We start from the raw sequence: 57,671 nt of genomic DNA on the forward strand, positions 1-57,671 counted from the left end.
AACCCTATAATATTTTCTAGGGATAAACAATATGAACGTTTTGTTTACCGATTGTAAATGTATTGTAAATTTTATATTTCAATTTTGTAATAACATTTACATCCGTCCATGTATTATGAATAATTAGTGTCGATGGCATCGAAAGGATGGAACAAATTGATGGATTGGCAGACAATGATTTTCCAATTTCTTGGAGGTCTAGGTTTATTCTTATTTGCAATTAAATACATGGGGGACGGACTTCAAAAAGCAGCTGGAGACAGACTACGCGAAATTTTAGATAGATTTACAACAAACCCGGTTATGGGTGTGTTAGTGGGAATTATAGTGACGGTATTAATTCAATCGAGCTCAGGAACAATTGTTATTATTGTTGGTCTTGTAAGTGCTGGATTTATGACATTGCGTCAGGCGATTGGTGTTATTATGGGCGCCAATATTGGGACAACGGTCACGGCATTTATTATAGGCTTTGATGTGGGTGCTTATTCTTATCCAATTCTGGCACTAGGCGCTGTGCTATTATTCTTTTTTAAAAGTGATCGAATTCATAATATTGGGCAAATTCTTTTTGGTTTTGCAGGGCTTTTCATCGGTCTTGAAATGATGGGCAATGGAATGACGCCATTAAGAAATTGGGATGCGTTTGTTGATTTGACGGTTAGCTTCAGTGAACATCCAATATTGGGTGTAGTTGCAGGAACAGTCTTTACATTAATTGTACAATCTTCATCAGCAACTATAGGGATTTTACAAGGGCTTTATTCAGAAGGTTTGATTCCTCTAGGTGGGGCACTTCCCGTGTTATTTGGAGATAATATTGGGACAACCATTACTGCCGTTTTAGCATCATTAGCAGTTTCTGTAGCCGCGCGCCGTGCAGCAGCTGCCCATGTACTATTCAACATAATAGGTACAATCATTTTCATGATTTTCTTGCCGGTATTCATCAATTACATCGAATGGATAACTGGTGCACTAGGTCTTGAAGAAAAAATGCAAATAGCCTTCGCGCATGGTACCTTCAATGTCGTTAATACCCTGATTCAATTGCCGTTAATTGGATTATTAGTGGTTTTAGTAACAAAGTTAGTTCCCGGTGAGGATGCAATGGTTGAATACAGTGCGAAATACATAGATAAATCTCTAATCGGGCAATCTCCCTCCATTGCACTTGGACAAGCAAAAGAAGAAGTGGTTCGAATGGGGGAATTTGCTGTATACGGGCTTCAAGAGTCGATGGATTATTTATTGACAAGCGAAAATAAGCATGTGAATATGACCATCCAACTCGAGGAAGCCATTAATAATCTAGAACGGATAACAACAGATTATCTAGTTCAATTATCAAAAGAATCATTATCGGAGAATGATTCCAAGTTGCATCATTCACTATTTCAGAATATACGCGACATTGAAAGAGTAGGAGATCATTTCGAAAATCTGGTTGAGTTAATACAAGCGAGGGACTCTAACCGCGTTAAATTTAGTGAAGAAGCAACAGGGGAACTAAAGGAAATGTATGAACTCGTTTTAGACACGGTAAGCTTATCAGTGCTTGCATTAGACAAGCAAAGCAAGGATTTTGCCAGAGAAGTGTTGAGTAAAGAAGACCGTATAGATGAGTTGGAAAGAATTCTCCGTAAGCGCCATATTGTTCGTTTAAACAAAGGTGAATGTTCAGGACAAGCTGGCATCATTTTTGCAGATATTATTAGTAATTTAGAGCGTGTGGGCGATCATGCAGTAAACATTGCTGAAACAATTTTAAGGGAAAATCATCAAATAGCGTAATGGAAAAAATGTGCAAATTCTCGGGCTTGCACATTTTTTATTAATTTATGGAATATTATCCCCCTCGTTTTAAGAGAAAATGATTAAAGTATTTGCAGAAAATTACATTTTAAATTAAAATATTATGTACTGTGTGATTATTTTCCTATGATAGGGTGATTTTTGATGAGAGTATCAAGTTTCCTGTTGAATAATAGTAATTTCGAAGAGCGTAAGCGTATAATGCAACGGAAGGAAGCAAATGACGCTTACAAAAAGAATGCCCTATACACCCAAGCAAAAAAGAATCCGATGCTCAAGGTTCTTGAGGATCTATTATCTGGAAAAACGGAAAAAGAACTTTTTGAAAAAGACCAGGATTTAAATGAGGCAAGTGAAAATGTATTATCCCCATCACCTAAAATAAAGGAAGACCATTCCTTATTTACGGATTCACCTCGTGAAGATAAGGACAGAGAAACACTAACTTCTGAAATAGTGCTGCCTTCAGCTGCTGAACTGGCTAGTGATCATGATGAAAATATAAATCGAATTCCGCATGGACAGTTTGATTTCATTGTTTCTGAGTTGATGGCTAAACCGACAGACCGAGATAAGATATATAAAAGTTTAGAAGATATGGTTTTTGAAAAAACGTATACGAAAGCTGTTTCAAGTTATACTTACCAAATGCAGATGGCACAAAACGAATTTAGATTAGAACAATCATTGTTTTCTCTGACTGCATAATAAATCACTGAAATGTCCACCTCTAAAGATTGAACTGCTTTAGGTGGGCGTTTTTTATTTTCAAAATTCAAGTCTTCATTTACAACGGAATTCCATAAATTTGGTATGATTAGATTGGAAAACTTAGGGAGTTTAGGAGCAATGCTAGTGATGGCCAAACAAAAAGTGACGAAAACAAATGCTGTTCGTTTATTGGATCAACAAAAAATAGACTACAACATAATAGAATATTCAATTGAAGATAACCAAGTAGATGGCGTGGCGGTAGCACAAAAGATCGGTCACCCCGTTTCGCACGTCTTTAAAACATTAGTGGCTACGGCAGGTACCGGGAAATACTTTGTTTTTGTGATTCCAGTCTCACAAGAGCTAAATTTAAAAGCCTGTGCAAAGGTTGCAGGGGAAAAGAAAATCGAAATGCTGCATGTCAAAGACTTGCTGCCTACAACGGGTTATATTCGTGGGGGCTGTTCACCTATTGGCATGAAGAAGCGTTTCCCAACATTTATCGACGCATCGGCTCTGGCATTAGAATATATAGTGGTTAGCGCTGGTAAAATTGGGATGCAAATTGTGCTAAACCCGAATGATTTAATTCGTGTAACGTATGGTAATTTTGAAAAGTTGACTGTATGATAGTAAAGGTTTATGAGGGTAGATCATCTGTCATTGGATTGACAATGAATCAACTAAACTTTTATGCATTTTTAGAAAGAAGGCTTTGAATTGAGGAAAGAATTAATATGGAAATGGCTGTTCTTCTTTGTCGGATTAGCAGTGATGTCACTGGGAGTTTCCATGGTTATAAAGGGAAAAGCACTGGGGACAGGGTCCTGGGATGTGCTGCATATTGCACTATTTGAAAATGTCGGATTAACGATTGGTTCGTGGTCTGTTATAACTGGGTTTGTAATCGTAGGATCAACATCCCTTCTTTTAAAAGAATGGCCAAAGCTTGCTACATGGCTCAATATGATTTTATGTGGACCTTTTATCGACTTTTACAGCTGGATATTGCCTGATTCTACAGGGATATTTTTTGATGTATTTTATTTCTTAATGGGTATTCTCGTTTTGGGTGTGGGCTGTGGGTTGTATATTTCACCAAGACTTGGTGCAGGACCTCGTGATACATTGATGATGATTTTTGCTAAAAAGTTTAGGGGCTCCATAGGAAGAGCTCGTTTAGCTATGGAAGCCCTGATCGCCTTGATTGGTGGGTTGCTTGGCGGCCCTATTGGTGCAGGTACACTCATTATCGCTTTATGCACAGGTTACGTAGTGCAAATGTCTCTGCCGTTTTTTGAAAAAATGCTTGCAAAAAAACTGGATAACAAAGATCAAGATAAAGACTTTTCACATAAAAATCTCGCAAAAGAATTATAATTTGCGAGGTTTTTATTTTTTAAAATTCGGCTCCCGACTTTTCAGAGAATTCACACATATCGAAAAAACGATTGATTATGCTAAAATTTATTTAACTATGATGCAAAGGGAGATGAATCCATGTCTAAAATTTTAGATACATTCCTAAATGAAAACCTGGAAGTTTTACGTGATCAAGGACTATACAATGAAATTGATGCAGTTGAAGGGGCTAACGGTCCGGTTATTCAAGTAAACGGGAAGAAATTAGTCAATCTATCATCCAATAACTATTTAGGTTTAGCTACGAATGAAGAATTAAAACAAGTAGCAAAAGATGCAATCGATAAATATGGTGTGGGTGCGGGAGCGGTTCGTACAATTAACGGGACGATGGATCTGCATGTGAAATTGGAAGAAAAGCTGGCGGAATTCAAAGGGACGGAAGCTGCCATCTCCTATCAATCTGGCTTTAACTGTAACATGGCTGCTATTTCAGCTGTAATGGATAAGAATGATGCAATTCTATCGGATCAATTAAACCATGCATCGATCATTGATGGCTGCCGTTTATCCAAAGCGAAAATTATCGCTTATAATCACTCGGATATGGATGACCTTCGTGCTAAAGCAAAGGAAGCAACGGAATCAGGTTTATATAACAAAATAATGGTCATTACGGATGGCGTCTTCTCAATGGATGGAGATATTGCGAAATTGCCGGAAATCGTGGAAATCGCAAAAGAATTCGACCTAATTACTTATGTAGACGATGCTCACGGTTCCGGTGTAACGGGTAAAGGAAAAGGAACAGTAAAGCATTTTGGTCTTGAAAAAGAAATCGACTTCCAAATCGGTACACTATCTAAGGCAATTGGGGTAGTAGGTGGCTATGTAGCTGGTAAGAAAAATTTAATCGACTGGCTAAAAGTTCGTTCACGTCCATTCTTATTCTCGACTGCCGTAACACCGGGTGACGTTGCAGCGATTACTCGTGCGGTTCAAATGATTATCGATTCGACGGAATTACACGATAAACTTTGGGAAAATGGCGATTATTTAAAAGCGGGCTTAAAAAAACTTGGATTTAACATCGGTGCGTCAGAAACACCAATCACTCCTTGTATTATTGGAGATGAAAAATTAACACAAGTTTTCTCCAAACGTCTGGTGGAAGAAGGCGTTTATGCAAAAGCAATCGTCTTCCCAACAGTACCAAAGGGAACAGGGCGTGTCCGCAACATGCCAACTGCATCCCACACTAAAGAAATGCTGGATGATGCTTTAGCTATCTACGAAAAAGTAGGCCGCGAACTAGGCGTAATCCAATAATACCTCCCAAACCGAATGCGAAATTTCCTCGCATTCGGTTTTTAGTATGAGTTCCAGGCACCTTTTTTAGGCTGTTGACATAAAAATAAGTTAACAAACCAATGGAAGGATGGCGTCTTTTTGAGCTCTACAGTAACGCACTTTTTCGGGCAAGCATTAACCGGTCAGGGGATAAAGCAGCTTTATAATGAAATTATGAGCGAAGCGAAAACCGTTTATCTATTAAAAGGAGCCCGTGGTTTTACAGTAGCTGAATGTTTAAGCAAGCTCGGTATACATTATAAGAGTAAAGGATTGGATATCGAATATTTCCACGACCCACTTTTCGAAGATTATATTGAAGCAGTTTTTGTAAAAGACCCGCACAATATTCTTTTCCTCGAAGCATCAAACCTTCTGATTGATCCAATCGCTTCACATGTGCAAGTAGTATCCTTAGAGGGTTGTCTGGATAAACAGAAAATTGTTGAAAGACAAGAAGATTTCCTGCACTTATCCAATAGGAAGGAAGATTCTTATCTCAAATGCTTTCAAGCTCTTTCAAATGCCCTGAAAATTCACGATGATTGGGAAGTAGAAACGCGACGGCATATGGACTGGAAGGGGCTGGACGCCAAAACGGATGAGTTAATGCAGAAAGTGTTTGGAGATAGGAAATTTGAAAAGAGCGGTCAAAAAACACATCGATTGCTGGGTACATTAACTCCAGGCGGTGCACGAGATACGGTTCAAAGCATTACGCAAAACCTTGAAAAAAGATTGTTTATCAAGGGATATCCAGGAACGGGGAAATCCTCCATGATGAAAAAGTTGGTTGACGTTGCATTGGAGCGGGGGTTTGATGCCCAACTAGTATGGTGCGGGCTCGATTCAAACTCTGTGGACATGGTGATATTACCAGAATTAAAGCTTTGTATATTTGATAGTACGGAACCCCATCAATACTTCCCGGAAAGAATAGGCGACGAAATCTTTGATATAGCGAGCCTTTGCCATCCAACAGAAGTAGAACAAGCGAACATTAAAGAAATCGTCTCGAACTATCGCTCCACGATGAATGATGCAATGGCTTATGCTGGCTTGTATGCGGAGGCAGAAAGAAAGGTACGCAAGCTGTTAGACGATGCGATTATCATTGAAAAATTCGAAGAAAAGACGGCTGATTTGTTTTGGGATATCTAGTATTTTTCAAGAGTTAACTTTTTATATAAAATGAGTCACGTTTGCATTAGTACTCTGATGAAACAAAATGTAATTAAATAAAGCAGTGAAAAAATGCTATTCATTCAGTGAAATGAGTAGCATTTTTATTTGAATATACTTTTAATATTGACAATTATAATTATTATGTGTAGTCTGATTAATCATACATATTTAGTTGGTATTAATGCTTTTATTATCTTTAGTTAGGAGAAGTATATGCTTGAGTTTCAAAATATTACAAAAATATATACATCCAAAAACAAACAAGTAGTCGGCGTTGATAATGTCTCCTTAAAAATTAATAAAGGTGATATTTTTGGAATAGTTGGCTATTCGGGAGCGGGAAAAAGTTCGTTGCTTCGTTGTGTCAATTTGCTGGAAAGACCGTCTAGCGGAAAAGTACTTGTCGATGGAGTTGATTTAACAAAACTTTCGAGTGGTGCTCTACGAACGGCAAGATTGAAAATTGGGATGATCTTTCAACACTTTTATCTAATTAGCCAAAAGACTGTTGGAGAAAATATCGCTTTTGCTTTGCGTGCAGCAAATACACCCAAAAATAAAATTAATGGACGTGTTAAAGAGCTGCTTGAAATGGTTGGTTTATCGGATAAAAAAGATGTGTTTCCAGCCCAGCTTAGTGGGGGGCAAAAACAACGTGTAGGAATTGCACGTGCACTTGCCAACAATCCATCAATTTTGCTATGTGATGAGGCAACTTCTGCACTTGATCCAAAGACAACGCTATCCATTTTAAAATTATTGAAACAAATTAATGAAAAGCTTGGTATTACCATTGTTTTGATTACACATGAAATGAATGTTGTAAAAGAAATATGCAATCGAATGGCGATAATGCAAGATGGAAAAGTGATTGAGGAAGGCGCTGTTTATGATATCTTCGCCCAACCGGTTAAGCCGTTAACCCAGGAATTTATTAATAGTGTTGTATCTTTTGAGATTCCCGATGAAATCTTGAAGGATGTAAAAGGACAAGTTCTAAAACTGTTATTTAAAGGTGATGTGGCTGGAGAGGGTGTTATTTCAGATACAATCCAGCAGTTTGATGTAAAAGGGAATTTCTTGCATGGCACAATTGAATATATTCAGGAACGGCCACTTGGGATTTTCATCATGGAGTTGCAAGGTGAAAAAACAGTAGTGAATGAAGCAAAAAATTATATGGAACAACGTGGGGCGATAGTGGAGGTGGTTAAACATGTTTGATTTTCCGTATTTCATAACCATGCTCCCTGATATTTGGAAAGCTTTTAAAGAAACGGTTGTAATGATTGGAATTGCACTATCCATCTCAATCATTATCGGTCTGCCACTAGGTGTACTGTTATTTGTTACAGATAAAGGCTTGTTTTGGGAAAATCGATTTGTGAAAAATATCTTTGGTTTTGCAGTAAATTTAGTCCGCTCGATTCCATTTATTATTTTGCTCGTTGCATTATTCCCGTTAACAAAAATACTGGTTGGGACAACAATCGGTCCCGTTGCGGCAAGTGTCTCGCTTTCGGTTGCTGCGATTCCTTATTTTGCAAGATTAGTAGAAGCATCATTACGAGACATTGATAAGGGTGTCATTGAGGCAACAATTGCTGTTGGCGCTACACCTTGGATGATTATCAAAGATGTATTGCTGCCGGAAGCAAAATCAACCATTATTCGAGGGATTACCCTGACGGTAATTAGTTTGGTCGCTTACTCTGCAATGGCAGGTACAATTGGCGGGGGCGGTATTGGGGATCTTGCAATTCGCTTTGGCTATTACCGTTATGATAATACAATTATGATTTCAACTGTTGTCATTTTAATAATCTTCGTACAATTGATCCAATTAATTGGCGAACAGTTTGCGAAATCACTAGACAAACGATAGGAGAGAAAAAAATGAAGAAGTATTTACTAACACTCCTGACACTAGCATTAGCTGTTGTATTAGCTGCTTGTTCGGGAAATGATGAGAAGGCTTCAGATTCATCAAAAGAAAGTGATGGTGCCGCAGAAGAAAGCAAAGAAATTAAATTAGGGGCAACTGCTGGTCCATATAGTGACATGCTTACAAAAGCAATCATTCCACAATTGGAGGAAAAAGGTTACACAGTTGAGTTAGTTGAATTTAGTGATTACGTTCAACCAAATAATGCATTAGATAATGGAGACATTGATGCAAACCTGTTCCAACATACAATTTACTTGGAAACTTTTGAAGAACAAAATAACATGGATTTAGAGGCTTTAATTACAGTACCAACAGCTCCAATGGGCTTCTTCTCAGAAAAATTTGCATCTGTGGAGGATATTGAAGATGGTGCAACGGTAGCAATTGCAAATGACCCATCAAATGCAGCACGTTCGCTGCTTACTTTACAAGGGCAAGGTTTAATCGAAATTGACCCTGAGGCGGATGAATTAACTGCTTCAGAAAAAGATGTCGTAACAAACGATAAAAACTTGGTTTTCCAACCAGTGGAAGCCGGCTCTTTACCACGTCAAATTGAAAACGCCGATCTTGTGGCGGTACCGGGCAACTTTGCTTTGGCAGCTGGCTTAAACCTAATGGATGCCGCTTTCCTGGAAGATATGAATGAAAACTACCGTAACGTTGTAGCGGTAAAATCAGAAAACAAAGACAGCCAACTTGCAAAAGATTTAATCGAAATCGTTGAATCAGCTGAATATGAAGAAATCATTGATTCAGATTTCCAAGGGTTCAGTAAACCTGAATGGATGGCAAATCGATAATAAAAAAAGCTTCCACAATTGTGGAAGCTTTTTCTTTTTAGAAACATGAAAGGCTGGAAAAGGTGCCTTGATGCAAGTCGTATCGCACTAAGAACCCTGATTTAATTTACTTCGTTATTGATGCAGCTTCACCTTTAAATAGCCCCAGTTTTTCAATGCGGCCAATAGCTTCTATTAAGCGATCTTCACTTACTAATAAGCCCACTCGAATGTAGCCTTCGCCAAACTCGCCAAAGCCATTTCCCGCAGCTACGGCGACATTTGCTTTATCTAACAGTAAATCTGCAAATTCTTCACTTGTATAGCTCCCGGGTACCTTTAACCAGGCAAAGAATGAGCCGTTTGGAGCTTTCACGTCCCAACCGATGCGATGAGCCTCTTTTATTAAAACATTACGTCTGCTTTCATAGATTGCCCGTTGTTCCTCCACACAATCCTGATCGTCATTTAAAGCCGCGACAGCTGCATGTTGAATGGCAGGGAAGACGCTGCAGAAAAGATGATCCTGAATTAAATTGATGGCTTCAATAATCTCAGCATTCCCCACAGCAAAGCCGATACGCCAGCCGGCCATATTATATGTTTTTGATAGGGTATAAAGCTCAACACCAACTTCTTTTGCTCCTTTTGCCTGAAGGAAGCTGACTGGTCGTTTCCCGTCAAACCCCAATGCGCCATAGGCAAAATCATGTACCACCGCTATGTCATTTTCTTTTGTAAACTGGACTGTATTTTCGAAAAACTCCAAAGTAGCAGTTCCGCCAGTAGGGTTGTTTGGATAATTTAAATACATTAACTTTGCCCGGTCCTTAACCGCATTCGATAATGCACCAAAATCAGGCAAGAATTCGTTTTCTTCAAGTAACGGCATTGTATCGAAGTGCACATCACCAAGCACAACGCCCGATAAATAATCAGGATACCCAGGGTCAGGAAGAAGCATTGTATCACCTGGATTTAAAATCGCCATCGGCAGTTCCACCAGACCAATCTTCGAACCTCCCATAATCGCAACTTCCGTATCTGGATCAATGTCCACGTTATACTCACGTTTGTAGAAGTCGGCGGCAGCTTCTTTTAATTCCTGGATACCGCGAAACGGTGAGTATTTATGTGTTTGTGGATTTGCAGCGGCTTCTTGCATTGCTTTTATGATATGTGGCGGTGTAGGGCGATCAGGGTTTCCTTGTCCCAAGTTAATCACATCGCGTCCCTCAGAAATTGCTGTATTTACCTTTTGAACTAGTGCTGCAAAGAATTGGGTAGGAAGTTTTTGAAGTTTGTTTGATAATTTCATGTTTATACCTCTTTTTCACTAAAGTTTATAGATTTACTTACCATTAGAATCGTGATAAGCCGAACACTATACTTTGAATAGATTTCAGAATATAATTACAATTGGATATGTAGGAATAATAGTACTTTTACGAGAAAATGTCTAGGGGGTCAGTGAAATGAAAATCGGATGTATTCAGATGAATGTAGGATTCGGTAAAGTGGATGAAAATTTCGAGCGTGCAGAACAATTAATTCGTGAAGCAGCAAGCAAAGGGGCAGAACTTGTTGTTTTACCGGAAATGTGGAATACAGGGTATGCACTTGAAAAGCTGGGAGAGTTAGCCGATAAGGATGGCGCTCGTTCTAAAGCATTCTTGCAGGGCTTATCCAGTGAACTGGGCATACATATTGTTGGAGGCTCCGTAGCAACAGAAAAAGACGAGAAATTCTACAATACGATGTATGTTTATAATAATGAAGGAAAGCTTGTTAGCGAGTATAGTAAGGTTCATTTATTCAGATTAATGAACGAAGACAAATTTTTGGAATCCGGCAATGCAATGAATCGCTTTGCTTTGGGTGAAGTGGAAGCTGGCGGCGTGATTTGCTATGATATTCGTTTCCCTGAATGGCTTCGAGCACATGCATTAGCTGGTGCAAACGTGTTGTTTGTTTCCGCCCAATGGCCAACACCCCGCATCGACCACTGGAAAACCTTACTGCAGGCCCGTGCTATCGAAAATCAATGCTTCGTGATTGCCGTTAACCGCATTTCACGGAAGGTCGAAAACTTCAACGGTCAATCCATGATTATCGAACCATGGGGTGAAGTAATTTGGACAGGTTCAGAAACTGAGGAACTAGCTATCGTTGATGTAGACTTCTCAAAAGTACAAGAGGTCCGCAGCCGAATCCCGGTTTACGATGATCGTCGTCCTACTCTTTATGCCGGTGTGGTAGAGAAATAAGGATGATTCCATTTTAGATGCATCAAAATCTGTAAACATACTAACATTTATAGCACAATCCTATATCTCGGGTTGTGTGCCAAAATGATTAGTATGTTTTTTTGTGCCCGCTGATTCAAATCCGAGCTTCTAATGGAGTTAGCAAATAAAAAAATGCTTAATTGTTTACCTTGGTTCGGGAGGTGGAATAGGTTAATACCAATCAAGGGGAACGGATTTGAATAGGAGATATATCGAAACTCCAGAGTGATGATGCACTATAATCTGTCTGGTCATTGGAGGGATGGGCATGGAAATGTATATGGGTGTAGCGATAAAATTTATAGTTGCCGTAGTTTGTATTGTAATTATCCTTCGGATCATAGGGCAAAAAGAATTATCACAAACGACACCGATCGACTTAATTTTTATAGTATTGCTAGTGGATATCGTGGGAGGGATGATTCATGAAAAAGATTTCAAATTTACCCATATCCTATTTATGGTAGCAGTTTGGGGATTATTAATATGGGGAGCCGAAAAACTGACCAAAAAGAAAACCTTCGAGCGCTTGATAGATGGCAAGCCTGAAATTATTATAGAAAACGGTTCCGTGAATTCGCAGTTAATGAAAAAAGAAAACCTGACCATGCAAGAGTTAAATACGCAACTGAGAAAAAAAGGAGTATTTAATATTGAGGAAGTAAGAGTAGGGATTCTTGAAATTGACGGCAGTATTTCAGTTGATGTGTCAAGGGAGGATTTTAAACAGTAATCAGTTTGAAGTCGTGGATAGAGTTGGATCAAATTTACAAAATCTTAAACTTATTTCCTGCAACAAATTAAATATTTCACATACAATAATTTCGACTCTCTGGGGCTGTAATGGCTTTGGGGAGTTTTGCTTTTATTGGGTTTGGAAAAATTATTAAGGATAAGTTTTGGATATTAAAATACATATTCTTGAATGAAGATAGTTTATAATATAGGGAAATACTGTTTTTGGAGGGAGAATAATGCCAACCCAAGCTCTAATCATCGTCGACATGAGCAACGATTTTGTTGCGGATAATGGCAGTTTGACAGCAGGAAAGCCGGCACAGGAGATTGTGGTTTATATTGTTGAGCAAGCGAATGTATTTTTGCATGATGATCAAATTGTTGTAGTAGCAATGGATGCCCACGAAGAAAACGATGACCATTTTAAATTGTGGCCGGCGCACAATGTGGTCGAGACAAAGGGACAGGAGCTTTATGGTGATTTATTCACTTGGTTTAAAGAAAATGAATCCAATCCCAATGTCATCTATCAACCGAAAACAAATTACAATGCGTTCTTCAAGACTGGGCTAGCTGAAAAATTAAAAGCATTAGGTGTTGAAAAAGTGCATGTTGTAGGCGTTTGTACAGACATTTGCGATTTCTTGACAGTGGCAGGAGCAGATGCGGAAGGATTTAAAACAGCGATTCATAGGCGCGGGGCTGCTACGTTCACGGATTTAGGAGATACATTTATTAATCATATGAAGACATGCTTTTTTACTGAAATTATTGAATAAACAATGCAAGGAGTTTTCTTGAGGCAAATGCGCTTCTCGAAAACTCTTTTTTATTTATTTGACAAAATTGTATATCGTGCCTCTAAATTACCCAAATAATTCCTCTTGCCGTCTCAATCGTCTCATTTTAAAATGAATGAAAGAACAAGTGTTCGCATAAACTGATCGTAGGAACTAGGAGGTGGAAAAGATGTGTGGGAATGCTCTAAAGATAACTGAATACCTCGATAGGGATGCCTCCAGAATTTACGAACAGGCACCTAACCGATCAATCATGTGTATTGATATGCGCTGCTTTTTTGCAAGCTGCATGGCGATGCTGGAAAATATCGATCCGCTTCAAGTGCCAATTGCCGTCGTGGGCAATTTTAATCAAAAGGGAAGTATTGTGCTTGCTGCGTCGCCACCGATGAAAAAACGTTTCGGCATAAAAACGGGCTCACGTCTTTTCGAAATTCCTAAACATCCCGATATTCGTTTATTTGAACCGAAAATGGAATTTTTCGTGCAAATGTCGATGGCCATTACAGATTTGATCAACCAGTTCGTCCCGAAAGAAGCAATCCATGTTTATAGCATAGATGAAAGTTTTGTGGACCTAAGTGGTACGGAAAAATTATACGGTCCGCCGGAAGAAACCGCTAAATTCATTCAGGATAGTATTCTTCGTCAATTCCAAATTCCAAGTGCTGTCGGGATGGGACCGAATATGCTCATGGCAAAGCTTGCACTCGATTTAGATGCAAAGAAGACGGGTTTTGCAAAATGGACGTATGAAGATGTTGCGAAAAAACTTTGGCCGATCTCTCCCCTGTCGGAAATGTGGGGAATTGGCCGAAGAACAGAGCGCTCGCTAAACAATATGGGGATTTTTACGGTTGGTGATTTAGCCAAGACAGATTTAAAAACCTTGGAGGACCGTTTTGGTATTATGGGAAATCAGCTCTACTATCATGCATGGGGAATTGATTTGTCGCCACTTGGGGCACCGCTTGCACAAGGGCAAATCAGTTTTGGGAAAGGGCAAGTGTTGATGCGTGATTACCGCAGTCGAGACGAGATACTTACCGTTATTTTGGAAATGTGTGAAGACATCGCAAGGAGAACAAGGGAAGCTGGGCAAGCAGGGAGAACCATTACACTTGGGCTAAGTTATAGCAAGGATGCCTTTGGTGGAGGGTTTAATCGAGCTCGGACAATCGATGAACCGACGAATGATACGATGAAAATTTTTAAAGTATGCAAGGAATTGTTCGATGAATACTACGCGGAGCGACCAGCAAGGCAAATTGCAATCAGTATTTCCAAACTGGAATCTGAACGCTCCATACAGCTTAGCTTGTTTGACACTAAAAAGTGGAAAAGACGAAAGCTTGGGGCCACGATGGATTATTTGCGGGCAAAACATGGCTCAACGGCAGTTCTACGTGCCGTTTCGTATACAGAAGCCGGAACTGCGTTAAGGCGTGCAGAGCTTCTAGGTGGCCATAAGATGTAGAAGTTCAAGCACAAACACTGGGATAAGAGGTGATGAAGATGATTCGAGATCGTGGCAATATTAAATGGAATGCAATGATGCTGCCAGAGCATGTGAAGGTGCTGCGAGAGTGGCATGAAAAAGACAATTACGTTGAAAAACCTGAATTGGATGAATGGGCACTGCAGGAACTTAGTGAACAATTGCAAATTGCCTGCAACAATCATACGCAAGTGGAAATCAAGATTTGGGAAGCTGCTCATATTTTTACGGCAACAGGAATTATCTCCAAACTAGATGCCGCAAAGGGAACTCTATATTTTGAAGATGGGCGTAGATTTCCCTTTCATTTCATCGTAGGTCTGACCAAATATGAATAGTCCATTTTGATATTTAAGTGCAAAAAACTTGTAACAATCCATCGAAAACCCTCATATTAACAAGTTTTTCTTGTAATATTAACATGAAAATGGAAGAAAAATGTTCTAAAAATGTTTAGCTCTAAACCTCCTGGGAATATATCTAATAAGCTTATCCCAATAGTAAGCTAAAAAAACTTAGGAGGAATTCAAAATGGCAAACAAACGCAATAATAACGGTGAAAACAATGGAAAAATGACTGTTCAAGAAGCGGGACGCTTGGGTGGAGAAGCTACCTCCAAAAATCATGACCGAGAATTCTATGAAGAAATCGGTCGAAAAGGCGGGGAAGCTACCGCAGAAAATCACGGCAGAGAGTTCTATGAAGAAATCGGCCGTAAAGGCGGAGAAGCCACTGCAGAAACTCACGGCAAAGAATTCTATCAGGAAATTGGCCGTAAGGGCGGAGAGGCTACTTCCGAAAACCACGGAGAAGAATTCTATGAAGAAATCGGCCGTAAAGGCGGAGAAGCAACTCAAAACAACAACAATAACAATAATGACAACAATAACAGCGGAAATAATGACGGCAAAATGAGCCGTGAAGAAGCGGGCCGAAAAGGCGGCGAGGCCAGTAAAAACAGTCGCAGCCGTAAAAAAAATAATAAATAATCTTTTAATAAACTAGTAATCTCACTATTATCTAAACCAGAGTAATTACTAAGGACGAAAAGGGATATTTAAAGCTGAGACAAGCTTTAAATATCCCTTTTTTAATTGTTCAAAAATCAAAATTTCGATTAAAACGGGGAATAGTATTATAATTTCAAAAAAATGCCAACTTGGTTGCTTGAATCTTATTGCCGAATAATATATAGTAAATCTCGCTTGATGTTTTTTGCCATGATTGATTTTGGAATCCGACATTAAAGGGGAAATGAGAAACCATATGCAACAAGTTGACTACAATGACGAGTATCTTTATCAATTAATTACTTCTACGATTCAGGCTGTAGGAATGGAAAATGAAGTGAAGCAGGATGAGTCGGGGATTAATATGACATATAACTTTATCAGTAACTGTGTGGGATTTGATGCATTTCGCCTAGTAGAGGCATGGAAAGAAATCGAGGCTGCCATTCCACTTGAGCAATATGTTAGAACGCTGACAATGCACGAACTCGGTCATGCCATAGATCGGGAGGCATTGCAGAAATCGCTTGATCGCACACTAGAGATAATGGAAATAAAAGATAACAATTCCGATGTAGAGCTTTATACGAATGAACATCTGTTATCCATCATAATAGAAGAGCATGAAATGAATATCACCTTTGAAGAGACTGCCTGGCGTAATGCCAAATTATTAAATGAAAAAGCCAACTTGGTTGATGAAGTTACATTCGAGCTCATCAAAAATCATAGTTTGACTACTTATAATAGTATCTATGAAGAAGATTTATCGATCTATAGACAGGTGCAGGAAAAAAGTCTGCAGTCTGTTTAAACTATCCTATAGCAATTAACTTTGCGCTTTCCAATTTACATACCCTCTTTTAGCAAAGCTAAACATTGAAATTATAAAAATTAATAATGAGCATGCATCTCTGGATTGTTAGGTAGGCCACTTAACGATGAGAGATGCTTTTTTATTGTGTGCTGTTAATAAATTTATTGCTTTGCGAAAATTCTTATCAGGAATGAAAATGCTTAAAATTTTCTGCAAATTGAGGGTATAGACATAATATAAAGAATATCCATGAGCTGAAATCGCAAGAAATCCCGTGTGAAATACCTAATTGTAATCGCCTGCATATGATAAGGAAGAATCGTAAATAGAAAAGCGCGAAAATTTTATATTGTCTTTTATAAAAGAACGAAGTATAATGGGAATCGCTATAAACGTTGATATATCAATGTTCTGTTGTATTTTCAGGGTGTACATTTGTTTGTGTAGATAAGAGATTTAAAAAAATGATAAATGAGTGCGAAGGCTTTTTAACATCAAGGGAGGGTGCGAACATGAAAAAAATAATTGTCACGGGTGCTTTAGGACAGATTGGTTCAGAACTGATTGTGAAATTACGTGATCGATACGGTAAGGACAATGTATTAGCCACGGATATTCGTAAGCCGGAGGGCATTTGTGGACCGTTTGAGTTGTTGGATGTAACAGACGGGAAGAAAATGCATGAACTATCAAAAGATTTTGGGGCAGATACGATGATTCATATGGCTGCGTTACTTTCTGCTACAGCCGAAAAGAATCCTCAGTTTGCCTGGAATTTAAATATGGGCGGGTTAATGAACGCTCTTGAAGTATCACGAGAGTTAAATCTACAGTTTTTTACGCCAAGCTCAATAGGGGCATTCGGTCCATCCACACCTAAGGACAATACACCTCAGGATACGCTGCAACGTCCAACTACGATGTATGGTGTAAACAAAGTGGCGGGGGAGCTATTGTGTGATTATTACCACACTCGTTTTGGTGTAGATACGCGCGGTGTCCGATTCCCGGGGTTAATTTCATACGCAACCGCTCCTGGTGGTGGAACAACGGATTATGCGGTAGATATTTATTATAAGGCTGTAGAGCAAGGCCGTTATACATCGTACATTGCAGAGGGCACCTATATGGACATGATGTATATGCCTGATGCACTGCAAGCTATTGTTGATTTGATGGAGGCAGATGGTTCGAAGTTGAAACATCGTAATGCCTTTAACATCTCGGCCATGAGTTTTGAGCCATCCCAGATTGCTGCAGAAATTAAAAAGCATATCCCAGCATTTAAAATGGAGTACAATGTAGATCCAGTCCGCCAAGCCATTGCAGACAGCTGGCCGAATTCCATTGATTCCTCTGCTGCCAAGGAAGAGTGGGGCTTCAAAGCAGACTATGATTTAGAAAAAATGACAATTGATATGCTGGAAAAATTAAAAGCAAAATTAGACCAAAGAGCGATTTCATAAATATAAGAAAATATAAGCACAACCTTCCAAACAACAGAAGGCTGTGCTTTTTAATATACAGTGATGCCTTGCTTAATTACTTCACAGCAGCCACCTTTGAAGCGCTGACTAATTCCTCGATCGCAGCCCAATCTTCATTGACAAGACTATCAACGATCTTGCTTCCAACGACGACGCCGCTGCAAAATGAGCTAAAGTCTGTGACGTGATGGGGAGTTGAAATGCCGAAACCAGCTAAGACAGGAGTATCTGTATAGGATTGAATCCTTTTGAAATGCTCTTCCAGTTCATTAGCAAAGCTTGAGCGGGCACCTGTAATGCCGTTTACGGTAACTGCGTAGATAAAACCCTCGCTTGCCTTTGTTAAACGTTCCATACGTTCGGGCGTACTCGTTAAAGAAACGAGTTGTACAAGAGAGATTCCGGCATCCGAAAGGGCAGGCTGAACAGTTTCACTTTCCTCCAAAGGCATATCCGGAATGATTAATCCACGAATACCGGCCCCTTTGGCGTCTGCTGCAAATTGCTCTACACCGTAAGCTAAAATCGGATTTAAATATGTCATTGCAACAAGTGGTACTGTGAGTTCGTCTGCAAAGCTAGTCAAGGTTTCAACCACTTTACGTAAAGTAGTGCCGTTCGCTAAAGCACGTTCACCGGCTCTTTCAATTGTTGGACCATCTGCGACAGGATCAGTAAATGGAATACCAACTTCAATTGCTGCCACACCAAGCTGCTGCAGTTTTAATATAGTAGGCTTTAGTTTCTCCAGGCCACCGTCACCCGCCATGATATAAGGAATAAATGCTTTATCGCCACGCGCGGTAACAGATAAAATAGCATCTTTTAATTGACTCATCCCAGATTACCTCCAAGTGCTTCAGAAATTGTATGAACATCTTTATCGCCACGGCCGGATAAACAAATGACTAGAATATCATTGGGAGACATCGTTTTGGCCAAGTTGGCAGCAAAGTAAACAGCATGTGCACTTTCAAGAGCAGGGAGGATGCCTTCTGTACGGCACAGTAATTTTAATCCTTCAAGTGCTTCTTCATCTGTCACATTCCCATATGTTGCGCGGCCAATTTCATGAAGATGGCAATGTTCAGGACCTACACCTGGATAATCAAGACCCGCAGAAATTGAATGAGCTTCTTGAACAAAGCCGTTTTCATCCTGCAAAAGATACATAAAGGCACCGTGTAGTACGCCGGTTTGTCCTCCATAAATAGCTGCAGCATGTTTGCCGGTCTCGATGCCTTTACCTGCAGCCTCTACCCCATATAATGCCACTTCTTTATCTTCAACAAATGGATAAAACATGCCGATTGAGTTACTGCCTCCACCAATGCAAGCCACTACAGCATCTGGTAAATGGTTTTCGATTTCCAAAATTTGAGCTCGTGTTTCATCGCCGATAACACGTTGGAAATCACGAACAATAGTCGGGAATGGGTGAGGGCCCATTGCGGAACCTAAAATGTAGTGCGTATCCTCAATATTGGTTACCCAGTGACGCAATGCTTCATTAACAGCGTCTTTCAATGTTGCCGAGCCTTTATCCACTGCGACCACTTTTGTACCAAGCAGCTCCATGCGGAAAACATTCAATGCTTGGCGTTTTACATCTTCAGCTCCCATGTAAACAATGCATTCCAGGTTTAGAAGGGCGCAGGCTGTAGCAGTTGCAACACCATGTTGACCAGCTCCTGTTTCAGCAACAATCTTTTTCTTGCCCATCCGTTTGGCAAGCAGTGCCTGACCGAGGGCGTTATTAATCTTGTGGGCGCCAGTATGGTTGAGATCTTCACGTTTCAAGTAGATTTTTGCTCCATCGCATTCCTTCGTTAAACGTTCGGCAAAATAGAGCGGAGTTTCCCGACCAACATAGTTTTTTAGGTAGTAGCGAAGTTCTTCCTGAAAAGTTTCATCATTTTTCACTTTATCATAGGCTTCATCTAGTTCTTGCAGTGCTGTCATTAATGTCTCGGGAACAAACTGTCCACCGAAACGACCAAAACGTCCTTTTACTTCACTTGTCATCCTATTTCACTCCCTTACGACTACTTTAAAAATTGGGTCGCAGTAATTTGTTATAATGTTGCACTTCTTGTTCCAACTATTGGGCTTTTGCGGCATCTATAAATTGCTTAATTAATTCACTATCCTTCACGCCATTCTTTTCGACACCACTGGAAACATCGACTCCCAATGGATCAACCTGGCTAATGGCACGAGCTACATTGGCACTATTCAGTCCACCGGCTAGAATCACGCGATTCTTTGGAATAGAGAGCTGGTCCAGTAATGACCAATCGAATACATGGCCATTCCCACCGGCATAATCTGTACCTGGTGCATCAAAAAGGTAGTAATCCACATCATAGTGGCTGGCTTTTTCCACGTCTTCATAACCACGAATGGAGATAGCCTTAATGGAAGGGTAGCCTAGAGATTTGATAAATGCAGGGTCCTCGTTTCCATGGTATTGAACGTAATCCAGCCCAACTGTTTCGACAGCATGCCGAACTTCCTGCTCCGTTGGATTTACGAAAACACCCACCTTTTTTACATACGAAGGAACTTGCTTCGCAAGCTCTATGGCACGTTCAACGGAAATCTGGCGTTTACTTGGTGCGAACATAAATCCAATCCATGTGGCCCCTTCGTCAATGGCAGCTTGAACGTGTTCCTCTTGCTTCAGACCGCAGATTTTTACCTTCACCATGCTTACTTCACGTCCTTTACAAGGGAGGGAAGGGGTACTTGCAGTGCCGATAGAGCTTGCTCTACATCGCCGCTCACCATTAAGGATTCGCCAACCAACACGCCACGGGCTCCAGCTTTTGCGACTCTTTCCGCATCAGCAGTATTCCAGATGCCGCTTTCACTAATAAAGGCAATATCTTCATGGGCATTTATCTTGTCAGCTAATCTTTCCGTCTGAACAAGATCTAATTGGAAGGTTTTTAAATCGCGATTATTCACACCGATAATCTTAGGATGAATGGCCAAGGCGCGATCTAGTTCTTCTTCGTTATGGACTTCAACCAAAACATCCAGGCCCAATACACTTGCATATGTGTAAAATGCTTGTAACTTTTCATCAGTCAGTGCGGCAACTATTAGTAAAATCACCGAAGCTCCGGCTGCCTTGGCATAATCGATCTGGACTTCATGAATGATGAAATCTTTGTTTAGAATCGGGATATCCACATGATTTGCGATATCAGCCAAATCCTGAAAAGAGCCTTTGAAAAATTTATCTTCTGTTAAAACCGAGATACATGCTGCTCCAGCCTGCTCGTATTTCCTCGCTTGTTCTATAGGATCTGCGCCTTCATTGATCAACCCTTTTGAGGGGGAAGCACGTTTCATTTCCGAAATCACTTGAAGCGTATCGGCTTTTCTTAGAGTTTCATATAAAGAAGGACGGGATTTCCGCTCCACCTCAAATGTTGGTTCCTTTGCAAGAAGGGAAGGAATAAGAGTTGCTTTATGGTCTAAAATTGTTTGTAAAATGGTCATCGTACTGCACGCTCCTTTAAAATGGATTGACTGTATTCCACAACAGCCTCTAACTTTGCCAATGCCTTCCCGCTTAAAATACTTTCGCGGGCCAATTCGACGCCATCTATAACGGAGCTCACTTTACCGTAAGCAAACAAAGCGAGGCCAGCGTTTAACAAAACCGCATCAAAATAGGCACTCTGCTTGCCACTTAGTAAATCTCTTAAAATAATCGCATTCTCTTCCGGTGTCCCCCCGCGTAATGCAGACACAGGGGCAGGTGTTAAACCGAGAGCCTCAATCTCAACAGAGAAAGGTTTGACTTCACTATTTTCGAGAAGGGCAAAAGTATTTTCCTGATCGAGAGAAGCTTCATCCATCCCTTGTGTTCCAGAAACTACCACAGCTCGTTTGCGACCCAGAATACGAAGGACGTCCGCATAATTGCGAACAAATTCCGGCCGGTTAATTCCAACAAGCTGAGTTGTTAATTTAGCTGGATTGGTTAAAGGGCCCACCATATTAAAAATAGTTGGTTTTCCAATGGAACGACGAACTTCTCCGATGCGTTTTAACTTTGGATGTACATTTGGAGCATGAAGAAAAGTAATACCTGTCTTGTTTAACATCTCAACTGAATCCCCGAGCGTGAAATCGGTATGAATTCCTAGAGCGTGTAAAACATCCGAGCTTCCTGAGGCACTGGAAATTTTGCGGTTGCCATGTTTAACGATCGAAACATCACTTGCTGCCAATACAAAAGCGGACGTTGTACTAATATTGAAGCTTTGTAAACCGTCGCCCCCAGTTCCGCAATTATCAAGGTAGTTGCCTTCTGTTAGGTTTAATGGAAGCGCATAGGACTTCATGACCATTGCAAGAGCCGCAACTTCTTCGGTCGTTTCACCTTTATTGCTTAAGGCAATTAAAAGCTCGGCAATTGCTTCCTTTGGTGTTTCTTCATGGAAGATTAGTTCTGCGGCTAGTAGCATCTCCTCGTAAGACAAATTTTCCTTTTCCTTTACCTTGCTTGTGAAAGAGTGGATTGTCATTCGTTTTCATCCTCCTGAATTTAAAATTTGCAGGTTAGACTAGACAATAAAAAAGCCCTCTACAAAAGGAAATTCCTTTTGTAGAGGACGATCGATACCGCGTTGCCACCTCTGTTGAAGTATTTGATATACTTCCATCTTGGCGTGTTTTCACATTGGAGAAGTAAAGTATACTCCAAAAGAGTGTAAAACACTTCCTTGTAACGTAGGAAAAACGTCAACTAACAAAGTGCCAGCTGCTCTCATAAGGCCCATTCACAATCTTGTTCGCACTAGTTTGCACCAACCACTAGCTCTCTAAAGCGATCCAAAACCGCTACTATTCTTATTCATCAATTTAGTCTCTGCTATTCTCATCTAAACTCTGCTTTGCTCAAACGGTGGTTGTGCTCCCACAACCTGCTGCCGTATCCGAACAATTAGTTAAATAGAATTGTAGAGGTAAATTTCCTCTTTGTCAATGTTTTCTGACAAATTGATGTGTTGCTGTTTTTATAAAATAAAAAAACCAAGAATCAAAAGTGTGCCAATATAATAGGAAATGTTCCTTGAAATAGGCACCTTTTGATCTTGGTTTAAATATTAAATTAAATCCTTGAAGTTTAATCGTTTATTTAATTGATGCATGATTGGCACGCCGATTGCCATCACGGCGAATTCTCCGATTGCACAAGTTAGCCATGTCCATAGGAAGGGCAGTTCAAGTGCAAGATTTAATTCGAACGCAATAATGAACATTGTGCATGTAAAAAGGAAAGTGTTGATTACCAATCGCAGCAATGTATTTTTTACAAACTTACAAATCAATATAAAGATTGCAAGTGTAATAACTGTTTGGCCCACTCCAAAGACCAAATCATAAGGGGCCAGCGGTGAATTGAGATTGGCAATGAATACGCCAATAACGATTCCCAACATATAGCGTGGGTTAAACGCAACTAGGTGGTTGAACATCTCGGATAGACGGAATTGAATTTCCGTAAATCCAAATGGTGCAACTAACATGGTAACAGCAATATAAAGAGCTGCAATAATTCCAGTCGTTGCCAAAAATTTTATCTTCATATTCATTTCTCCTTAGTTTTTTTGCGTGGGAGGTTCTCGAACCACGTGAAAAAGAACACAGAGAATTATAGTATTATAGTTTCGTGTTTATGTCAAATAATTAATAAATTATGTCAGACAGAAGTTGTGTACATTTGACAGGAAGTGTTGGGTGTCGAAAATTTGTCACAAAAAATATGTTTTACTGAAATAATTAATTTTCGATAAAAAGCTTGTACTTTAGCGATTTAAAGTGCCAAATCATTTTGTTGGTAGAAGTATTTTGAAGAAGACGAATTCAGAACATTCTAAATGTTGTTGACTATTAAAATGGTTAGATGTAATATAATCGACAAACTCGAATTTTTTGAATAGTAAAATAGAATGATATATTTATTCAAAAAGAGTCATGCAAGTGAGAGAGAAGAATTAGGGGGAAACATGATGAAAAATAGTACGAAAAAGTTGTCATTCTTACTATTTGGACTGGTACTTTTATTAGCTGCATGTGGCGGAGGTAGTGAAACATCTACTGAATCTACAGAAGATGCTGGTACTGGAACAACAGAGGATGCAAAATCATTTAAAGTAGGTATTACACAAATCGTGGAGCATCCATCATTGGATGCTGCAACTGAAGGGTTTAAAGCGGCACTGGAAGAATCTGGTCTAGATGTAGAGTTTGTTGAAGAAAATGCCCAAAACGATCAAAGTATGAACACAACTATTGCCCAAAACTTAGTGAATGAAGGTGTTGATTTAATCTTTGCAAATTCAACTCCATCAGCACAAGCAGTGAAAGGGGCAACATCTGATATTCCAATTATCTTCACATCTGTTACAGATGCAGTAGGTGCAGAGCTGATTGATTCCATGGAGGCGCCGGGCGGTAATGTTACGGGTACTGTTGACTTGCATCCAGATACAATTGCCAATACTGTTGCATTCTTAAAGGATGAATTAGGTGCGAAAAAAGTCGGGACTGTCTATAACACTGGAGAGCAAAACTCTGTAGCTCAAGTTGAACAAGTTAAAGGTCTATTGGAAGAAGCTGGTCTTGAATTAGAGGAAGCGGCTGTTTCTACATCAGCAGAAGTGAAACAAGCAACAGAATCATTAATTGGCAAGGTAGATTCACTTTATATCATTACTGATAACACGGTTGTATCTGCTCTTGAATCAGTAATTGAAGTAGCAAGCGCTAACCAACTTCCTTTAATGGTAGGGGAGCTGGATTCCGTTGAACGTGGCGGATTAGGTGCTTACGGATTTGAATACTATGATATCGGTTATGAAGCTGGGGAAATGGCAGTGAAAATTTTAAATGGAGAAGCTACTCCTTCTGAAATTCCATCTGCATATCCTGCAAATCTGAAATTACTTATTAATAAAGGTGCTGCTGATACTTTAGGTCTTGAAATCAGTGATTCCTGGAACGCAGAAGTTTACGAATAAATTAGAAGAGTTAATTAGGAGATGATTCAATATGTTTACAGCGTTGTTCGGTTCAGTTGAGCAAGGAATCATCTATGCAATTATGGCACTCGGGGTGTATCTAACATTCCGAGTGTTAGATTTTCCGGATTTAACGGTTGATGGAAGCTTCGTGACTGGGGCAGCGACTGCAGCAATGATGATTGCACTCGGCTACAACCCGATACTAGCTACATTAATGGCAATTGTTGCTGGATTTATTGCAGGATGTATGACAGGTCTACTACACACAAAAGGAAAGATAAACCCGTTACTTTCAGGGATATTAATGATGATTGCGTTGTATTCAATCAATCTTCGCATTATGGGATTATCTGCAGAAAATGCAATTGTAAAACCCAATATTCCACTGATGAATGCTGATACTATTTTTTCACAGTTTCAAAGTTTCTGGAGCAGTTTGGGAATTGATGCAGCTCTGACAAGTTTTGTTAAAGATTCGTTAGGCTTGCAAACAGCTCCGGGTACTTGGGGTACCATTTTCGTAGTGTTAATCATTACACTCATCATCAAGTTTATAGCAGATTGGTTCTTGAAAACAGAGGTGGGGCTGGCGATTCGGGCAACCGGAGATAATAAGCGAATGATTCGCAGCTTCTCAGCAAACACGGATGGCTTAATTGTATTAGGGCTAGGTCTTTCAAATGCCTTGGTTGCATTTTCTGGAGCTTTAATCGCACAATACTCGAAATTTGCCGATGCCAATATGGGAATCGGGATGATTGTAATCGGTCTTGCATCTGTAATTATCGGAGAAGCAATCTTTGGAACAAAGACGATTTTCCGTACGACATTGGCAGTTGTGGCAGGGGCGATTATTTATCGAATCATTTACGCCATTGCATTGCGCATCGATTGGCTAGATACTTCGGATATGAAGTTGATTACAGCCATTATCGTTGTTCTGGCTTTAGTCATTCCACAACTGGTTGATAAACGCCGTGAGAAAAAACGAAAAGAAAAAAGACGAATGGAAAGACTTGACCAGCAAAGAGAATTCATGCAGGGAGGGGATCACCTTGCTTAAGTTAGAGGGCATAAACAAGATTTTTAATGAAGCGACACCTGACGAAAAAGTCGCGTTGGATAATATTAACCTTCATTTAGCACCAGGTGATTTTGTAACGATCATCGGAAGTAATGGGGCAGGGAAATCGACAATGATGAACATGATTTCCGGTGCCTTGACACCTGACTTTGGTGCCGTAACGATTGAAGGGAAAGAGGTAACGAAATTACCGGAGTATAAGCGTTCACAATACATCGGTCGTGTTTTCCAAGATCCGATGGCAGGAACGGCACCTTCGATGACGATTGAGGAGAATTTGGCCATTGCGTATTCGCGTAATGCAAAACGTGGATTGCGCAAAGGGGTAAGTCGCGGGCGTCGCGATTTCTTTAAGTCTTCACTAGAGAAATTAGGGTTAGGACTTGAAAACCGCTTTAACGCCAAAGTGGGCATGTTATCAGGTGGGGAGCGTCAAGCATTATCTCTGTTGATGGCAACATTCACAAAGCCATCCATTTTATTATTGGATGAACACACCGCCGCCCTCGACCCTTCACGTGCCGAATTAATCACTCGTTTAACGAAGCAACTGGTCGAAGAGGGGAACTTAACAACCTTGATGGTTACGCACAACATGCAGCAAGCAATTGATCTGGGGAACCGTTTAATCATGATGGATAAAGGCCAAATCATTTTATCGATCGATGATGAGAAAAAACCAACTTTAACAATCCCGGACCTAATGTCGGAGTTCGAAAAAATCCGCGGCGAAAAAATGAACTCAGACCGCGCGTTGTTGGGGAGCTAGTGAGAAGTTACGTGAGTTTGAAATTTCACTTAGCGATGAAACATGTGAAGGGTAGAATTCTAAGGGATTCCCTTTCCAAACATTGATTGAAAATAAATATTTGAGAGAAGAATCTTCGTGAAAATAGAAGTTTCTTCTCTTTTTTTATTGTGGAATTTAGAATTTGAATATGCATGGAATTTTCGCGACATTGCTGGATTTAATGTTTGTCCATAAAATGATTGTATGGAGGTGAGTGAATGGAGATTTTGAAAAGACAAAAATCTTGGAAGCTACTAGGTCTTGAGGCGTTACTGCGAAGATTGCCTGATTATGATACGGGCGAGTTTAATTTTTATAAGGACATGTATACCGCACAAAAGAAAGGGTATGAGGGCGAATTATCCGTAGACCAGATGTGGATTGAATTAAATATTCCGACCCCGTATGCCCTCCTTCATAACTTCGAAACTATCAACCACGCTGGTTACACTCACCAAATTGACACAATCTTATTAACCCCGCATTTTATTTGGCTACTAGAAATAAAGAATATCGGTGGCCGGCTAGATATCGATGAATCGAAGCATCAACTAATTCGCACCAATTCGGAAGGGATGGTAGAGTCCTTTAGAAATCCTGTAAATCAAATTAAGCGCCACGGGAAATTTATCTCAAGAAAGTTGCGAGATTTAAGAATGAATCTGCCAGTGGAATATTCAATAATTATTGTTAGCGATTATACAATCATTGGATCGATTCCAAAGAGCATTTCTATATTCCACGCAAATGGTCTGCAAACAGAGCTAGATAAATTATTTAATAAACATCAAGGACGTGGAATATCACTTGGCCAGTTTGAGAAAATCAAAACCGAACTATTGAACATTCAACAACCAAAAGAATGGAAAGCAAAAGTAGAGACGAAGAGACTTCAAAAGGGTGTACTCTGTAAAAAGTGTGACTATAAAAGTGTAATGATATTTGAACATGGAAGCTTTAGATGTGGGAAGTGTGGTTTTAAGAGTAAGGATGCTCATCTGGAGGCACTATTAGATTATCGATATTTATGGAGTGAGTGGATTACGAATCGAGAGTTGCGGGATTTTTTGGGAGTTGACTCAAGGTTTTCGATAATTCGATTGTTAAAAGATTTAAACATAGAATATCAAGGTACTTATAGAGATAGGAAATATAGAATTCCAGAATCTTTTGAATAGCTAAAGACAATTAATGGTGACAGTGAGTAAATCTGTAAGTCGCATGTAAAGAGGGGAGAGTCCCACGTAAGAAGAGCGAACTCGCACGTAAAGTGTAGAAAGACGCACGTAAAAAAAAGGAAGCGCACGTAAAGGGGGAAAAGTCGCACGTAAGAAGAGCGAACTCGCACGTAAAGTGTAGAAAGATGCACGTAAAAAAGGGAAGCGCACGTAAAGAGGGAAAAGTCGCACGTAAAGAGAAAATAGCTTGTAAAGTAGTAAAACCCCAACAAAAAAACACCCGAATCAAATTCGAGTGTTCTAGAAATCACTTTAAACCAACAATCCAAACAGTTGGCTGTCTTTATTGACTTCGGTAAATTCGAAGCCGTTGAAGGACATACGGTTGATCAGGCCTTGATAATCATCAGGGTGGCTGACTTCGATGCCGACGAGGGCAGGACCGCTTTCTTTATTGTTTTTCTTGGTATATTCGAATGTCGTAATGTCGTCGTTTGGCCCCAGCACGACTGTTAGGAATTGACGGAGGGCTCCAGCCCGTTGAGGGAAGTTGACGATAAAGTAATAGAGAAGCCCTTCATACAATAAAGATTTCTCCCTGATTTCTTGCATGCGGCTGATGTCATTGTTCCCGCCCGTAATTACCACAACAACGGATTTTCCTACGATTTCTTCTTTATATAAGTCGAGTGCCGAAACAGGAAGTGCACCCGAAGGCTCAGCTACAATCGCATGTTTGTTATATAAATCTAGAATCGTGGTACTTACTTTGCCTTCTGGAACTAGCACGATATCGTCTAAGTATTTATGACAGATTTCATATGTTTTCGTACCAACGCACTGAACCGCAGTACCATCACAGAATTTATCAATCTTAGCAAGGGATGTTGGACCGCCATTCTCAAACGCGGCTTTCATGCTCGCTGCACCGGCAGGCTCGACGCCGATTACTTTGCTGTTTGGTGATATGTTTTTGATATAGGACGAGATGCCGGCCATTAAACCGCCACCGCCGATACCGCCGAAAATGTAATCCAGCGGCTCCTCGATATCGTTTAACACCTCAACTGCTACGGTACCTTGCCCAGCGATTATATCTAGATCGTCGAAAGGATGGATGAAAATCATATCATGCTCATCGCTATATTCCTTTGCGGCATTAGCCGAATCATCAAATGTATCGCCTTCTAAAATGATTTCAATATTATTGCGGCCAAACATACGGACCTGATCAATTTTTTGTTTTGGCGTTGTTAACGGCATAAAAATGGCACCTTTAATATTTAGGTGTGCACATGCAAATGCAACGCCTTGCGCATGATTCCCGGCACTTGCACATACTACACCGCTTTTGCGGGCTGCCTCTTCGATTTTCTTAATTTTATAGAAAGCACCACGTAGCTTAAAAGAACGAACGTGTTGTAGATCTTCACGTTTAATATAAATATTGGCATTATACTTTTCAGATAAATACTCATTTTTTTGAAGTGGGGTATGTAACACAACATCTTTTAAATGTTGATGTGCAATTAACACATTTTCCACAGCGATACTGTTTGAATTCACAACTTCCATCGTCTTGTTACCTCCGTTTTTATTGCATTGACTCATTTTATCATAAAAAGCTACTTTATTTATGAATTATTTTTTTATTCAAAAAATTCTGCTTCAAGTAGAATCTTGCCAACATTGTAAGGGAAATTTCTAAAAAAAATAGGACCGGCATCAGCCAGTCCTGGTTCACTAGAATAATAAGTGTGCAAGAATTGCAACAATCGGAATTGAGATAAGAGTACGGATTAAGAAAATCAAGAATAGATCCCAAATTTTAAGGGGTAGCTTTGTTCCTAAAATTAACCCACCAACTTCCGACATGTAAATTAATTGCGTCACTGAAACTGTGGCAATAAAGAAACGAGTTAACTCAGATTCAATACCGGAGCCTAGAACAGAAGGCAATAACATGTCGGCAAAACCAACAATCATCGTTTGAGCTGCTTCATCCGCAAAAGGAATTTGCAATACAGCGAGGATTGGCTCAAATGGCATCCCTAAGATTTTGAAGAAGCTAGTGTATTCAGCAAGAACTAAAGCAATCGTACCGAAGGCCATAATTACAGGTGTAATTGCAAACCACATTTCTAGTACGTTTTTAAACCCGGAACCAATTACTTTTCCAAGATTTTTATTGCTGTCGGCTTTAGTTAAAGCGTTGTTTAGACCAAATGAAAATGAATTGAATCCTTCGGGAACATCTTCAATATGTTCGTCTGAAATGGACCCGTCAAAATTTGTATCAGGCTTGCCGCGTAATGGGAAAATACGAGGCATGATGAAAGCCAGGATAATGGATACCAAAATTACCGAACCATAAAATTGCAAGAAGTAGTTGTTTAAACGAATCGTATCAAGTACAACGAAACAGAAAGTAATCGAAACAACAGAGAATGTTGTAGCAATTGTTGCAGCTTCGCGAGCAGTATAATTGCCTTCCTCATATTGTCTGCTTGTCAACAGAACACCGATTGTTCCGTCACCTACAAAAGAAGCTAAACAGTCAATTGCTGAACGTCCAGGAATTTTAAATAAAGGTCGCATAATTTTAACCATCATGGAACCGAAGAATTCCAGTAAACCAAAGTCGGTCAATAAAGGTAAAAGTAAACCGGCAAATAAGAACAATGAGAACATCATTGTTACTAAACCACCGTCTGGAGTAATTAATAATCCAGCAGTATTTTCGCTTGTAAAGCTTTCTGGCCCTATTTGGAATAAATACATAGTTGCAAAGATTACAGCTAAAACACGCATGATTGTCCAGAACCAATTGACACGGAACAAAGAATCAAATAAAGTTCTTTCTTCAGTTTCTGGTATGAATTTTATAATTAAGGCACCAATCGCAGCTATGATAAAGACGATGTAAGCAAACCAATGAATAAAGCTTGCGACATTAGCGGAAAGTGTATTAGCCAATATAGCAATGGGTACTTTCAAACCATCTTCCGTATTAACCGGTGTAATAAATAGGAAAATTCCAATTAATGAAAGAAAGATAAAAAGAAACCATGTATATGAAGTGAATTTTTTTGTCATATGTTGTGCGTCCCTCTTCTAAGTAAGTTGTTTTGTATATTTATACACTATATAGTGGGAATATACATGTGTAAATACGTTATTAAAAAGTACCACTATTCTGAAATTTATAAACGTATAGAAAATGAATAAAATGCAAATAAAAGGTAGGGAAATATGTTACTAATTCAAATTCCAATGTATTTCATCTGTATATTTATTATCTTTTCTGAATGAAAAAGGAGCAGGTAATGATTACCTACTCCTTTAATTATGAACATTAATCTTCCAGGTTAACCTCATAGAATCTCTCGTAATGCAGCCAGCTATCACTCATTGGCTGGCCTTCGTCAGTTCGTTTTGTATTTTCTTCAATCATCCATGCAGTTTGGGAAGCGTGAGCTTGTAGTGCTTTAAGTTTATCTAGCTTCACACTGCTTACATCGATTTGAATAGTTGGTTCACCTTTATCGGCGATTGTGTTGTTGGCAAAGCCAACAGCATAAATCGTTGGACGATTTTCTTTTGGCATACGACGAACAGTTTCAAATACTGCTCGGGCAGTTGCTTCGTGGTCTGGATGTACAGAATAGCCAGGCAGGAAAGTGATAATTAATGAAGGGTTTAACTCATCGATTAGACTTTTTACGAGGCTGACCATTTTTTCATCATCTTCGAATTCCACGGTTTTATCGCGTAGTCCCATCATTCGCAGATCTTCAATTCCCATTTCTTTACAAGCTGCTATTAGTTCTTGTCGACGAATTTCTGGTAAGGATTCACGAGTTGCAAATGGAGGGTTTCCAAGATTTCGCCCCATTTCACCTAAAGTCAGGCATGCATATGTAACAGGGACACCCATGTTTCTGTAAAGTCTGATTGTTCCGGCAGATGAGAATGCTTCGTCGTCCGGGTGAGGGAACACTACCAAAATCTGACGTTGCGGTTGTAATGACATGTATGATTCACTCCTTAATAAGAAAATGGTGTTTCACTAATTTCCAGTGCAACAGCAAGTTTCCCTGTAAAGTCTAATCCAGCCATTAATAAACGGCCTTTTTCATCTAACTCGTAATGAGTAATGCCTTGTGCATAAACCCAGCCGTGGTTCATTTTTAATCCCACACGGTGAGGGGTATCGTTGATGATTTTCGCAAGCTCATAACGAATTTTTACATTTCGTATGAATGCACCCGCATTAAATACTTTTTCATCAAAATGTGAGGCATATGCTCCATTTGTTGTTTCTAGATGAATATACACATCTTTGTTCGCAAAAGAATTAAGCAATTCTTGGAGCTCGTTAACTTGTACTTCCTTCATCTTAATTCTCCTTTCACATCTTTGCTAAGATTAAACGTGGTGATTTGGTCCCTGAACTTAGAGAGTATTACAAACTCCAAGAAGGAGATTCACCGATCACCAAAGCGCTATTATACTGGCCAACTGGATATTGGCACCTAGATTCCGCACTCAATTAAGGAGGACGGAAACCTAGTATTTACTTTATTAATAATTATAGTCAATATCGTAATTTTATGAAAAGAAAATGCTTCAAATAAAAAGTGCCAGGCACGCAAACAATTCGAAAAATTCATTACTGAATCAGAATTGTTTGTGTGCCTGGCACGTAAAAAATTTTTAAACTTCTGTAATTGTAACTTCAGGTGCGCCAAGACGAGGTTTCGCACCGTGATAAACTGGCCCTACGTATTGGTTTAGTTTCCATCCGTGCTGAATACCAGCCGCAACGAATTCCTTTGCTTCCACGACTGCTTCTTTAACAGATAATCCATTGGCAAGATTTGCTGTAACACTAGCTGCAAATGTACAGCCGGCACCGTGGTTGTAAGTTGTTTCAACTTTTGGTGTTTCAAGTAAATAGAATTTTTCGCCATCGTAGAATAGGTCAACCGCTTTATCGGTAGCTAATGCACGTCCGCCCTTAATAATAACGTTTTTTGCGCCAAGCTCCTTAATTTTTTCTGCAGCTGCTTTCATCTCTTCGATTGTTTTTGGTGTGCCCGTCCCAGCAAGTTGTCCTGCTTCGAAAAGGTTAGGTGTTGTAACTAGGGCATGTGGCAATAGATATTGGATCATTGCATCGACTGTCCCTGGGTTTAAAACCTCATCCTCCCCCTTACATACCATCACTGGGTCAATAACAACATTTTCAACTCCAGCTGCACCAATTGCTTCCCCTGTCGTCTGAATCACTTCTTCAGTAGATAACATACCTGTTTTTAAAGCATCGATGCCCGTAGAGAATGCTGTTTTCAGTTGGGCTTGCAAGACATCGATTGGTAATGTATAAACGCCGTGGTTCCAGTTGTTGTCAGGATCCATTGTTGCGATCACTGTAACTGCCGCCATACCGTAAGTATCATGTTCTTCAAATGCTTTTAAATCTGCTTCCAGTCCTGCGCCGCCTGAAGCGTCAGAACCTGCAATTGTTAATGTTTTTTTCAATGCCATAATTGATTACTCCTTCAATTGTGTAATGAAATGAATGTCCTAAAGTATAGTATAATTCTGACTTTAGAAAAATAGCCAGTTTCTATAAAAAACATAATGCCAGTAAAAACAGGGGCTTTATTGGATGAAGAACGAACTCCTTAACAACCGAATTTTAAAACTTGTATCATGATTTTCACAATTTTGGTGGTTTTCGAAAAGAATCTCCTATTGAAACGGGTAACTAGATAAAGTAGTTTAAAAGGTGAGGTGTGTTTAATGAAAATACTTAATAATGATTGGGAAGCGGTATTAGCTCCTGAATTTGAAAAATCCTATTTTGTAGAACTGGAACAATTCTTAGCAGAACAATATAGCCTATCAACAGTGTATCCACCAAAGGAAGAAGTCATGAGTGCATTTTACACAGTAGCTTACAGCGAAGTGAAGGTTGTTATACTAGGACAAGATCCATATCATGGACCTGGTCAGGCACATGGCATGAGTTTTTCAGTAAAAGAAAGTGTACCACTTCCGCCAAGTCTGAGAAATATCTTCAAAGAGCTTGTACATGATCTAGGGTGCCCGATGCCAAATAACGGGTATTTAATGGATTGGGCAAAGCAAGGAGTTTTTCTATTAAATACAGTGTTAACTGTTCGGCAAGGTGAGGCAAATTCGCATAAAGGACACGGCTGGGAACAGTTTACGGATGCAGTTATAGAAAAATTAGCAAAGCGTACCGAGCCCATAATCTTTGTATTATGGGGGAAACCTGCACAATCGAAGCGGAAAATCATAGAGAAAAATGGGGGACAGCATTTTATTCTACAATCACCCCATCCAAGCCCATTAAGTGCACACAGAGGTTTTTTTGGCAGCAAACCATTCTCTAAAATAAATGATAAGTTAATAGAATGGAGACGACAACCAATCGATTGGTGTTTGAATGACAAGCAATAAATGTGCGATGAAAGTTTGCCCGAATGAATGGCATTTGAAAAGGAGTGAGTCACTCTTGACTAAAGGGGGCTCGCTCATAAAGTTGAGGAAAACTCGCGCAACAAGGGAGAAGTAGCTCGGAAAGTGCGCAAAAATCGCTCGTAAATCCGAAAAACACGCTCGAAAGAAGGAGAGCCGCTCTTAATAAGAAAAAATCCGCACTTAACAAGTTAAAGCTCTGATTCACATAGCTTTTCACAGTATGTGAAATCTGTTAAATTGATATAGAAAGTAGGGAAGTCGTTATGAAGGTGAATTGTTTTAAATGCCAATATTTCCGTGTGACATGGGATCAGCGTAATCCGAGATCTTGCACAGCGTATAATTTTAAAACAAAGCAACTTCCTTCCGTTGTCGTAAAACAATCTTCGGGACTTGATTGTATGCAGTTTTTACCTAAACAAACACTGGGGGAGCGGTAGTATGATTTCTTACCAAGCACTGTTACTAGAGATTGAACAACTTGCATCAAGTACTAAAAATCAACAGGATGAACAGTATATACGTGAACAATTAAGTGCAATCCGGGCACTATGCAATGTAGCGTTGTCAAATGGAACGAATGTATTAGCAAAGGCACATAGTCCCGCCTCATCGGTGGCAGCTCATCCAGCTCAAAGTTTCCCATCCAGCCCGACAACAATGCAATCGCCTAATATAATTCAAAATACAAACTCCATAAACGGTGGAAAGCTAGAAGAAAATGACGCTAATGGGGAATCCATTTTCGATTTTTAGATTGGGCAATATTCTAAGCTTGATGGTGGAGGATTTGCCTTGCGCGTATCAACTATAGAAAAAGTTAGGCAGGCACAACTAAAAGTAATACATAGAGATGAGGTTAAATAATGAAAGGTTCAATTATTTCAGGTGCAATTCACGGACTTTTGGTAGTTGCATTAGGTGCATTTGGAGCACATGCTCTTGATAACGTACTCGATGAATATGGGATGGGGATTTGGGAAAAAGCAGTGCAGTACCAAATGTTCCACGCCATTGCTATCTTGGCTATCGGTATATTAATGAGCCCAAAACTATTTGGTTCCATTAAACAGTTGAAAGCAGCAGCACTCTGCATGAACTTGGGGATTGTATTCTTTTCAGGAAGTCTTTATATTTTGGCGCTGTCAGGCATAGGCGTTTTAGGCGCTATTACCCCAATAGGCGGAGTACTCTTCTTAACTGGTTGGATCCTTCTAATTATCTCCACACTAAAACATAATAATTAACACGGAAAATGAGAGTTACATGAGGAATCTTGTAATTCTTTTTTATAATCAGAGCCTAAAGGCTAATAAGTTATTTTATTAATATTTAGAATTTACTAAAAAAATATTCATACTTAATCCACCCAAAACATGATAAAGTTCTTATATCAGTAAAATTCAAGAACAATCAACATATATTGTTGAAACTGCCATAAGGAAAGGGGAAAATTTATGGAACACTTGTTTACAATTTTGGGAAGCCATTATGACGAAATGGTTTCAATTCGTCGTTTCTTACATGAAAATCCTGAACTCTCATTCCAAGAAGTACATACACCGCTTTATATAGCGAACTACCACCGGAAACTAGGCCTAGAAGTACGTGAGGGTGTCGGTGGCCGGGGCGTTGTTGCGACGTTAAAGGGTGGGAAGCCTGGTAAAACGGTGGCGTTGCGTGCTGATTTTGACGCGCTTGCCATTCAGGAGCAAAATGATATTCCGTACAAGTCAAAAGTCGACGGCGTAATGCATGCATGTGGTCACGATGGCCATACAGCAACCCTTCTGGTTTTAGCAAAAGCATTAGTAACCATGAAAGAAGAACTTCAAGGTAACATAGTATTTATCCACCAATTTGCCGAAGAACTTGCTCCAGGAGGGGCAAAACCGATGATAGAGGACGGGTGCTTGGATGGAGTAGATGTTATCTTCGGTACGCATTTATGGGCTCCTACACCACTTGGAGACATACTTGTCCGTAATGGTGCCATTATGGCTGCGGCGGATCGCTTGGAAATTACGATTCAAGGAAAAGGGGGCCATGGGGCAGAGCCACATCAATCCGTGGACTCGATTTTAGTAGCTTCCCAATTTATTACGCAGCTTCAAACTGTCGTATCCAGAAGAATTGACCCATTAAAATCAGCCGTTGTCTCAATCGGGCATTTTGAAGCGATTAATCCTTTCAATGTAATTGCAGAAAAGGTTGAGTTAAAAGGAACAGTCCGTACTTTTGATGAAGAGGTACGCACCCAGATTGAACATGAGATTGAGCGAATCCTTAAATCGGTTTGTGAAGGCTTCCATGCAACTTATGAATATGCTTTTACTAGGGGATATCCACCGGTTGTAAATCATAAAAAGGAAACACAATTTCTTGCGGATGTCGCTTGCCAACTTTCGGAAGTACACAATGTCATTGAATGTCCTCCGTTAATGGTTGGTGAAGATTTTGCGTATTATCTGGAAAAGGTGCCAGGAACGTTCTTTATAACAGGGGCAAAGGATCCGGCATGGAAGGAAGCCTATCCTCATCACCATGCACAATTTAACTTTGATGAAAGAGCAATGTTAATTGCAGCAAAAACCCTCGGGCTAGCTACGTTAAAATACTTGAAGCAAAGCAAAAAAATATAATTCCCTGATTCTTAACGAAAAAATATCCACTTCTTCAAGGGAGAAGTGGATTCGGGAGTGTAGCCAATTTATTTTGTCTACACTTTTTTTATGGCTTTTTATCTTAGTGGTAAAGGAGATCCTGGCAGGTATGTCAATGGTTCAGTAAACTCTGCGAAATCAAAGTAAATCATAGGGAACAAGTAATAATGACCTGTACCTTCTTCAGCAATAATTGCATGATCACGGCCTGCCTCAACGATTACCCCAGTAACCACTCTGGTAGTGCCCCCATCCTGGTTTTCGCCCACTTGACCTGAAGGAATCGTAAAATAAAAAGTACCTATTTTTCCACGGTTTAATCTTAAAATATTTTCGATATACGATTCTTCACGAAAAGTTGTTGCCGTTCCGTTTCTCAACATAGGATTTATCATACCTTGTGATGTACCTTGACCTGGAGGAGTCATCATTTGCCCACCTGGAAATTGACCATAAGTATTTTGACCTGAAGGAAGGCCAAAAGGAAACTGTCCCGAAGGAAACTGTCCTGAAGGAAACTGACCAGTATTGAACTGTCCAGTTGTTGATGGATACGTTTGTTGCCCATTTTGACTCGTTTGACCCCAATTATGATATGTCAAAAAAAAACACCCTTTCCTATTTTTTTGATTTTCGGTTTAATAGCAGTTAGACATCGGATAGCCTGTGGATGCAGTGAAAAGAAGCAGCAAGAATGATAGCTTCCCGTTTTACAGTGATGACTCAAACGGGTTGGGCAATTCCCAGTCGTCATGAAAAAACACCATAACCTTTTTTGGGATTGGAAGCGTTTCGCCCTTAATACACGGATAGCACTAAAAAGCGTACCAACAACATGTTTAATTTTTTATCTCCTTTTGCTCCATCGCACATTAACCGTGCAAGGAAGGATACTTGAGCATCATGGCTGATAAAACAGCTATATGACATACCTCCTCATAACACTTTATGCATTTGTTCCCATTTAAGAATAAAAATCCATAAAAAATCGCCCATGTTTTTAATGTATGTAGAATGGGATAAAGAGTTCTTATATTTTGTATAAATTTATCGAATTTTTAATAAAATGAGTGTAGAGAATGTTCAAGATTTTTTCATTAGACGACTTATAAAAGGGGAATCTTAATCTAAAAATAGGATATAGGGGTTGGTCCTGTGCGATTGGGTATCTGGGTCTCGATAGTCTTCAGTGCGATAATTTCCTTTATTATCGCAAGTATTTACAAGCAGCCATTGCATTGGTATCTATTTGTTTTAATAATCTTTATCGGATTTTTTATCCATACGATTATCTTGATATTAAGAACAAAAGAAGAACAAGAAAAAAACGAGGCGTAGGAATCGAATACTTTCGGTTACGTCTCGTTTTTCTTAATATCTAGCTGCGAGTGCTAGCTCCTCGCGCAACTAGGATCGTCGGCAAGGATTAGAAAGCTTGGCTGATTGCAAAGGATTTTGGCAATCAGCCTTAGTTGCACTTATGCAGACCAGGGAGGTATCTGCCTTTTCTAGTCTGCCAAAAGCGTCCTTTTGTCGATTCTTCCGTCGCACAAGGATGTGCAAATGCAGACGATGCAACAGGAAGTTGCGTTTTCATCGACGCGGAGTCTTTCGCGAGCACCCTCCGCTTTTCTTATTATTTAACTGTTAAGAAAGTTGTTAGTTTGTCGTTATCCAATAGATTTCCAACTAGGAACTCGCCAAATTCTCCGTACCTTGCAGATACTTCATCAAAGCGCATTTCATAAACGATTTTTTTGAATTGAAGCATATCCTCGGAGAATAATGTTACGCCCCACTCATGATCATCGAGTCCGACTGAACCAGTAATGATTTGTTTAATCTTGCCAGCATAGCTGCGGCCGATAAGACCATGTGAATGCATTAACTTGCGGCGTTCTTCCATATCCAGCATGTACCAGTTATCGTTGCCTTCACGACGCTTGTCCATAGGATAGAAGCAAACATATTTTGTACGTGGCAATTCTGGGTACAGTCTTGCACGGACATGTGGATTTTGGTAAGGATCTTCATCAGAATCTTTCGCTAAGTAGTTCGAAAGCTCAACTACAGAGACATAAGAATATGTTGGCACTGTAAAATCAGCAATCGCCAATTTATTAAATTCCGCCTCTAATTCTTGCAGTTCCTCCGGAGTTTCACGCAGAATCATAAGCATAAAATCAGCTTTTTGCCCGATAATTGAATAAAACGCATGAGAACCTGTTTTAGCAACATGTGCTTCATTTAGTTTTTCTAAATATTGTACGAACTCATCGACTGCTTTTGTGCGTTCTTCTTGAGAAACTAATTTCCAGGAAGTCCAGTCGATCGCTCTGAAATCATGTAAACAGTACCAGCCATCTAATGTAATTGCTGCTTCATTCATTTGATAACACTCCTTAATTGATAATCATTCACAAGTATCTTAGCACAAAATCAAAATAATTCCTTGTAAGAAAGGGCACATATTGTGGAAATTCACTAATTTGACAAGAGTGGGCAGTTTAATCCCAATATGAGTATGCCATTTAAAATTGGCTTAATTCAGTAATCCACCAAAAGGGGCAACTTTGGAAAAACAATAAATTGGATTTGATGGACTTAATCTTTTTCGTGTATGCTTATCTTAGTATTCACCAACCGATTAAAAGGAGTAACAACCTATGCATCCTTTATTACAACAAGATACATGGCGTTTTATCGATCAATCAATCACGATGAAAGCTCGGACGCCACTTGAGTCATTCGCGATGGATGACACACTTTGCGAATTGGTCGGACAATTGCAATCACACCCAGCCGTTCGAACTTGGGTTCACCATAATACAGTAGTTCTTGGCATCCAAGATCACCGATTGCCGTACGTTCAAGAGGGAATCCAATACTTGCATTCTAGAAACTATCAAGCCATTGTTCGCAATTCCGGCGGGCTAGCCGTAGTGTTGGATAGTGGTGTGCTAAACATTTCCATTATCCTTTCAGAACGGGTAGGAGCCATTAACATAAATGAAGGCTATGACGTAATGGTAGACCTTATTAAGCTGCTATTCCCTGAAGCTTGCGATAAAATAAAAGCTTATGAAATTATCGGATCTTATTGTCCTGGTTCCTACGATTTAAGTATTGATGGAAAGAAATTTGCCGGTATTTCGCAACGCCGTCTCAGACAGGGCATTGCAGTTCAAATTTACCTTTGTATTGAAGGCAGCGGTAGTGAACGCGCAAGACTAATAAGGGATTTTTATGCCATTAGCTTAAAAGAAGAACAAACGAAATTTGCTTTTCCTAAAATTCAGCCTGAAGTCATGGCTAGCTTGAGTGAATTATTGGATAAACCCTTAACAGTTCAGGATACAGTTTTCAGACTGCAAGCTGTATTAAGTCAATTAAGTAATCAAAATATTGCTCAATCATTTAATGAAAAAGAATTGGAGCTTTATACTTTCTATCTAAATCGCGTCCTTGAGCGAAATGAAAAAATGCTCTATAAGAAATAAGATTCATATGTAGGGAAAAACGTGAATGTGCTTAATTCGGCACATCCACGTTTTCTTTTTCGCTATTGCCAGTTGTATAGTTTGCAACCAGGTTACCATTCTTCTCCATCTTAAAAACAGGAGCAACGCGGTTATCCTCTTCGTCGAGGGTTACTAGTCTACGAGCACGATTCATAATTTGTACAAATTGCTCATAATCTTCGCGAATTTCTTTATTCTCTTGTTCTAGTCGTTTCAATTGGCGTTCTAATTCTTTTATTTTTTCAGTTGATGTATTTGCAATATGGCGCCATTTTGTTGCTTCCATATCGTTGCCGCCTTGATGCTGTAAACGCAGTAAATAGGCAATGACAATGTCCAGATTTAAAGCCGATAAGGAGAGCGATTTTGTTTCTTCTGCTGGTTGTGCGCCTGGCAGCAAGTAAACACTCTGTGTACGGCGTCTACCATTCATTCCCAACACTCTCATTCTTTCTTTTCTTTCCTTTTTTGCCTCAGCTAATTGTTTTTCATATAAGCGACGCACAACAGCATTCCATCGGAAACCACAGGCAGCGGCTGTTCGGTTTAACGCATCACCAGCTTCCTCAAAGGCATTTAACTGGGTACTTCCTTCTTTAACATGTCGAATAACCGCCTCAGCTAATAATTCGTCGTTTTCTTTTAACCAAGCATCTTGTCTAACTTTGACCATTTTTTTAAACCTCCTGTAAAGTTCATAGTTTTGTTTATTTGTTTGTTCAAAACTTATAGTGTCCAAGAAGTTCCAATTTTATTCAAATATTTTCAATCTATATATTAAATTCGTCTTTTTTACTCTTTTAGGAGTGTGATGTGAATTAAAGATATTTATAGAAAAGGCAGGAACAGATTAGACCTTTGATTGATAATTATTATTTTTACTTGATGATGACTGTTTGCTTAGGCTAAAATATCTGTTAGATTAAAAAGTAAATCGGGACAATAGTTTGCGGAAAAGTAAAGACATCATCAGTAGAAAGGGTTGTTGGCAAAATGGCAAACGAATTCAAAGTTTGCGATGAATGTCAGGCCGTTAATTTAAAAACGTTAATTCCTAAGTTAAAAGAATTAGATCCAGAAGCGACGATTGAAATTGGCTGTCATTCATATTGTGGTCCGGGACGCAAAAAAACATTTACGTTCGTAAATGGGCGACCAGTAAATGCATTAACCGAAGAAGAGTTGATGGAGAAAGTAATAGGAAAACTAAAAAAATAATGAAAGAAAGCTACCTTCCAACAGGGAAGGTGGCTTTTTTGAATTCTTATTTAGGATTTGGAATTATAACCTCTACTAATATTGGAAGCTGCTGCTGAAAAAGAAACCGCAGCCTACTATGTAAGCTGCGTACTAACTCAAGAAGCCTTGGAAGTAGTTAGAAAGTAGGGCGGGTGTTTACATAAGCCGTTGACAAAAGCGCAACATCGTGTTGCATTGTCACCATGACCAACGTCGTGTTGGCCTCTAAGACAAGTCGTAGATTCAACAGGTTGGCTCGAGCTGCTTGTGGCTTAGACCGCTCAACAAAATAATACTTTATTAGTAATTCATATTGTACAGTCTTTATTAGCTTAAAAATTAGCCACATTTCAATCCCGATTTCTCTACTTAAAACTAGTCTAGTATGATAAAAATCCACCAACATGTTTTCTTTTCTAGTAATTTAGTGGGTGTTTGATGTAATTCATTAAAAACTCTCATATAATAAAGGGTAAGTAATAGAGAGTGAGGTGCGGACTGTGGAAGATTATGCGAGTGCTAAGTTAGTTGAAGAGAAAGTATTTAAAGATCCAGTACATGGCTATGTTCATGTACGTGATCAAGTGATTTGGGATTTGATCGCTACGAAAGAGTTCCAAAGATTACGGAGGATTCGACAATTAGGAACTACTTTTCTAGTATTTCATGGGGCAGAGCATAGTCGGTTCAATCATTCACTAGGTGTCTACGAAATTGTTCGACGGATTGTGGACGATATTTTCCATGGTCGACCTGAGTGGGATAATAATGAACGACTCTTGGCTTTATGTGCAGCCTTATTGCATGACGTGGGGCATGGACCTTTCTCTCATGCCTTTGAAAATGTGTTTGGAACAAATCATGAAGAATATACAAGAATGGTGCTGTTGGGGGATACAGAGATTCATGAGGTCCTATCCCGTGTATCCAAGGACTTCCCTGAGAGGATAGCTCAGGTAATCGATAAAAACTATACAAACCAACAAGTCGTTAGTTTGATTTCAAGCCAGATTGATGCGGACCGGATGGATTATCTGCAGCGGGATGCTTATTATACAGGGGTTAGCTATGGCCATTTTGATATGGAACGCATTTTACGCGTTATGCGTCCGCGAAAGGACATTATTGTTATTAAAGCAAGTGGCATGCATGCCATAGAGGATTACATTATGTCCCGCTATCAAATGTATTTGCAAATCTATTTCCATCCTGTATCACGCAGTGCAGAGACGATATTGAATAATATATTGAAACGAGTTAAACATTTAAGTGATGAAGGCTATTCATTCAAATTTGAACCGATTCACTTTAAACCATTTTTCGAAAACAACAGTACAGTAAAACAATATCTAGATTTAGATGAAAGCATCATGCTAACCTATTTCCAATTCTGGATGGAAGAGAATGACGCCATCTTAAGTGACTTATGCAGACGTTTCGTAAATCGGGATTTGTTCGAGCATGCCGATTTAAACCCGGAGGAAGAGCCGGAGCGATATGCATGGCTGGTGGAGCAGGTAAAATCAATTGGATTGGACCCGGAATATTATATTAAAGCGGATTCTACTTCAGATTTACCCTACGACATGTATCGACCAGGCATATCATCCAAGAGCCCCATTTATTTGGAGATGCCAACTGGTGAGATACGCGAACTTTCGGATCAGTCGCATATTGTAGAAACCATTGCTACAAAAATTAAAACAGATTACAAAGTATATTTCCCTAAAGAGGTAGGGGTTTAGGCAAGTTGAAAGTAAGGTCAACAAAGAGGGGAAACTGACAATAAAATTTAAAAGAGAATCTATTTATACCAAGTCCATGTTAATGAACAAGATGGGATAGATTCTCTGGTGAAAGATTATTGATCGCTGGCACGTACACCGGCCTTAGCATAATGGTTCTTAGCCATTTCTTCGATTATGACAGTTACAGCTTCCGGTGGTGCGTTTACCGTTTCTACTACTGCTGCAGTCACTTTTTCTGCTAAAGCTTTTTTCTGTTCGTCTGAACGACCTTCTAACATTTTTACTGTTACGATTGGCATTTTACATCCTCCTAAGTGGATAAAATTAGTGTATATTCTTTATAATAGGCTTAGATGGAGGGATTTACAATATGACAAATGAAGAAAAACCGAAACAAAAGTTGGGCTTTACCATTATAAAAAATGATCCTACTGATGGCCATAAAGGCTTTGGTATTGGTTCATTATCGTTGGAAAATGTATCGCCGGTTTTTATTGATATAGAGGAAAAAAACGCATTTATAGATATTGGTGCGATGCATGCAAAGAGTGAAGTAGAGCGCCGAATTAAATTTACAACAAATCGTGAGGACTCTGAGGGCGGGAAACCCTACTGGCTTGTATGGGTGACGATTGACTTTAAAGAAGATGGTCCATATTTTGCCGGGGTAACGGCCTGCGAAATGGTAGTGAACAAAGAAAAACGCCGAGGATATAAAATTTTGGCAGACCATGTCAATAAAATGGACAAATCCATGAAACGCAAAATAATGGTTGATTACATGGATGATGTATCAAAAGAAGTATTGGCAGACTTCCTGAAATCTCACAATCTAGAAATGTGGGAAAGAAGTGATGAGCAGCTTCGGAATGATCTAACGGTAATTAAATCATAAGTTATATTTGGCAATAGTATTAAGTCAATAGTTTATTGTGAAAAAATATCCTCAAATTTGAACAAAATGTGACAATTTGAGCTGGGATTTAATCCGTTATTGAAACTAAGTTTGAAAAAAAGTACACTGAAACTAAGCTTCATTAGTAAGCTAGGACACTTGGCTGAACGAATTGTTTGAGACTTATGCGGCATTTGAAACATCCCAAGCCGGATGCCCCATGAATCTCATACCTTCGTTTTGCCATAAAAATCACTTTAAATTTAGAAACATATTTGTATACTAATATACCATTTTTTACTATAAGAAATAAAAGCCCCTTCTGGATAGCGGAAATTATTCCGATCCAGAAGGGGCTTTTTTATTATTGACAGCTTTAAGTATGCTTTGTCATTTTTATAAAAAGGATGCAGGAGAAAGGTCTGATTCAAAAAATGCGAGCCTACTTTTGTAAGCTCGCGTAAGTTATTCAAACATCCCTTTAAAGGCTTCAAAAGGGAAGAGGTCTATGAAGTCGTCCCAGGAATCTTTATCAAAGAATTCAAAGGAAGAACATTTTTCTGTCGGAACATCCTCCGTTTTTACGTAAACCATTCTTTGTTTTGGACAAGCGTCCGTTGCGAGCTTCCCGGTTTCAACGTCAATCAGGACACTTTCAACGCCTTTTGGAGCTTCAAAATTTTCGTTAGGTTTTCCTTTATTGATGGCTTCCATAAAATCGATCCACACTTGTTTTGAAGCAGCCATATCCTGCTGGACAGATAAGGTTTTTCCTTGGTCGTAGCCATTCCATACACCTGCCGTCACACTTGGTGTATAGCCGACCAGCCACTGGTCGCTTACCGTTGTCCCTGATTTTGCGGCATAGGTGTGCGTCATGCGTGGGCGTAATGACACTCCGGTAGCAGGGGAGTAGTCACTAAACACAGGATCGAAAATGCCGGTCATCATATCTGTTAGTAAAAAGGCGTTTTCCTTAGAGATGACCTGCTTGCTCTTAGGTTTTTTATACTCGTACACAACCTCGCCATCTGCATTTTTGATTTCAAGGATTGTAGTAGGTTTTGTTTCTTTCCCGCCATTCGCTATCGTGTTATAAGCTTTTGTTAAATCAAATAGCGAATTCTCCGTTGTTCCAAGAGCGATGGACGGATTGTTTGCCTCTGAAAAGTTTAGGCTAAAACGATCCAAGATATCTCGGTACTGATCATATCCAATTTCCTCTAAAGTTTTGACCGCATAGATATTATCCGATATGGCAATCGCTTGTGCGAGCGACATTTGGCCATCCGCAAATTGTCCATTTACATTTTGGGGTTTGTAAGTTGCCCGACCATTATCATAAGTGAAAATCGTCTCGCCAACGTCCATAAATGTAAGCGGCGAAAATCCATTTTCTAAAGCGGCAGCATATAAAAATGGCTTGATGGAAGAGCCGGGTTGCCGTACTGCTTGTGTTACGCGGTTAAACGAGCTATCTTCATAATCTCGTCCACCAACTAAAGCGGTTACTTGGCCCGTTTCCACATCCATACTAACGAAGCCAACCTGCAACTCACTGTCCGGCATATTATCTTCAATGGCCTCATCTACAGCGAGTTGATGTGCTTGGTTTAAAGTCGTTTTAATCGACCAGCCACCTTCACGGATATTAAGATTCTCTTTTTCCAGGATTTTGGTTGCCTCTTGCCATGCCACATCTAGAAAGAAGGGAGCCTTGGATTTAGCAGCAGTCCACTGTTCATTTTTTAAGACAATTTCCTCGGAATTCGCACGATTCTTTTCCTCAACTGAAATATATTTTTGCTTGTCCATTAATTCCAGTATAACCGCTTGTCGACCAACTGCTTTTTCATAATCATTGATTGGCGAATAAATGCTTGGCCCTTTCGGAACCCCGGCTAATAAAGCAGATTCGGCCAAGGTTAATTCACTCGCGGATTTGCCGAAGTAATAACGGCTTGCCGCTTCAATTCCGTACATTCCGTGTCCATAGTTAACCGTATTTAAATAACCTTCAAGAATTTCATCTTTATCGTAAAAAACTTCTAACCTGTATGCATAAATGGCCTCCTGGATTTTCCTTGTCCAAGTTTTATCAAGGGTTAAATAGAGATTACGAGCTAGCTGCATACTGATCGTACTTGCTCCTTCAGCCATACTTTGTGTCTTTAAGTCTGTTAAAAGTGCACTGGCAATACGGGAGTAATCAAAACCATTATGTTCGTAAAAGTCTTTATCCTCAACGGCAACGGTTGCATCTATTAAATATGGCGAGATTTCATCCAACTCTACCCAATAGCGTCTTTCGGCAGAAAAGTAATCGCCAATACGATTTCCATTATTATCGAAAAACACGGATGCTTTTGGCACGGTCAAAGGTGGAGCACCAGCAATCTGAGCATATACACGCAAAGCGATAAACCCAACAACAACTGCAAATACAGCAGCAACAGCAGTAAAGGTTGTGTACTTAATCCATTTTCTTCGTTTTCTTTGTCGTCTATAATTTTCCCTTTTCATCCGTATTTCACCTCAATCCATTTTTTTCATACTAGCCATAGTATAGACTTGAATCGTGACCTTTAATCGAAATTATACGTAAAAAAACTGTTGCAACTTGTCTAAAATTATCTATAATTTTTTCAAGTAGCTGGTTGTAATGGTGTGGAAAACCTCTCTTCCTAGCAATGTGAAGATAAAATGGGAATCCATAAAAAACCATTCACATTATCTTATACGAATAAAGTCGAAAAAAGTTTCAAAAGACCTAGTTTGTTGCAATTTTCATGCATGCTGAAGTATATCTCATTGGAAATGCTGTGATAGTGACAAAGGGGAATGGACATGCTCTAAATATTTTTCCAAATTTGGTTTGAGTTGAGCAAATAGTCGACAAAATATGATAAAGTGAAATCGATTGAGTCCTTTTGATGGAAAGATTCGGGGGACTCTCGTGTAAGCTTGAACGAGCAAAAAAGGGAGACTGGTTTTGAAAATAAGAATTGAAGGTGAAATAAATGAGATTTGATGAAACTTATGCAGGAAATGTATTTATTAAAAGCCATCCAAATTATGAAGAGTCAAAAGCGGTCCTTTATGGAATGCCAATGGACTGGACAGTAAGCTACCGTCCAGGTTCCCGTTTTGGCCCGGCTCGTATTCGCGAAGTATCCATTGGATTAGAGGAATACAGCTTATATTTAGATCGTGAATTGGATGATGTGAAATTCTTTGACGCTGGGGATATCCCGCTTCCGTTCGGGAATCCAGAAAAGTCATTAAAAGAAATCAAGGAATTCGTAAGAAAAGTAGTAGCTGCGGGCAAAGTGCCGGTTGGTATGGGAGGAGAGCATTTAGTTTCCCTGCCTGTCATGGAGGCTGTATATGAAAAATATAACGACCTAGCAATTATTCATTTTGATGCACATACAGACTTGCGTACTGATTACGAAGGAGAACCATATTCACATGCGACGCCGATTCGTAAAATTGCAGACCAGATTGGTCCGAAAAATGTTTACTCATTTGGGATCCGTTCAGGGTTGAAAGAGGAATTCGAATGGGCAAAAGAAAACGGCATGCACATCTCACCATTTGAAGTGCTGGAGCCACTAAAAAAAGTTTTACCTACATTAGCTGGTCGCAATGTATACGTAACAATCGATATCGACGTTCTGGACCCAGCGCATGCACCGGGAACTGGTACAGTGGATTGCGGTGGAATTACTTCCAAAGAATTATTGGCATCCATTCATGAAATCGCTCGAAGTGGCGTAAATGTAGTAGGCTTCGACCTTGTTGAAGTAGCCCCGATCTACGACCACTCCGAAATGACTGTTAACACAGCCGCTAAATTACTTCGCGAAATGATTCTTGGTTGGGTTAAGTAATAACTAAATCAAAATAGCTTTAAATAAAAAGCATCGGAAATATCTTTCCATTTTCGATGCTTTTTTTTATGGTTAAATCGACAGAAACTCCCTGCAAAAATACTATGATATATATTAAATTGGTACAGAATTTGAAAAAGAAAAGGACAACAAGTATATAATTATTAAATCCAAAGGCGTATGCTTTTGGATTTTTTTAAAACTTCCTCATAATTATGGTATGATTGAACTTTGATTAGGCTTTAATATATAATATAAAGGTTATAGTAATGCTAGCCAAGGAGCTGACTCAGCGATGAGTATGGAAGAAACTAAAGTAAAAATAAAACTAAATTCCACAATTTCACCGATAGATGGAGAAAAAGAAAATTACGAAATGTGGCTAGACGGGACACTTGTTAAAAAATCCGGCAAGACCTATTTGCGTTATGTAGAACAGCTTGACGAAAAAGAAATCCGAACAACGGTAAAAATGGGAAATGAACAAGCTCTTATTTTACGTGGTGGCGGCGTGAAAATGCGTCTGCCATTCAACAACATCCAAGAGGAAATCGGAGAATACGATACGCAATTTGGCTCCCTGCCAATCATAACGAAAACCAAGCACCTATCCCATATTCATAATGAAGATAGCAGCATGAGCGGAAAATTTAACGTACAGTATGATCTCATCATCAGCGGTCAATCCGTCGGAAAATATACATTGGAAATACATTATTCGGAGGTATAAAAATGAATGCAGTAGAACAATTGCAACAAGCAATCAAAGACGCTTTGCAAGCGGCAGTTGAAAAATCAGGTTTAGTTGAAGCGGGTGCACAATTCAATATCCATCTAGAAACACCAAAGGATAAAGCGAACGGTGACTTCGCATCGAACTTAGCGATGCAATTAACAAAATTAGCAAAAAAACCACCACGTGCCATTGCAGAAAGCATTTTAGAAAACATTGAAACAGAAGGTACAGAAATCGAAAAATTAGAAATCGCGGGCCCAGGTTTTATTAACATCACAGTACGTAAAGCTTTCCTGGCTGATGTAGTAAAGGCTGTAAAAGAGCAGGGGGAAAACTATGGTCGTTCTACATCCGGCAACGGGGAAAAAGTCCAAGTCGAGTTCGTTTCAGCAAACCCGACAGGTGACCTTCACTTAGGACATGCCCGTGGTGCTGCATTCGGCGATTCTTTATGCAACGTACTAGACTTTGCAGGATTTGATGTATCTCGTGAATATTATATCAACGATGCTGGGAACCAAATCAACAATCTTGCCCATTCTTTGGAAGCACGCTATAAGCAGGCGCTTGGAATGGATGCTTCTATGCCGGAGGACGGCTACCATGGTCAGGATATCATCACGATTGCCGGTAAATTGGTTGATGAGTTCGGCAGCTCCATCCTTGAAAAATCCGATGAAGAACGCTTCGAATTCTTCCGTGAACATGGCTTGAAGCTTGAGCTGGACAAATTAAAAAATGACTTGGCAAACTTCCGCGTAAACTTTGACGTTTGGTATTCAGAGACATCTTTATACAAAAACGGCAAAATCGATGTAGCATTGAATAAATTAAAAGAGAATGGTCATGTGTTTGAAGAAGAGGGGGCTACTTGGTTCCGTTCGACTCCATTCGGTGACGATAAAGACCGTGTATTAATCAAATCCGACGGTTCGTTCACTTATTTGACGCCGGACATTGCCTACCATGAAGATAAAATCCAGCGCGGTTTTGAAAAGCTGATCAATATTTGGGGTGCCGACCACCACGGCTATATCCCACGTATGAAAGCGGCAATTCAAGCACTTGGATACGATCGTGAAAAGTTGGAAGTGGAAGTTATCCAAATGGTACAGCTTTATAAAAACGGCGAAAAATATAAAATGAGTAAACGTACAGGAAATGCTGTGACGATGCGGGAATTGGTTGAAGAAGTTGGCTTGGATGCGGTACGTTACTACTTCGTAAAAACTGCTTGTGATTCACATATGGATTTCGACTTGGACCTAGCCGTGTCACAATCTAACGAAAACCCTGTTTACTATGCACAATATGCTCATGCACGCATCTGCTCAATTATTCGTTCAGCAGATGAGCAGGGATTCAAAGCTTCATTAGATCAGCTAAATCTGTTAACAGCAGAAAAAGAAGAGGATGTACTGAAAAAAGTAGGTGCATTCCCACAGGTAGTGGCAGAGGCGGCAAAACACCGTACACCTCACCGTGTTGCAAACTACATTCAAGATTTAGCAGCTGCATTCCACAGCTTCTATAACGCAGAAAAAGTGCTTAACCCAGACAACAAAGAGCTGACAGAAGCACGCCTTGCATTAATCAATGCAGTCCGCGTAACACTAGCGAATGCATTACGTTTAATCGGAGTGGCGGCTCCAGAGAAAATGTAATATCAAATATCATCTAAACCAGCCCCTAGAAAATAGGGGCTGGTTTTCTTGTTAAAGGGGTTGTAAGAAGATGAATTAGTAAGATATTGCGTAGCTACTTCTTATTAAGATGCAGGAATGCTACTTTTTACATTTATAACGTTTCTATAATCACAAGTGAGGCTATATAGGAAATAACTATCTTTTAATCTATTTCGAATGCACCTAGTTTTATAGAAAAAGGTATGATACGGTTTGCAAAGACTGCCTAAGGAGATGAACCTTATGAATAAAAAGTATACTGCGTTTTTAGCTGCCCTTGCTGCTACGGCAGTGATATCGGTTCCTGCAGCCGATGCAAATTCATTGGATTTTTCGGATTTATCGAAAGCAAACATACATTATGAAGCGATTCAATCACTGGCTACTCGAGGGGTACTAAATGGTTTTCCGGATGGTACGTTTAAACCGAATCAGTTATTGACAAGAGAACAAGCAGCAATAATCTTAACAAAAGTCTTAAAGATTGATGCTTCCGGTTATACAAAACAAGTTTTTTCCGATGTTGATTCAACTTCACCCTATTTTAGGGAAATTAATGCTTTATATGAACGAGGAATAATTAGAGGTTATCAGGATCAGACCTTTAAACCGGGAAATTCATTAACAAGAGCCGAAATGGCAAGTATTCTTGTAAATGCATTTGATATCCGGATCTCTTCTTCAATCACATATCCTTTTAAAGATATTGGTGCTTCATCGTGGTCCCGTTCTTATATTCAAGCGTTATACGATGCTCGCGTGACAACGGGGACAAGCAAGACAACATTTTCGCCAAATGAACCAGTGAAACGTGATCAGATGGCATCTTTTGTTGTTCGAGCTGAAGCATATAACCAAGCACCGGCTGCTGAAAATGATTTCGCCGAACAAGTTGTAGAATATACGAATATTGAAAGGGCGAAAAACGGACTTCAACCATTGGAGATTTATCAACCTGTAATGAATTCGGCCCAAATCAAATCAGATGATATGTCCAAAAATAGTTATTTTAGCCATAATAGCCCTACTTATGGCACGCCATTTGAATTAATGACATCTCTTGGTATTTCGTACAGAGCTGCCGGTGAAAATATTGCGAAAGGGCAGCGGACAGCACAGGAAGTTGTAGAAGCCTGGATGAATTCCGAGGGCCATCGAGCCAATATATTAAACGCCAACTTCACTCATATCGGTGTCGGATACGCACAGGACGGGAATTATTGGACGCAACAATTTATTCGTCCATAGCCTATAGTTTTTTATTTATATTTGGTGGAAGAGAGCATATCCTGCTCTCTTTTTTTATGAACTCTCGCATGCACCGAACTGCATGTCGAGGATAAAAGACAACTAAATTTTTACGAAAGTATAAGGAGCGAAGAATGTCGTGAAATCAGTATTCTTGGTTCTTGATTATTTTAATTTCATACGGTATGCCATTTTTTTCATAAAAGTTTATAATCCCTATAAAAAAACTTTGATTAAGGTATTGACTGCCGAAAATTCTGAAAGTAAAATCAATTTATTACTTATCTTATTTTTCTTAGTGGATAAGTAGGGAATTGTTATACATAGCTGATATTCGAACAGGAAAGGAAGACTGTACGGTGAAGGATCTATTCATAAAAACAGAGCAACAACGTGTTTGGCTCGAAAAGTTAGCAAGCATAGAGAAAAAAATCAAAAGTAATGCACAAGAAATCGATGAGCAATCATCATTCCCTCATGAGCATATCCATGAACTCCGAAAAATTGGCTACACGAAATTGACTTTACCCAAAGAACTTGGTGGCGAAGGTTTCAATGTATATGAAGCAATTGCACTTCAAGAAACGCTAGGAAGCTATGATGGCAGCACAGCTTTGGCGACTGGGTGGACATTGCTGACTGTTGGAGAGCTGTTCGAAAACAAATATTGGGAAACTTCGAAATTAAGCGAGTTTGCAAAAAAAGTAGAACAGGGTGCCATCATTAACCGTGCAGTTAGTGAAGTGGCTACTGGAAGTCCCATTCGTGGCGGTCGACCAGGAACAACTGCAAAAAAGTCCGGCAACCAATGGATCATTAATGGCAGAAAAAGCTATACAACAGGCTCACCAGAACTAGATTACTTCTTAACATCAGCTTGGATTGAAGAGGAGGAGAAAATTGGGTTCTTCTTGATTCATAAGGATTCAGAAGGGTTAGCGATAGATGAAACTTGGGATGTAATTGCAATGCGCGGTACTGGAAGTCATGATCTAGTACTAAACAATGTAATAGTGGATGAATCGGATTTAGTGGAGCTTCCTACTTACACTACAGGTTTTAAATTAAATGGGTGGTTACTGCTTGTACCTGCTACATATTTGGGTATTGCACAAGCAGCAAGAGATTATGCACTTCAATTTGCCAATACGCATTCACCAAATAGTATTAAGGGAACTATTGCTACATTGCCGAATGTGCAAGCATTGCTTGGTGAAATCGAATTAGAGCTTGCGACAGCTCGCTTTACTTTATACGGTGCTGCACAAAGCTATGTGGAATCAAAACAAAAAGAAGCACAAGGATATCAATTATCAGAAGAAGAGGGAACATTAATTATCAATGCAATAAATACAGCAAAACATGTGGTAACAAACGCAGGCCTTAAAGTAGTCGATAAAGCAATGCGTGTTGTAGGGGCAAAAAGCCTACAACGTTCAAACCCGCTGCAGCGATACTATCGGGATATACGTGCTGGACTTCATAACCCGCCAATGGATGACATTACAATTAAAAAATTGGCCGAAGCGGCATTAAAGGATAATGAAAATAGAGGGAGATAATTAAAATGAAAATTAACAAACTATTGAAATTTGCAGTTGTAGGTTTAGCATCTGTATCAATACTTGCCGCATGTGGCGGCAATGAGACTAGTGGAAGCTCTTCTTCATCTACAACAGAAGATGGCCAGGGAATCCGTAAAGTGAAAGTTGCGTACGATCAAGCAGGTAAGCCGATGACATTTATCGATGATAAGGGTAATCCAACTGGTTATGACGTAGAAGTGATGAAATTAGTTGATGAATTAATGCCGGAGTACGAGTTTGATTATGTTGGTACAACAAATGATGACTTACTAATTGGGGTTGAACAAGGGAAATATCAAGTTGGTGTAAAAAATGCCTTCTGGACAGAAGAACGTACAGAGAAATTTATATTCCCGCAAGAGTTTTTAGGCTTAAGCAGTGCGGGGCTTGTGCTGAAAAAAGAGAATGAAGATATTAAAGATTTAAGTGATTTTGCATCTGCAGGATTTACTTTAGCTCCAATTGCTGCAAACAATGCTCAATATACGGTGATTGCTGAATATAACGAAGCAAATCCTGATAACCCTGTAAAATTGCAAGCAGGTGAAGAGTTTACTGTGGATGTCGTTCAATGGGTAAATGAAGGACGTGTAGACGGCGGTGTAATTATCGAAGGTGCATTCAATGGGCAAGTATTGGCTGAAGAAGGACCATATCATAATTTAAAAGATGAGGTTGTTTACAACGAATTCGATGTAATTAAAACTTGGCCATTATTTAATAAAAAAGAGCAGGAATTTGCAGATGCATATGATAAAGCAATTAAAGAACTAAAAGAATCTGACAAGTTACGAGAATTAAGCAAAGAATTTTACGGAAGAGATTTATTTGAAGTATTAGATCAAGTAGAACGCTAAATTTATTTTTTATCCTATATAAATTTTAAGGAGGGCTGTTGGGCTGTCAAATTTGCTCATAGTCCTTTTCTGATATGTAAATATAAAAATGATAGTAGGTTCGATTTTCGAAAGGAAAGTGGTGAACTTTATTGGAAAAGTATTTTGATATTACTTATTTATGGACTACTATTCCTCAGCTAATACCTTTTCTATGGATTACGTTACTTGTTGCTGCTCTTGGCGTTCTCATTGGATCACTTTTAGGCTTGTTATTGGCAATGTTTAAATTATCGAAAAATAAGATTCTAAGATTTATTGCAAATACCTATATTACAATCATGCGTTGCACACCATCCATTGTTTTGTTATTCCTTGTCTATTATGGGATTCCGGCATTTTCGGAATCTTTTCTGGGGATCTATTTACAAGATGTTCATACCGGTGTTTATGTTGTCATTACATTTAGTTTACAGTTTGCTGCAATGATGGCAGAAGTCATTCGGTCAGCGTATCTTTCGGTCGATAAAGGACAATATGAAGCTGCAGTAAGTGTCGGGTTAACACCATTCCAGGCATACCAACGGATCATATTCCCGCAAGCTTTCGTGATTGCTCTCCCTAACTTTGGCAATGGCGTCATTTCCGTCTTACAAGAAGGAGCACTTGCTTATACAATCGGCTTTATCGATATCGTTGGAAAGGCAAACTTAATTATTGCGAATAATTACAATACACATGCGTTCGAAATTTATATTGCTCTTGCAGTATTTTATTGGGTACTTTCAATTGCTATTGAAAAGTTCTTTGGAAGACTTGAGAAAATATTTAGCAAAGGGCAACGTTCGCTAAAAACTAGTTAAGGAGGAGCGCACATGGATTCTAGCTTTCTAAATATGGAATTTCTGATCGATACATTCTTTGTAGCATTAAGTGGTGTACCGGTAGCGCTTCTAGTAACAGTCGTTGCGATGGCGATTGCGTTGCCGGTCGGTTTTTTTCTTGCCCTAACACGTATTAACGAAATTCCAGTTTTAAATTGGTTTACAAAAATTTATGTATCCTTTGTACGGGGAACGCCCATTATTATTCAAATTTTTGTTTTATATAGTGTCATTCCCCTAATTTTATCGGGAATCTTCGAAAAATATCATATTGACTATCCAGTCTATGATATAAATCCATTGTGGTATGCTTTTATTATTTTTTCATTTAATACAGCTGCTATTTTAGTAGAGGTTTTCCGCTCCGCTTTGAAAACGGTAAGTCAAGGACAGCTTGAAGCTGCTTATTCAGTAGGGTTAACATCTTCTCAGGCATATCGAAGAATTATCATCCCGCAAATGCTTGTTACAGCGTTACCGAATCTCTGTACGGCGACTATAAATTTAATAAAAGCAACCTCTCTTGGTTATGCAATTTCCCTGCAGGAAATTACATTAAAGGCAAAGGTGGCGGCAAATGTGGGCTATAACTATTTAGAAGCATATATTGATATTTTCATAGTTTACATGATTTTATGTATGACGGTTGAATACTTATTTAAGCTGTTCGAAAAACGATTAAGCCGCTATAAATACACTACTGCTTAAGGAGGCAAGAAGATGCTGGAAATAAAAAACATCCATAAATCGTTCGGTAAAAATGAAATTTTAAAAGGTGTCGATTTGAAAATTGATAAGGGCGATGTAGTAGTAATTTTAGGGCCAAGTGGTTCCGGCAAGACAACGTTGCTTCGATGCATTAATTTTCTTGAAAGAGCAGATCAAGGTTCTGCATCCTTTGGAGAGGTAACTGTTGATCTAAAAACAGCTTCCAAAAAAGAAGTATTGGCAATCCGCAAGAAAACGGCCTTTGTATTTCAAAATTATAGTTTATTTAATAATAAAACTGCTTTAGAAAATGTAGCAGAAGGGCTAATAATTGGGAGAAAAGTGCTGAAACATGATGCCTACGAAATTTCAAAAAAAGCGCTCGATAAAGTAGGTTTATCAGAAAAATACGATTCTTACCCTATTCAACTATCAGGTGGGCAGCAGCAGCGTGTTGGTATTGCACGTGCAGTGGCATTGAACCCGGATATTATCCTTTTTGATGAACCGACATCTGCATTAGATCCAGAGCTAGTTGGAGAAGTCCTGCAAGTGATGAAGGAAATTGCAAAAGAAGGTACAACAATGCTTGTCGTCACACATGAAATGGGTTTTGCAAAAGATGTTGCGAACAAAGTAATCTTTATGGATGGCGGTAATATTGTCGAAGAAGGAACGCCACACGAAATTTTTATTACACCAAAGGAAGATCGAACTCGTCGCTTTCTACGTCGTGTCTTGCCTGGTGAATATGACTTTGAAATATAATAGAACTAGCATTGAGGCTGGGACAGAAGTAAAAAATTCTTTGTATGATGGAAGATTCTATATTAAGAAATTGATATTTTATAAATTGATTGGAGTGGAGGGGCGACTCCTGGGGGAACAGCACGAGTGAGAGACTACAGGCTCGAGCCGTGCCCGAGGATGCGCGTCCCCGCAATGGAAATCAATTTAAGCTACATCAAGATAACACCATTTTCCTACTCTAGGAAAATGGTGTTTTCGGGTTATGTCCCACCCCCTTTTGGGTAAATCTGGATGTCAATACTTGATGTTTCTACACAATCCCTTAAAATAAGCTATAATTAGTTATATAATTAAATATTCTCATAAAGGTTCTTTTGCAACTAATGCAAAAAGAGTAAAAGGGAAGCTGGTGAAAATCCAGCGCTGTCCCGCAACTGTAAATGGGAGTAGCACCAAATCCACTGTTTTAAAAATTTGTAATGGAGGGAAGGGGTACGATACCATAAGCCAGGATACCTGCCTTTATGATGACCGATTCAAGCCTTACGAGGATAAGGGGAGTACAATAGTGTAATTTTCTATAATTACTAAAACGTCTCTCTTATACTCAGGGAGACTTTTTATTTTGGCTCGGAAATCCCGGACTTAACAATGAAATACGAAGTGATTTCAATTTCTGCTAAAAATATATCATGTAAAGAATCTTGTTGAGGTAGCATTGTGAAAAAGAGTATGATGTTTGCTTATAGTACATCAATCATTATTTTATTAGTTAGCATTTGGCTTGGCGTTTCGATCGGGTCGGCGAATGTCCCGCTCTCGACCTTGTGGGATAGCGAAACAAATCCCAGTGCGTACAGTATTTTATGGGGT

Annotated in this window: 58 protein-coding genes, 1 pseudogene, 2 riboswitches and 1 other annotated feature (1 of these 62 only partly in view); of the genes and pseudogenes, 42 read left to right on the top strand and 17 right to left on the bottom strand. The window is 39.4% G+C overall.

Annotated elements, in window-relative coordinates; genetic code table 11:
- Positions 1–159 precede the first annotated feature (159 nt).
- The 9 genes from QYB95_RS00600 (at position 160) to QYB95_RS00640 (ending at position 9,177) form a co-directional block, all read left to right on the top strand.
- Positions 160–1,794: a Na/Pi cotransporter family protein gene (locus QYB95_RS00600; protein ID WP_301136524.1), complete on the top strand. Its 1,635-nt coding sequence runs from the start codon at positions 160–162 to the stop codon at positions 1,792–1,794.
- A gap of 165 nt (positions 1,795–1,959) precedes the next feature.
- Complete coding sequence (locus QYB95_RS00605) at positions 1,960–2,523, top strand: hypothetical protein (RefSeq protein ID WP_301136132.1); 564 nt, start codon at positions 1,960–1,962, stop codon at positions 2,521–2,523.
- A 150-nt stretch (positions 2,524–2,673) separates the two neighbouring features.
- The gene (ybaK, locus tag QYB95_RS00610; protein WP_301136525.1) at positions 2,674–3,159 is read left to right on the top strand and encodes a Cys-tRNA(Pro) deacylase; all 486 of its coding nucleotides are present in this window, start codon (positions 2,674–2,676) and stop codon (positions 3,157–3,159) included.
- Positions 3,160–3,249: 90 nt separating this feature from the next.
- Positions 3,250–3,909, top strand: a complete 660-nt coding sequence (locus QYB95_RS00615; RefSeq protein ID WP_301136133.1) for a YczE/YyaS/YitT family protein — start codon at positions 3,250–3,252, stop codon at positions 3,907–3,909.
- Between the two features lie 120 nt (positions 3,910–4,029).
- A complete protein-coding gene (locus QYB95_RS00620; protein ID WP_301136134.1) occupies positions 4,030–5,220 on the top strand; it encodes a glycine C-acetyltransferase in 1,191 nt (396 codons plus the stop codon).
- A gap of 120 nt (positions 5,221–5,340) precedes the next feature.
- Complete coding sequence (locus QYB95_RS00625) at positions 5,341–6,402, top strand: nucleotide kinase (protein WP_301136135.1); 1,062 nt, start codon at positions 5,341–5,343, stop codon at positions 6,400–6,402.
- 237 nt (positions 6,403–6,639) lie between these two features.
- A complete protein-coding gene (locus QYB95_RS00630) occupies positions 6,640–7,650 on the top strand; it encodes a methionine ABC transporter ATP-binding protein (protein WP_301136136.1) in 1,011 nt (336 codons plus the stop codon).
- Positions 7,643–8,311, top strand: coding sequence for a methionine ABC transporter permease (locus QYB95_RS00635; protein ID WP_301136137.1), 669 nt, complete (start codon positions 7,643–7,645; stop codon positions 8,309–8,311). The genes QYB95_RS00630 and QYB95_RS00635 overlap by 8 nt, the downstream gene beginning before the upstream one ends.
- 11 nt (positions 8,312–8,322) lie before the next feature.
- The gene (locus QYB95_RS00640) at positions 8,323–9,177 is read left to right on the top strand and encodes a MetQ/NlpA family ABC transporter substrate-binding protein (protein ID WP_301136138.1); all 855 of its coding nucleotides are present in this window, start codon (positions 8,323–8,325) and stop codon (positions 9,175–9,177) included.
- Between the two features lie 106 nt (positions 9,178–9,283).
- Here the strand turns inward: QYB95_RS00640 and QYB95_RS00645 are convergent, their stop codons facing one another.
- The gene (locus QYB95_RS00645) at positions 9,284–10,474 is read right to left on the bottom strand and encodes a pyridoxal phosphate-dependent aminotransferase (RefSeq protein WP_301136139.1); all 1,191 of its coding nucleotides are present in this window, start codon (positions 10,472–10,474) and stop codon (positions 9,284–9,286) included.
- A 157-nt stretch (positions 10,475–10,631) separates the two neighbouring features.
- On the opposite strand from QYB95_RS00645, the gene QYB95_RS00650 reads away from it, so the two are divergent.
- The 8 genes from QYB95_RS00650 to QYB95_RS00685 all read left to right on the top strand — a co-directional run bounded on the left by QYB95_RS00650 (position 10,632) and on the right by QYB95_RS00685 (position 17,774).
- Positions 10,632–11,423 (top strand): carbon-nitrogen family hydrolase, encoded by a 792-nt coding sequence (locus tag QYB95_RS00650; protein WP_301136140.1) that lies wholly within the window; start codon positions 10,632–10,634, stop codon positions 11,421–11,423.
- Positions 11,424–11,712: 289 nt separating this feature from the next.
- A complete protein-coding gene (locus QYB95_RS00655; protein WP_301136141.1) occupies positions 11,713–12,177 on the top strand; it encodes a DUF421 domain-containing protein in 465 nt (154 codons plus the stop codon).
- A gap of 241 nt (positions 12,178–12,418) precedes the next feature.
- Positions 12,419–12,961: a cysteine hydrolase family protein gene (locus QYB95_RS00660; RefSeq protein ID WP_301136142.1), complete on the top strand. Its 543-nt coding sequence runs from the start codon at positions 12,419–12,421 to the stop codon at positions 12,959–12,961.
- A 190-nt stretch (positions 12,962–13,151) separates the two neighbouring features.
- A complete protein-coding gene (locus tag QYB95_RS00665; RefSeq protein WP_301136143.1) occupies positions 13,152–14,459 on the top strand; it encodes a Y-family DNA polymerase in 1,308 nt (435 codons plus the stop codon).
- 38 nt (positions 14,460–14,497) lie between these two features.
- Positions 14,498–14,818, top strand: a complete 321-nt coding sequence (locus tag QYB95_RS00670; protein WP_301136144.1) for a YolD-like family protein — start codon at positions 14,498–14,500, stop codon at positions 14,816–14,818.
- Positions 14,819–15,011: 193 nt separating this feature from the next.
- Positions 15,012–15,470, top strand: a complete 459-nt coding sequence (locus QYB95_RS00675) for a KGG domain-containing protein (protein WP_301136145.1) — start codon at positions 15,012–15,014, stop codon at positions 15,468–15,470.
- Between the two features lie 265 nt (positions 15,471–15,735).
- Positions 15,736–16,305, top strand: coding sequence for an integrase (locus QYB95_RS00680; protein ID WP_301136146.1), 570 nt, complete (start codon positions 15,736–15,738; stop codon positions 16,303–16,305).
- Positions 16,306–16,820: 515 nt separating this feature from the next.
- Entirely contained in the window at positions 16,821–17,774 is a 954-nt protein-coding gene (locus QYB95_RS00685; RefSeq protein ID WP_301136147.1) for an L-threonine 3-dehydrogenase, read from the top strand.
- Positions 17,775–17,850: 76 nt separating this feature from the next.
- Here QYB95_RS00685 and trpA read toward each other — a convergent pair whose 3' ends face one another.
- From trpA to QYB95_RS00715, 6 genes are all read right to left on the bottom strand, one after another.
- The gene (trpA, locus tag QYB95_RS00690) at positions 17,851–18,633 is read right to left on the bottom strand and encodes a tryptophan synthase subunit alpha (protein WP_301136148.1); all 783 of its coding nucleotides are present in this window, start codon (positions 18,631–18,633) and stop codon (positions 17,851–17,853) included.
- Complete coding sequence (gene trpB, locus QYB95_RS00695; protein WP_301136149.1) at positions 18,630–19,820, bottom strand: tryptophan synthase subunit beta; 1,191 nt, start codon at positions 19,818–19,820, stop codon at positions 18,630–18,632. Before trpB ends, trpA begins: the two co-directional genes overlap by 4 nt.
- A 76-nt stretch (positions 19,821–19,896) precedes the next feature.
- Positions 19,897–20,505 carry a phosphoribosylanthranilate isomerase gene (locus tag QYB95_RS00700; RefSeq protein WP_301136150.1) on the bottom strand — a complete coding sequence of 203 codons (609 nt, stop codon included), beginning with the start codon at positions 20,503–20,505 and terminating at the stop codon, positions 19,897–19,899.
- A gap of 2 nt (positions 20,506–20,507) precedes the next feature.
- Positions 20,508–21,305 carry an indole-3-glycerol phosphate synthase TrpC gene (trpC, locus tag QYB95_RS00705; protein WP_301136151.1) on the bottom strand — a complete coding sequence of 266 codons (798 nt, stop codon included), beginning with the start codon at positions 21,303–21,305 and terminating at the stop codon, positions 20,508–20,510.
- Positions 21,302–22,339, bottom strand: coding sequence for an anthranilate phosphoribosyltransferase (gene trpD, locus QYB95_RS00710; protein ID WP_301136152.1), 1,038 nt, complete (start codon positions 22,337–22,339; stop codon positions 21,302–21,304). Before trpD ends, trpC begins: the two co-directional genes overlap by 4 nt.
- Positions 22,340–22,419: 80 nt before the next feature.
- Positions 22,420–22,681: a binding site (T-box leader), on the bottom strand.
- A 240-nt stretch (positions 22,682–22,921) separates the two neighbouring features.
- Complete coding sequence (locus QYB95_RS00715) at positions 22,922–23,404, bottom strand: QueT transporter family protein (protein WP_301136153.1); 483 nt, start codon at positions 23,402–23,404, stop codon at positions 22,922–22,924.
- Positions 23,405–23,410: 6 nt separating this feature from the next.
- A riboswitch (PreQ1 riboswitch) is annotated at positions 23,411–23,455 on the bottom strand.
- A gap of 372 nt (positions 23,456–23,827) precedes the next feature.
- Between QYB95_RS00715 and QYB95_RS00720 the strand changes: the two genes are divergently transcribed.
- The 4 genes from QYB95_RS00720 (at position 23,828) to QYB95_RS00735 (ending at position 27,893) form a co-directional block, all read left to right on the top strand.
- A complete protein-coding gene (locus tag QYB95_RS00720) occupies positions 23,828–24,838 on the top strand; it encodes an ABC transporter substrate-binding protein (RefSeq protein ID WP_301136526.1) in 1,011 nt (336 codons plus the stop codon).
- Between the two features lie 31 nt (positions 24,839–24,869).
- On the top strand, positions 24,870–25,904 hold the full coding sequence (locus tag QYB95_RS00725; RefSeq protein WP_301136154.1) for an ABC transporter permease: 1,035 nt from the start codon (positions 24,870–24,872) through the stop codon (positions 25,902–25,904).
- Entirely contained in the window at positions 25,897–26,694 is a 798-nt protein-coding gene (locus QYB95_RS00730) for an ABC transporter ATP-binding protein (RefSeq protein ID WP_301136155.1), read from the top strand. Before QYB95_RS00725 ends, QYB95_RS00730 begins: the two co-directional genes overlap by 8 nt.
- Before the next feature lie 239 nt (positions 26,695–26,933).
- The gene (locus tag QYB95_RS00735) at positions 26,934–27,893 is read left to right on the top strand and encodes a nuclease-related domain-containing protein (RefSeq protein WP_301136156.1); all 960 of its coding nucleotides are present in this window, start codon (positions 26,934–26,936) and stop codon (positions 27,891–27,893) included.
- Between the two features lie 312 nt (positions 27,894–28,205).
- Here QYB95_RS00735 and ilvA read toward each other — a convergent pair whose 3' ends face one another.
- The 5 genes from ilvA to thiD form a co-directional block, all read right to left on the bottom strand.
- Positions 28,206–29,468 (bottom strand): threonine ammonia-lyase IlvA, encoded by a 1,263-nt coding sequence (gene ilvA / locus QYB95_RS00740; protein ID WP_301136157.1) that lies wholly within the window; start codon positions 29,466–29,468, stop codon positions 28,206–28,208.
- Between the two features lie 168 nt (positions 29,469–29,636).
- A complete protein-coding gene (locus tag QYB95_RS00745; RefSeq protein WP_301136158.1) occupies positions 29,637–30,989 on the bottom strand; it encodes a YjiH family protein in 1,353 nt (450 codons plus the stop codon).
- A gap of 259 nt (positions 30,990–31,248) precedes the next feature.
- On the bottom strand, positions 31,249–31,926 hold the full coding sequence (gene bshB2 / locus QYB95_RS00750) for a bacillithiol biosynthesis deacetylase BshB2 (RefSeq protein ID WP_301136159.1): 678 nt from the start codon (positions 31,924–31,926) through the stop codon (positions 31,249–31,251).
- A 14-nt stretch (positions 31,927–31,940) separates the two neighbouring features.
- Complete coding sequence (locus QYB95_RS00755) at positions 31,941–32,291, bottom strand: YojF family protein (protein ID WP_301136160.1); 351 nt, start codon at positions 32,289–32,291, stop codon at positions 31,941–31,943.
- A gap of 318 nt (positions 32,292–32,609) precedes the next feature.
- Positions 32,610–33,443: a bifunctional hydroxymethylpyrimidine kinase/phosphomethylpyrimidine kinase gene (thiD, locus tag QYB95_RS00760; protein WP_301136161.1), complete on the bottom strand. Its 834-nt coding sequence runs from the start codon at positions 33,441–33,443 to the stop codon at positions 32,610–32,612.
- Positions 33,444–33,701: 258 nt separating this feature from the next.
- Between thiD and QYB95_RS00765 the strand changes: the two genes are divergently transcribed.
- From QYB95_RS00765 to QYB95_RS00785, 5 genes are all read left to right on the top strand, one after another.
- Entirely contained in the window at positions 33,702–34,385 is a 684-nt protein-coding gene (locus tag QYB95_RS00765) for a uracil-DNA glycosylase (RefSeq protein WP_301136162.1), read from the top strand.
- A 284-nt stretch (positions 34,386–34,669) separates the two neighbouring features.
- Entirely contained in the window at positions 34,670–34,846 is a 177-nt protein-coding gene (locus QYB95_RS00770) for a uracil-DNA glycosylase (RefSeq protein ID WP_301136163.1), read from the top strand.
- A gap of 1 nt (position 34,847) precedes the next feature.
- On the top strand, positions 34,848–35,162 hold the full coding sequence (locus QYB95_RS00775; RefSeq protein WP_301136164.1) for a YwdI family protein: 315 nt from the start codon (positions 34,848–34,850) through the stop codon (positions 35,160–35,162).
- A gap of 110 nt (positions 35,163–35,272) precedes the next feature.
- The gene (locus QYB95_RS00780; protein ID WP_301136165.1) at positions 35,273–35,653 is read left to right on the top strand and encodes a DUF423 domain-containing protein; all 381 of its coding nucleotides are present in this window, start codon (positions 35,273–35,275) and stop codon (positions 35,651–35,653) included.
- 210 nt (positions 35,654–35,863) lie between these two features.
- Positions 35,864–37,048, top strand: coding sequence for a M20 family metallopeptidase (locus QYB95_RS00785; RefSeq protein ID WP_301136166.1), 1,185 nt, complete (start codon positions 35,864–35,866; stop codon positions 37,046–37,048).
- 98 nt (positions 37,049–37,146) lie between these two features.
- On the opposite strand, the gene QYB95_RS00790 is transcribed toward QYB95_RS00785, so the two are convergent.
- On the bottom strand, positions 37,147–37,671 hold the full coding sequence (locus QYB95_RS00790; protein ID WP_301136167.1) for a spore coat protein GerQ: 525 nt from the start codon (positions 37,669–37,671) through the stop codon (positions 37,147–37,149).
- A gap of 553 nt (positions 37,672–38,224) precedes the next feature.
- Between QYB95_RS00790 and QYB95_RS00795 the strand changes: the two genes are divergently transcribed.
- Positions 38,225–38,407: a hypothetical protein gene (locus QYB95_RS00795; protein ID WP_301136168.1), complete on the top strand. Its 183-nt coding sequence runs from the start codon at positions 38,225–38,227 to the stop codon at positions 38,405–38,407.
- Between the two features lie 298 nt (positions 38,408–38,705).
- Here QYB95_RS00795 and hemQ read toward each other — a convergent pair whose 3' ends face one another.
- Positions 38,706–39,458: a hydrogen peroxide-dependent heme synthase gene (gene hemQ / locus QYB95_RS00800; RefSeq protein ID WP_301136169.1), complete on the bottom strand. Its 753-nt coding sequence runs from the start codon at positions 39,456–39,458 to the stop codon at positions 38,706–38,708.
- Between the two features lie 277 nt (positions 39,459–39,735).
- Here hemQ and lipL point away from each other — a divergent pair, with 277 nt between their 5' ends.
- Positions 39,736–40,569: an octanoyl-[GcvH]:protein N-octanoyltransferase gene (gene lipL, locus QYB95_RS00805; RefSeq protein WP_301136170.1), complete on the top strand. Its 834-nt coding sequence runs from the start codon at positions 39,736–39,738 to the stop codon at positions 40,567–40,569.
- 31 nt (positions 40,570–40,600) lie between these two features.
- On the opposite strand, the gene QYB95_RS00810 is transcribed toward lipL, so the two are convergent.
- Entirely contained in the window at positions 40,601–41,263 is a 663-nt protein-coding gene (locus tag QYB95_RS00810; protein WP_301136171.1) for an RsfA family transcriptional regulator, read from the bottom strand.
- A gap of 320 nt (positions 41,264–41,583) precedes the next feature.
- Between QYB95_RS00810 and QYB95_RS00815 the strand changes: the two genes are divergently transcribed.
- Both QYB95_RS00815 and QYB95_RS00820 read left to right on the top strand, forming a co-directional pair.
- Positions 41,584–41,808 carry a YuzB family protein gene (locus tag QYB95_RS00815; RefSeq protein WP_301136172.1) on the top strand — a complete coding sequence of 75 codons (225 nt, stop codon included), beginning with the start codon at positions 41,584–41,586 and terminating at the stop codon, positions 41,806–41,808.
- A gap of 521 nt (positions 41,809–42,329) precedes the next feature.
- Positions 42,330–43,574, top strand: coding sequence for an HD domain-containing protein (locus QYB95_RS00820; protein ID WP_301136173.1), 1,245 nt, complete (start codon positions 42,330–42,332; stop codon positions 43,572–43,574).
- A 116-nt stretch (positions 43,575–43,690) separates the two neighbouring features.
- On the opposite strand, the gene QYB95_RS00825 is transcribed toward QYB95_RS00820, so the two are convergent.
- Positions 43,691–43,876 carry a 2-hydroxymuconate tautomerase gene (locus QYB95_RS00825; protein WP_301136174.1) on the bottom strand — a complete coding sequence of 62 codons (186 nt, stop codon included), beginning with the start codon at positions 43,874–43,876 and terminating at the stop codon, positions 43,691–43,693.
- A gap of 71 nt (positions 43,877–43,947) precedes the next feature.
- Here QYB95_RS00825 and QYB95_RS00830 point away from each other — a divergent pair, with 71 nt between their 5' ends.
- Positions 43,948–44,472: a YwhD family protein gene (locus QYB95_RS00830; RefSeq protein WP_301136175.1), complete on the top strand. Its 525-nt coding sequence runs from the start codon at positions 43,948–43,950 to the stop codon at positions 44,470–44,472.
- A gap of 465 nt (positions 44,473–44,937) precedes the next feature.
- On the opposite strand, the gene QYB95_RS00835 is transcribed toward QYB95_RS00830, so the two are convergent.
- Positions 44,938–46,995 carry a transglycosylase domain-containing protein gene (locus tag QYB95_RS00835; RefSeq protein ID WP_301136176.1) on the bottom strand — a complete coding sequence of 686 codons (2,058 nt, stop codon included), beginning with the start codon at positions 46,993–46,995 and terminating at the stop codon, positions 44,938–44,940.
- Positions 46,996–47,492: 497 nt separating this feature from the next.
- On the opposite strand from QYB95_RS00835, the gene speB reads away from it, so the two are divergent.
- The 11 genes and pseudogenes from speB to QYB95_RS00885 form a co-directional block, all read left to right on the top strand.
- A complete protein-coding gene (speB, locus tag QYB95_RS00840; RefSeq protein ID WP_301136177.1) occupies positions 47,493–48,365 on the top strand; it encodes an agmatinase in 873 nt (290 codons plus the stop codon).
- 295 nt (positions 48,366–48,660) lie between these two features.
- The gene (locus QYB95_RS00845) at positions 48,661–49,095 is read left to right on the top strand and encodes a YwiB family protein (protein WP_301136178.1); all 435 of its coding nucleotides are present in this window, start codon (positions 48,661–48,663) and stop codon (positions 49,093–49,095) included.
- Positions 49,096–49,097: 2 nt separating this feature from the next.
- Positions 49,098–50,765, top strand: a complete 1,668-nt coding sequence (gene argS / locus QYB95_RS00850) for an arginine--tRNA ligase (protein ID WP_301136179.1) — start codon at positions 49,098–49,100, stop codon at positions 50,763–50,765.
- 264 nt (positions 50,766–51,029) lie between these two features.
- Positions 51,030–51,233, top strand: a pseudogene (locus QYB95_RS19270) (S-layer homology domain-containing protein); the annotation flags it as partial.
- Positions 51,225–52,034, top strand: a complete 810-nt coding sequence (locus QYB95_RS00855; RefSeq protein ID WP_425609164.1) for an S-layer homology domain-containing protein — start codon at positions 51,225–51,227, stop codon at positions 52,032–52,034. The pseudogene QYB95_RS19270 and the gene QYB95_RS00855, both read left to right, overlap by 9 nt.
- Before the next feature lie 359 nt (positions 52,035–52,393).
- On the top strand, positions 52,394–53,596 hold the full coding sequence (locus QYB95_RS00860) for an acyl-CoA dehydrogenase family protein (protein ID WP_301136181.1): 1,203 nt from the start codon (positions 52,394–52,396) through the stop codon (positions 53,594–53,596).
- 5 nt (positions 53,597–53,601) lie between these two features.
- Positions 53,602–54,477, top strand: a complete 876-nt coding sequence (locus QYB95_RS00865) for a transporter substrate-binding domain-containing protein (protein WP_301136182.1) — start codon at positions 53,602–53,604, stop codon at positions 54,475–54,477.
- A 131-nt stretch (positions 54,478–54,608) separates the two neighbouring features.
- A complete protein-coding gene (locus QYB95_RS00870; RefSeq protein WP_301136183.1) occupies positions 54,609–55,319 on the top strand; it encodes an amino acid ABC transporter permease in 711 nt (236 codons plus the stop codon).
- A 12-nt stretch (positions 55,320–55,331) separates the two neighbouring features.
- Positions 55,332–56,048, top strand: a complete 717-nt coding sequence (locus QYB95_RS00875; RefSeq protein ID WP_301136184.1) for an amino acid ABC transporter permease — start codon at positions 55,332–55,334, stop codon at positions 56,046–56,048.
- Between the two features lie 12 nt (positions 56,049–56,060).
- Positions 56,061–56,816, top strand: coding sequence for an amino acid ABC transporter ATP-binding protein (locus QYB95_RS00880; protein WP_301136185.1), 756 nt, complete (start codon positions 56,061–56,063; stop codon positions 56,814–56,816).
- Positions 56,817–57,147: 331 nt separating this feature from the next.
- Positions 57,148–57,336, top strand: a riboswitch (cobalamin riboswitch).
- Positions 57,337–57,530: 194 nt separating this feature from the next.
- Positions 57,531–57,671, top strand: partial view of a FecCD family ABC transporter permease gene (locus tag QYB95_RS00885; RefSeq protein WP_301136527.1) — the beginning only. Its footprint extends 843 nt past the window's final position; only the first 141 of its 984 coding nucleotides appear in the window; its start codon is at positions 57,531–57,533; the stop codon falls past the right edge of the window.

The organism is Ureibacillus aquaedulcis (genome assembly GCF_030418165.1).
Lineage (GTDB): Bacteria > Bacillota > Bacilli > Bacillales_A > Planococcaceae > Ureibacillus > Ureibacillus aquaedulcis.

Excerpts from the sequence above, each read along its gene's own strand:
- QYB95_RS00600 (WP_301136524.1), top strand. The coding sequence starts at position 160 with ATGGATTGGCAGACAATGATTTTCCAATTTCTTGGAGGTCTAGGTTTA.
- QYB95_RS00605 (WP_301136132.1), top strand. The coding sequence starts at position 1,960 with ATGAGAGTATCAAGTTTCCTGTTGAATAATAGTAATTTCGAAGAGCGT.
- ybaK (WP_301136525.1), top strand. The coding sequence starts at position 2,674 with ATGGCCAAACAAAAAGTGACGAAAACAAATGCTGTTCGTTTATTGGAT.
- QYB95_RS00620 (WP_301136134.1), top strand. The coding sequence starts at position 4,030 with ATGTCTAAAATTTTAGATACATTCCTAAATGAAAACCTGGAAGTTTTA.
- QYB95_RS00630 (WP_301136136.1), top strand. The coding sequence starts at position 6,640 with ATGCTTGAGTTTCAAAATATTACAAAAATATATACATCCAAAAACAAA.
- QYB95_RS00635 (WP_301136137.1), top strand. The coding sequence starts at position 7,643 with ATGTTTGATTTTCCGTATTTCATAACCATGCTCCCTGATATTTGGAAA.
- QYB95_RS00640 (WP_301136138.1), top strand. The coding sequence starts at position 8,323 with ATGAAGAAGTATTTACTAACACTCCTGACACTAGCATTAGCTGTTGTA.
- QYB95_RS00645 (WP_301136139.1), bottom strand. The coding sequence starts at position 10,474 with ATGAAATTATCAAACAAACTTCAAAAACTTCCTACCCAATTCTTTGCA.
- QYB95_RS00650 (WP_301136140.1), top strand. The coding sequence starts at position 10,632 with ATGAAAATCGGATGTATTCAGATGAATGTAGGATTCGGTAAAGTGGAT.
- QYB95_RS00655 (WP_301136141.1), top strand. The coding sequence starts at position 11,713 with ATGGAAATGTATATGGGTGTAGCGATAAAATTTATAGTTGCCGTAGTT.
- QYB95_RS00660 (WP_301136142.1), top strand. The coding sequence starts at position 12,419 with ATGCCAACCCAAGCTCTAATCATCGTCGACATGAGCAACGATTTTGTT.
- QYB95_RS00665 (WP_301136143.1), top strand. The coding sequence starts at position 13,152 with ATGTGTGGGAATGCTCTAAAGATAACTGAATACCTCGATAGGGATGCC.
- QYB95_RS00670 (WP_301136144.1), top strand. The coding sequence starts at position 14,498 with ATGATTCGAGATCGTGGCAATATTAAATGGAATGCAATGATGCTGCCA.
- QYB95_RS00675 (WP_301136145.1), top strand. The coding sequence starts at position 15,012 with ATGGCAAACAAACGCAATAATAACGGTGAAAACAATGGAAAAATGACT.
- QYB95_RS00680 (WP_301136146.1), top strand. The coding sequence starts at position 15,736 with ATGAGAAACCATATGCAACAAGTTGACTACAATGACGAGTATCTTTAT.
- QYB95_RS00685 (WP_301136147.1), top strand. The coding sequence starts at position 16,821 with ATGAAAAAAATAATTGTCACGGGTGCTTTAGGACAGATTGGTTCAGAA.
- trpA (WP_301136148.1), bottom strand. The coding sequence starts at position 18,633 with ATGAGTCAATTAAAAGATGCTATTTTATCTGTTACCGCGCGTGGCGAT.
- trpB (WP_301136149.1), bottom strand. The coding sequence starts at position 19,820 with ATGACAAGTGAAGTAAAAGGACGTTTTGGTCGTTTCGGTGGACAGTTT.
- QYB95_RS00700 (WP_301136150.1), bottom strand. The coding sequence starts at position 20,505 with ATGGTGAAGGTAAAAATCTGCGGTCTGAAGCAAGAGGAACACGTTCAA.
- trpC (WP_301136151.1), bottom strand. The coding sequence starts at position 21,305 with ATGACCATTTTACAAACAATTTTAGACCATAAAGCAACTCTTATTCCT.
- trpD (WP_301136152.1), bottom strand. The coding sequence starts at position 22,339 with ATGACAATCCACTCTTTCACAAGCAAGGTAAAGGAAAAGGAAAATTTG.
- QYB95_RS00715 (WP_301136153.1), bottom strand. The coding sequence starts at position 23,404 with ATGAAGATAAAATTTTTGGCAACGACTGGAATTATTGCAGCTCTTTAT.
- QYB95_RS00720 (WP_301136526.1), top strand. The coding sequence starts at position 23,828 with ATGAAAAATAGTACGAAAAAGTTGTCATTCTTACTATTTGGACTGGTA.
- QYB95_RS00725 (WP_301136154.1), top strand. The coding sequence starts at position 24,870 with ATGTTTACAGCGTTGTTCGGTTCAGTTGAGCAAGGAATCATCTATGCA.
- QYB95_RS00735 (WP_301136156.1), top strand. The coding sequence starts at position 26,934 with ATGGAGATTTTGAAAAGACAAAAATCTTGGAAGCTACTAGGTCTTGAG.
- ilvA (WP_301136157.1), bottom strand. The coding sequence starts at position 29,468 with ATGGAAGTTGTGAATTCAAACAGTATCGCTGTGGAAAATGTGTTAATT.
- QYB95_RS00745 (WP_301136158.1), bottom strand. The coding sequence starts at position 30,989 with ATGACAAAAAAATTCACTTCATATACATGGTTTCTTTTTATCTTTCTT.
- bshB2 (WP_301136159.1), bottom strand. The coding sequence starts at position 31,926 with ATGTCATTACAACCGCAACGTCAGATTTTGGTAGTGTTCCCTCACCCG.
- QYB95_RS00755 (WP_301136160.1), bottom strand. The coding sequence starts at position 32,291 with ATGAAGGAAGTACAAGTTAACGAGCTCCAAGAATTGCTTAATTCTTTT.
- thiD (WP_301136161.1), bottom strand. The coding sequence starts at position 33,443 with ATGGCATTGAAAAAAACATTAACAATTGCAGGTTCTGACGCTTCAGGC.
- QYB95_RS00765 (WP_301136162.1), top strand. The coding sequence starts at position 33,702 with ATGAAAATACTTAATAATGATTGGGAAGCGGTATTAGCTCCTGAATTT.
- QYB95_RS00770 (WP_301136163.1), top strand. The coding sequence starts at position 34,670 with ATGAAGGTGAATTGTTTTAAATGCCAATATTTCCGTGTGACATGGGAT.
- QYB95_RS00775 (WP_301136164.1), top strand. The coding sequence starts at position 34,848 with ATGATTTCTTACCAAGCACTGTTACTAGAGATTGAACAACTTGCATCA.
- QYB95_RS00780 (WP_301136165.1), top strand. The coding sequence starts at position 35,273 with ATGAAAGGTTCAATTATTTCAGGTGCAATTCACGGACTTTTGGTAGTT.
- QYB95_RS00785 (WP_301136166.1), top strand. The coding sequence starts at position 35,864 with ATGGAACACTTGTTTACAATTTTGGGAAGCCATTATGACGAAATGGTT.
- hemQ (WP_301136169.1), bottom strand. The coding sequence starts at position 39,458 with ATGAATGAAGCAGCAATTACATTAGATGGCTGGTACTGTTTACATGAT.
- lipL (WP_301136170.1), top strand. The coding sequence starts at position 39,736 with ATGCATCCTTTATTACAACAAGATACATGGCGTTTTATCGATCAATCA.
- QYB95_RS00810 (WP_301136171.1), bottom strand. The coding sequence starts at position 41,263 with ATGGTCAAAGTTAGACAAGATGCTTGGTTAAAAGAAAACGACGAATTA.
- QYB95_RS00815 (WP_301136172.1), top strand. The coding sequence starts at position 41,584 with ATGGCAAACGAATTCAAAGTTTGCGATGAATGTCAGGCCGTTAATTTA.
- QYB95_RS00825 (WP_301136174.1), bottom strand. The coding sequence starts at position 43,876 with ATGCCAATCGTAACAGTAAAAATGTTAGAAGGTCGTTCAGACGAACAG.
- QYB95_RS00830 (WP_301136175.1), top strand. The coding sequence starts at position 43,948 with ATGACAAATGAAGAAAAACCGAAACAAAAGTTGGGCTTTACCATTATA.
- QYB95_RS00835 (WP_301136176.1), bottom strand. The coding sequence starts at position 46,995 with ATGAAAAGGGAAAATTATAGACGACAAAGAAAACGAAGAAAATGGATT.
- speB (WP_301136177.1), top strand. The coding sequence starts at position 47,493 with ATGAGATTTGATGAAACTTATGCAGGAAATGTATTTATTAAAAGCCAT.
- QYB95_RS00845 (WP_301136178.1), top strand. The coding sequence starts at position 48,661 with ATGAGTATGGAAGAAACTAAAGTAAAAATAAAACTAAATTCCACAATT.
- argS (WP_301136179.1), top strand. The coding sequence starts at position 49,098 with ATGAATGCAGTAGAACAATTGCAACAAGCAATCAAAGACGCTTTGCAA.
- QYB95_RS00865 (WP_301136182.1), top strand. The coding sequence starts at position 53,602 with ATGAAAATTAACAAACTATTGAAATTTGCAGTTGTAGGTTTAGCATCT.
- QYB95_RS00875 (WP_301136184.1), top strand. The coding sequence starts at position 55,332 with ATGGATTCTAGCTTTCTAAATATGGAATTTCTGATCGATACATTCTTT.
- QYB95_RS00880 (WP_301136185.1), top strand. The coding sequence starts at position 56,061 with ATGCTGGAAATAAAAAACATCCATAAATCGTTCGGTAAAAATGAAATT.